Annotated in this window: 64 protein-coding genes (1 of these 64 only partly in view); 40 read left to right on the top strand and 24 right to left on the bottom strand. The window is 56.7% G+C overall.

What is annotated here, in order from left to right:
- The 3 genes in view from trpB to WBL42_RS06330 are tightly spaced (at most 54 nt apart) and all read left to right on the top strand, a layout consistent with a single transcriptional unit that may run on beyond the window.
- Positions 1-1,011: the 3' portion of a tryptophan synthase subunit beta gene (gene trpB, locus WBL42_RS06340; protein ID WP_424720425.1), read on the top strand. Its footprint begins 165 nt before the window's first position; the window shows 1,011 of its 1,176 coding nt (coding positions 166-1,176); its start codon lies off the left edge, out of view; it ends in the stop codon at positions 1,009-1,011.
- On the top strand, positions 1,008-1,814 hold the full coding sequence (gene trpA, locus WBL42_RS06335) for a tryptophan synthase subunit alpha (RefSeq protein WP_424720424.1): 807 nt from the start codon (positions 1,008-1,010) through the stop codon (positions 1,812-1,814). The genes trpB and trpA overlap by 4 nt, the downstream gene beginning before the upstream one ends.
- Before the next feature lie 54 nt (positions 1,815-1,868).
- Positions 1,869-2,477, top strand: coding sequence for a DUF333 domain-containing protein (locus tag WBL42_RS06330; RefSeq protein ID WP_424720423.1), 609 nt, complete (start codon positions 1,869-1,871; stop codon positions 2,475-2,477).
- A gap of 224 nt (positions 2,478-2,701) precedes the next feature.
- Here the strand turns inward: WBL42_RS06330 and WBL42_RS06325 are convergent, their stop codons facing one another.
- Positions 2,702-3,223 (bottom strand): YkgJ family cysteine cluster protein, encoded by a 522-nt coding sequence (locus tag WBL42_RS06325; RefSeq protein WP_424720422.1) that lies wholly within the window; start codon positions 3,221-3,223, stop codon positions 2,702-2,704.
- A gap of 76 nt (positions 3,224-3,299) precedes the next feature.
- Positions 3,300-3,689 (bottom strand): ArsR/SmtB family transcription factor, encoded by a 390-nt coding sequence (locus tag WBL42_RS06320; RefSeq protein ID WP_424720421.1) that lies wholly within the window; start codon positions 3,687-3,689, stop codon positions 3,300-3,302.
- A gap of 79 nt (positions 3,690-3,768) precedes the next feature.
- Here WBL42_RS06320 and WBL42_RS06315 point away from each other — a divergent pair, with 79 nt between their 5' ends.
- The 4 genes from WBL42_RS06315 (at position 3,769) to WBL42_RS06300 (ending at position 5,992) form a co-directional block, all read left to right on the top strand.
- Positions 3,769-4,191, top strand: a complete 423-nt coding sequence (locus WBL42_RS06315; protein ID WP_424720420.1) for a cupin domain-containing protein — start codon at positions 3,769-3,771, stop codon at positions 4,189-4,191.
- A gap of 12 nt (positions 4,192-4,203) precedes the next feature.
- Positions 4,204-5,268, top strand: coding sequence for a mercury methylation corrinoid protein HgcA (gene hgcA, locus WBL42_RS06310; RefSeq protein ID WP_424720419.1), 1,065 nt, complete (start codon positions 4,204-4,206; stop codon positions 5,266-5,268).
- A gap of 65 nt (positions 5,269-5,333) precedes the next feature.
- The gene (hgcB, locus tag WBL42_RS06305; RefSeq protein ID WP_424720418.1) at positions 5,334-5,642 is read left to right on the top strand and encodes a mercury methylation ferredoxin HgcB; all 309 of its coding nucleotides are present in this window, start codon (positions 5,334-5,336) and stop codon (positions 5,640-5,642) included.
- 80 nt (positions 5,643-5,722) lie between these two features.
- Positions 5,723-5,992, top strand: a complete 270-nt coding sequence (locus WBL42_RS06300; RefSeq protein WP_424720417.1) for a malic enzyme-like NAD(P)-binding protein — start codon at positions 5,723-5,725, stop codon at positions 5,990-5,992.
- 111 nt (positions 5,993-6,103) lie between these two features.
- Here WBL42_RS06300 and truA read toward each other — a convergent pair whose 3' ends face one another.
- Positions 6,104-6,934, bottom strand: coding sequence for a tRNA pseudouridine(38-40) synthase TruA (truA, locus tag WBL42_RS06295; RefSeq protein WP_424720416.1), 831 nt, complete (start codon positions 6,932-6,934; stop codon positions 6,104-6,106).
- The gene (locus WBL42_RS06290; RefSeq protein WP_424720415.1) at positions 6,889-7,566 is read right to left on the bottom strand and encodes a CehA/McbA family metallohydrolase; all 678 of its coding nucleotides are present in this window, start codon (positions 7,564-7,566) and stop codon (positions 6,889-6,891) included. Before WBL42_RS06290 ends, truA begins: the two co-directional genes overlap by 46 nt.
- A 41-nt stretch (positions 7,567-7,607) precedes the next feature.
- Here WBL42_RS06290 and WBL42_RS06285 point away from each other — a divergent pair, with 41 nt between their 5' ends.
- A complete protein-coding gene (locus WBL42_RS06285) occupies positions 7,608-9,020 on the top strand; it encodes a dihydropteroate synthase-like protein (RefSeq protein WP_424720414.1) in 1,413 nt (470 codons plus the stop codon).
- A gap of 162 nt (positions 9,021-9,182) precedes the next feature.
- Here the strand turns inward: WBL42_RS06285 and WBL42_RS06280 are convergent, their stop codons facing one another.
- Positions 9,183-10,172, bottom strand: coding sequence for a DsbA family protein (locus WBL42_RS06280; RefSeq protein ID WP_424720413.1), 990 nt, complete (start codon positions 10,170-10,172; stop codon positions 9,183-9,185).
- A gap of 171 nt (positions 10,173-10,343) precedes the next feature.
- On the opposite strand from WBL42_RS06280, the gene WBL42_RS06275 reads away from it, so the two are divergent.
- The 3 genes from WBL42_RS06275 to WBL42_RS06265 all read left to right on the top strand — a co-directional run bounded on the left by WBL42_RS06275 (position 10,344) and on the right by WBL42_RS06265 (position 11,640).
- Positions 10,344-10,625, top strand: a complete 282-nt coding sequence (locus WBL42_RS06275; RefSeq protein WP_424720412.1) for a peptidylprolyl isomerase — start codon at positions 10,344-10,346, stop codon at positions 10,623-10,625.
- Between the two features lie 191 nt (positions 10,626-10,816).
- A complete protein-coding gene (locus WBL42_RS06270; RefSeq protein ID WP_424720411.1) occupies positions 10,817-11,188 on the top strand; it encodes a Mov34/MPN/PAD-1 family protein in 372 nt (123 codons plus the stop codon).
- Positions 11,185-11,640 carry an adenylyltransferase/cytidyltransferase family protein gene (locus tag WBL42_RS06265; protein ID WP_424720410.1) on the top strand — a complete coding sequence of 152 codons (456 nt, stop codon included), beginning with the start codon at positions 11,185-11,187 and terminating at the stop codon, positions 11,638-11,640. Before WBL42_RS06270 ends, WBL42_RS06265 begins: the two co-directional genes overlap by 4 nt.
- A gap of 100 nt (positions 11,641-11,740) precedes the next feature.
- Here WBL42_RS06265 and WBL42_RS06260 read toward each other — a convergent pair whose 3' ends face one another.
- Complete coding sequence (locus tag WBL42_RS06260) at positions 11,741-12,883, bottom strand: cation:proton antiporter (RefSeq protein WP_424720409.1); 1,143 nt, start codon at positions 12,881-12,883, stop codon at positions 11,741-11,743.
- Positions 12,883-13,368: a cation:proton antiporter regulatory subunit gene (locus WBL42_RS06255; RefSeq protein ID WP_424720408.1), complete on the bottom strand. Its 486-nt coding sequence runs from the start codon at positions 13,366-13,368 to the stop codon at positions 12,883-12,885. Before WBL42_RS06255 ends, WBL42_RS06260 begins: the two co-directional genes overlap by 1 nt.
- Positions 13,369-13,818: 450 nt before the next feature.
- Between WBL42_RS06255 and WBL42_RS06250 the strand changes: the two genes are divergently transcribed.
- The 6 genes from WBL42_RS06250 (at position 13,819) to WBL42_RS06225 (ending at position 19,647) form a co-directional block, all read left to right on the top strand.
- On the top strand, positions 13,819-14,925 hold the full coding sequence (locus WBL42_RS06250; RefSeq protein WP_424720407.1) for a hypothetical protein: 1,107 nt from the start codon (positions 13,819-13,821) through the stop codon (positions 14,923-14,925).
- Positions 14,926-16,041: 1,116 nt separating this feature from the next.
- Positions 16,042-16,920, top strand: a complete 879-nt coding sequence (locus WBL42_RS06245) for a thiamine pyrophosphate-dependent enzyme (protein ID WP_424720443.1) — start codon at positions 16,042-16,044, stop codon at positions 16,918-16,920.
- On the top strand, positions 16,917-18,029 hold the full coding sequence (porA, locus tag WBL42_RS06240) for a pyruvate ferredoxin oxidoreductase (RefSeq protein WP_424720406.1): 1,113 nt from the start codon (positions 16,917-16,919) through the stop codon (positions 18,027-18,029). Before WBL42_RS06245 ends, porA begins: the two co-directional genes overlap by 4 nt.
- Complete coding sequence (locus WBL42_RS06235; RefSeq protein WP_424720405.1) at positions 18,022-18,549, top strand: 2-oxoacid:acceptor oxidoreductase family protein; 528 nt, start codon at positions 18,022-18,024, stop codon at positions 18,547-18,549. Before porA ends, WBL42_RS06235 begins: the two co-directional genes overlap by 8 nt.
- On the top strand, positions 18,546-18,806 hold the full coding sequence (locus WBL42_RS06230; protein ID WP_424720404.1) for a 4Fe-4S binding protein: 261 nt from the start codon (positions 18,546-18,548) through the stop codon (positions 18,804-18,806). The genes WBL42_RS06235 and WBL42_RS06230 overlap by 4 nt, the downstream gene beginning before the upstream one ends.
- A 118-nt stretch (positions 18,807-18,924) precedes the next feature.
- Positions 18,925-19,647: a hypothetical protein gene (locus WBL42_RS06225; protein ID WP_424720403.1), complete on the top strand. Its 723-nt coding sequence runs from the start codon at positions 18,925-18,927 to the stop codon at positions 19,645-19,647.
- Positions 19,648-19,674: 27 nt separating this feature from the next.
- Here WBL42_RS06225 and WBL42_RS06220 read toward each other — a convergent pair whose 3' ends face one another.
- Entirely contained in the window at positions 19,675-20,040 is a 366-nt protein-coding gene (locus WBL42_RS06220; protein WP_424720402.1) for a hypothetical protein, read from the bottom strand.
- Between the two features lie 279 nt (positions 20,041-20,319).
- Between WBL42_RS06220 and WBL42_RS06215 the strand changes: the two genes are divergently transcribed.
- Positions 20,320-20,940: a cupredoxin domain-containing protein gene (locus WBL42_RS06215; RefSeq protein ID WP_424720401.1), complete on the top strand. Its 621-nt coding sequence runs from the start codon at positions 20,320-20,322 to the stop codon at positions 20,938-20,940.
- Positions 20,941-21,136: 196 nt separating this feature from the next.
- Here WBL42_RS06215 and thsA read toward each other — a convergent pair whose 3' ends face one another.
- Positions 21,137-22,792, bottom strand: a complete 1,656-nt coding sequence (gene thsA, locus WBL42_RS06210) for a thermosome subunit alpha (RefSeq protein WP_424720400.1) — start codon at positions 22,790-22,792, stop codon at positions 21,137-21,139.
- 61 nt (positions 22,793-22,853) lie between these two features.
- On the bottom strand, positions 22,854-23,774 hold the full coding sequence (locus tag WBL42_RS06205; RefSeq protein ID WP_424720399.1) for a transcriptional regulator: 921 nt from the start codon (positions 23,772-23,774) through the stop codon (positions 22,854-22,856).
- 43 nt (positions 23,775-23,817) lie between these two features.
- Between WBL42_RS06205 and WBL42_RS06200 the strand changes: the two genes are divergently transcribed.
- Both WBL42_RS06200 and WBL42_RS06195 read left to right on the top strand, forming a co-directional pair.
- Positions 23,818-25,038, top strand: a complete 1,221-nt coding sequence (locus WBL42_RS06200; protein ID WP_424720397.1) for a TiaS agmantine-binding domain-containing protein — start codon at positions 23,818-23,820, stop codon at positions 25,036-25,038.
- A gap of 184 nt (positions 25,039-25,222) precedes the next feature.
- Complete coding sequence (locus WBL42_RS06195; RefSeq protein WP_424720395.1) at positions 25,223-25,615, top strand: hypothetical protein; 393 nt, start codon at positions 25,223-25,225, stop codon at positions 25,613-25,615.
- Between the two features lie 323 nt (positions 25,616-25,938).
- On the opposite strand, the gene WBL42_RS06190 is transcribed toward WBL42_RS06195, so the two are convergent.
- From WBL42_RS06190 to WBL42_RS06160, 7 genes are all read right to left on the bottom strand, one after another.
- Entirely contained in the window at positions 25,939-28,356 is a 2,418-nt protein-coding gene (locus WBL42_RS06190) for an Eco57I restriction-modification methylase domain-containing protein (protein ID WP_424720394.1), read from the bottom strand.
- A gap of 125 nt (positions 28,357-28,481) precedes the next feature.
- The gene (locus tag WBL42_RS06185; protein ID WP_424720442.1) at positions 28,482-28,691 is read right to left on the bottom strand and encodes a hypothetical protein; all 210 of its coding nucleotides are present in this window, start codon (positions 28,689-28,691) and stop codon (positions 28,482-28,484) included.
- A 46-nt stretch (positions 28,692-28,737) separates the two neighbouring features.
- Positions 28,738-29,094: a hypothetical protein gene (locus WBL42_RS06180; RefSeq protein ID WP_424720393.1), complete on the bottom strand. Its 357-nt coding sequence runs from the start codon at positions 29,092-29,094 to the stop codon at positions 28,738-28,740.
- A 1-nt stretch (position 29,095) separates the two neighbouring features.
- Positions 29,096-29,317 carry a hypothetical protein gene (locus WBL42_RS06175; RefSeq protein ID WP_424720392.1) on the bottom strand — a complete coding sequence of 74 codons (222 nt, stop codon included), beginning with the start codon at positions 29,315-29,317 and terminating at the stop codon, positions 29,096-29,098.
- Positions 29,314-29,631: a hypothetical protein gene (locus WBL42_RS06170; RefSeq protein WP_424720391.1), complete on the bottom strand. Its 318-nt coding sequence runs from the start codon at positions 29,629-29,631 to the stop codon at positions 29,314-29,316. Before WBL42_RS06170 ends, WBL42_RS06175 begins: the two co-directional genes overlap by 4 nt.
- Before the next feature lie 3 nt (positions 29,632-29,634).
- Complete coding sequence (locus WBL42_RS06165; protein WP_424720390.1) at positions 29,635-30,018, bottom strand: hypothetical protein; 384 nt, start codon at positions 30,016-30,018, stop codon at positions 29,635-29,637.
- A gap of 50 nt (positions 30,019-30,068) precedes the next feature.
- Positions 30,069-30,569: a hypothetical protein gene (locus WBL42_RS06160; RefSeq protein WP_424720389.1), complete on the bottom strand. Its 501-nt coding sequence runs from the start codon at positions 30,567-30,569 to the stop codon at positions 30,069-30,071.
- Between the two features lie 364 nt (positions 30,570-30,933).
- On the opposite strand from WBL42_RS06160, the gene WBL42_RS06155 reads away from it, so the two are divergent.
- The 4 genes from WBL42_RS06155 to WBL42_RS06140 all read left to right on the top strand — a co-directional run bounded on the left by WBL42_RS06155 (position 30,934) and on the right by WBL42_RS06140 (position 33,880).
- Positions 30,934-31,869 (top strand): deoxyhypusine synthase, encoded by a 936-nt coding sequence (locus WBL42_RS06155; RefSeq protein WP_424720388.1) that lies wholly within the window; start codon positions 30,934-30,936, stop codon positions 31,867-31,869.
- Entirely contained in the window at positions 31,866-32,498 is a 633-nt protein-coding gene (pyrF, locus tag WBL42_RS06150) for an orotidine-5'-phosphate decarboxylase (RefSeq protein WP_424720387.1), read from the top strand. Before WBL42_RS06155 ends, pyrF begins: the two co-directional genes overlap by 4 nt.
- A gap of 132 nt (positions 32,499-32,630) precedes the next feature.
- Complete coding sequence (gene nrdD / locus WBL42_RS06145) at positions 32,631-32,993, top strand: anaerobic ribonucleoside-triphosphate reductase (RefSeq protein ID WP_424720386.1); 363 nt, start codon at positions 32,631-32,633, stop codon at positions 32,991-32,993.
- Entirely contained in the window at positions 32,990-33,880 is an 891-nt protein-coding gene (locus tag WBL42_RS06140; protein ID WP_424720385.1) for an adenosylcobinamide amidohydrolase, read from the top strand. Before nrdD ends, WBL42_RS06140 begins: the two co-directional genes overlap by 4 nt.
- Before the next feature lie 279 nt (positions 33,881-34,159).
- Here the strand turns inward: WBL42_RS06140 and WBL42_RS06135 are convergent, their stop codons facing one another.
- The gene (locus WBL42_RS06135; RefSeq protein ID WP_424720384.1) at positions 34,160-34,354 is read right to left on the bottom strand and encodes a DUF1858 domain-containing protein; all 195 of its coding nucleotides are present in this window, start codon (positions 34,352-34,354) and stop codon (positions 34,160-34,162) included.
- A gap of 175 nt (positions 34,355-34,529) precedes the next feature.
- Between WBL42_RS06135 and WBL42_RS06130 the strand changes: the two genes are divergently transcribed.
- On the top strand, positions 34,530-35,783 hold the full coding sequence (locus tag WBL42_RS06130; protein ID WP_424720383.1) for a nucleotide-binding protein: 1,254 nt from the start codon (positions 34,530-34,532) through the stop codon (positions 35,781-35,783).
- Positions 35,780-36,379 (top strand): RPA family protein, encoded by a 600-nt coding sequence (locus tag WBL42_RS06125; protein ID WP_424720382.1) that lies wholly within the window; start codon positions 35,780-35,782, stop codon positions 36,377-36,379. Before WBL42_RS06130 ends, WBL42_RS06125 begins: the two co-directional genes overlap by 4 nt.
- A 35-nt stretch (positions 36,380-36,414) precedes the next feature.
- Here WBL42_RS06125 and WBL42_RS06120 read toward each other — a convergent pair whose 3' ends face one another.
- From WBL42_RS06120 to WBL42_RS06110, 3 genes are all read right to left on the bottom strand, one after another.
- The gene (locus WBL42_RS06120) at positions 36,415-36,921 is read right to left on the bottom strand and encodes a zinc ribbon domain-containing protein (RefSeq protein WP_424720381.1); all 507 of its coding nucleotides are present in this window, start codon (positions 36,919-36,921) and stop codon (positions 36,415-36,417) included.
- 399 nt (positions 36,922-37,320) lie between these two features.
- Positions 37,321-37,998: a 3,4-dihydroxy-2-butanone-4-phosphate synthase gene (ribB, locus tag WBL42_RS06115; protein WP_424720380.1), complete on the bottom strand. Its 678-nt coding sequence runs from the start codon at positions 37,996-37,998 to the stop codon at positions 37,321-37,323.
- Positions 37,995-38,660 carry a DUF120 domain-containing protein gene (locus tag WBL42_RS06110; RefSeq protein WP_424720379.1) on the bottom strand — a complete coding sequence of 222 codons (666 nt, stop codon included), beginning with the start codon at positions 38,658-38,660 and terminating at the stop codon, positions 37,995-37,997. The genes ribB and WBL42_RS06110 overlap by 4 nt, the downstream gene beginning before the upstream one ends.
- A gap of 124 nt (positions 38,661-38,784) precedes the next feature.
- Between WBL42_RS06110 and WBL42_RS06105 the strand changes: the two genes are divergently transcribed.
- From WBL42_RS06105 to WBL42_RS06090, 4 genes are read left to right on the top strand one after another with little or no spacing between them, the layout of a single operon-like run.
- On the top strand, positions 38,785-39,495 hold the full coding sequence (locus tag WBL42_RS06105) for a transcriptional regulator (protein ID WP_424720441.1): 711 nt from the start codon (positions 38,785-38,787) through the stop codon (positions 39,493-39,495).
- Entirely contained in the window at positions 39,489-40,538 is a 1,050-nt protein-coding gene (locus WBL42_RS06100) for a hydroxymethylglutaryl-CoA synthase (RefSeq protein ID WP_424720378.1), read from the top strand. Before WBL42_RS06105 ends, WBL42_RS06100 begins: the two co-directional genes overlap by 7 nt.
- The gene (locus WBL42_RS06095; RefSeq protein ID WP_424720377.1) at positions 40,535-41,701 is read left to right on the top strand and encodes a thiolase domain-containing protein; all 1,167 of its coding nucleotides are present in this window, start codon (positions 40,535-40,537) and stop codon (positions 41,699-41,701) included. Before WBL42_RS06100 ends, WBL42_RS06095 begins: the two co-directional genes overlap by 4 nt.
- A gap of 1 nt (position 41,702) precedes the next feature.
- Positions 41,703-42,095 (top strand): Zn-ribbon domain-containing OB-fold protein, encoded by a 393-nt coding sequence (locus tag WBL42_RS06090; protein WP_424720376.1) that lies wholly within the window; start codon positions 41,703-41,705, stop codon positions 42,093-42,095.
- Positions 42,096-42,405: 310 nt separating this feature from the next.
- Here WBL42_RS06090 and WBL42_RS06085 read toward each other — a convergent pair whose 3' ends face one another.
- A complete protein-coding gene (locus tag WBL42_RS06085) occupies positions 42,406-43,320 on the bottom strand; it encodes a class I SAM-dependent methyltransferase (RefSeq protein ID WP_424720440.1) in 915 nt (304 codons plus the stop codon).
- Positions 43,321-43,364: 44 nt separating this feature from the next.
- On the opposite strand from WBL42_RS06085, the gene hmgA reads away from it, so the two are divergent.
- Entirely contained in the window at positions 43,365-44,639 is a 1,275-nt protein-coding gene (gene hmgA, locus WBL42_RS06080) for a hydroxymethylglutaryl-CoA reductase (NADPH) (protein ID WP_424720375.1), read from the top strand.
- Between the two features lie 46 nt (positions 44,640-44,685).
- On the opposite strand, the gene rimI is transcribed toward hmgA, so the two are convergent.
- Entirely contained in the window at positions 44,686-45,171 is a 486-nt protein-coding gene (gene rimI / locus WBL42_RS06075) for a ribosomal protein S18-alanine N-acetyltransferase (protein WP_424720374.1), read from the bottom strand.
- Between the two features lie 207 nt (positions 45,172-45,378).
- Between rimI and WBL42_RS06070 the strand changes: the two genes are divergently transcribed.
- The 9 genes from WBL42_RS06070 (at position 45,379) to WBL42_RS06030 (ending at position 51,603) form a co-directional block, all read left to right on the top strand.
- Positions 45,379-46,647 (top strand): DUF1015 domain-containing protein, encoded by a 1,269-nt coding sequence (locus WBL42_RS06070; RefSeq protein ID WP_424720373.1) that lies wholly within the window; start codon positions 45,379-45,381, stop codon positions 46,645-46,647.
- A gap of 44 nt (positions 46,648-46,691) precedes the next feature.
- Complete coding sequence (gene hisG, locus WBL42_RS06065; RefSeq protein WP_424720372.1) at positions 46,692-47,564, top strand: ATP phosphoribosyltransferase; 873 nt, start codon at positions 46,692-46,694, stop codon at positions 47,562-47,564.
- Positions 47,565-47,951: 387 nt separating this feature from the next.
- Positions 47,952-49,040, top strand: coding sequence for a hypothetical protein (locus WBL42_RS06060; protein ID WP_424720371.1), 1,089 nt, complete (start codon positions 47,952-47,954; stop codon positions 49,038-49,040).
- Positions 49,034-49,537 (top strand): DUF7288 family protein, encoded by a 504-nt coding sequence (locus WBL42_RS06055; RefSeq protein WP_424720370.1) that lies wholly within the window; start codon positions 49,034-49,036, stop codon positions 49,535-49,537. Before WBL42_RS06060 ends, WBL42_RS06055 begins: the two co-directional genes overlap by 7 nt.
- Entirely contained in the window at positions 49,525-49,890 is a 366-nt protein-coding gene (locus WBL42_RS06050; protein WP_424720369.1) for a hypothetical protein, read from the top strand. The genes WBL42_RS06055 and WBL42_RS06050 overlap by 13 nt, the downstream gene beginning before the upstream one ends.
- Positions 49,868-50,329 carry a hypothetical protein gene (locus WBL42_RS06045; RefSeq protein ID WP_424720368.1) on the top strand — a complete coding sequence of 154 codons (462 nt, stop codon included), beginning with the start codon at positions 49,868-49,870 and terminating at the stop codon, positions 50,327-50,329. The genes WBL42_RS06050 and WBL42_RS06045 overlap by 23 nt, the downstream gene beginning before the upstream one ends.
- Positions 50,330-50,331: 2 nt before the next feature.
- On the top strand, positions 50,332-51,114 hold the full coding sequence (locus WBL42_RS06040; protein ID WP_424720367.1) for a DUF7289 family protein: 783 nt from the start codon (positions 50,332-50,334) through the stop codon (positions 51,112-51,114).
- A gap of 2 nt (positions 51,115-51,116) precedes the next feature.
- Complete coding sequence (locus tag WBL42_RS06035) at positions 51,117-51,272, top strand: hypothetical protein (RefSeq protein WP_424720366.1); 156 nt, start codon at positions 51,117-51,119, stop codon at positions 51,270-51,272.
- Positions 51,273-51,426: 154 nt separating this feature from the next.
- Complete coding sequence (locus WBL42_RS06030; protein ID WP_424720365.1) at positions 51,427-51,603, top strand: hypothetical protein; 177 nt, start codon at positions 51,427-51,429, stop codon at positions 51,601-51,603.
- An 81-nt stretch (positions 51,604-51,684) separates the two neighbouring features.
- Here the strand turns inward: WBL42_RS06030 and WBL42_RS06025 are convergent, their stop codons facing one another.
- On the bottom strand, positions 51,685-54,858 hold the full coding sequence (locus WBL42_RS06025) for a PKD domain-containing protein (RefSeq protein ID WP_424720439.1): 3,174 nt from the start codon (positions 54,856-54,858) through the stop codon (positions 51,685-51,687).
- Positions 54,859-54,963 lie beyond the last annotated feature (105 nt).

The raw sequence follows: 54,963 nt of genomic DNA, 5'->3' as shown, positions 1-54,963 counted from the left end.
CCGCTTACGTTCTGCGGGAACGCCTCCCGTGAACTTGGGTTCAGGATGTACCTCAAGCGCGAGGATCTCGTCCATGGCGGATCGCACAAACTCAATAACACGCTCGGGCAGGCGCTCCTCGCCCGTCGCATGGGCAAGAAGAAGCTAATCGCCGAGACCGGCGCCGGCCAGCACGGGGTTGCCACGGCAATTGTCGGGGCAGCACTCGGGATGTCTGTCGAGGTCTACATGGGGGAGCTCGACACCCGGCGACAGGCACTCAATGTCTTCCGCATGGAACTGATGGGGGCCAAAGTGGTCCCGGTAACATCGGGCACACGCACCCTCAAGGACGCAGTGAACGAGGCGCTTCGGTACTGGGTGGCGCATGTGGAGGACACCTATTTCCTCTTTGGTTCGGTAGTGGGCCCGCACCCGTACCCCCTCATGGTCCGGGATTTCCAGTCTGTGATCGGGAGAGAGACAAAGGCGCAGGTGATGGAAAAAGAAGGCCGTCTCCCGGACACGATCGTGGCATGCGTCGGCGGCGGATCGAATGCGATCGGCATCTTCTACCCGTTCCTGAACGACGATGTGGAACTCGTAGGCGTTGAAGCAGGAGGGAAGGGGATCGAGACCGGCGAACATTCCGCAACGCTCTGCGCCGGAGAGCCGGGCGTTCTGCACGGGGCACTCTCCTATCTCCTGCAGGACAGGGACGGGCAGGTGCTCCCCACCCACAGCATATCAGCAGGTCTCGATTACCCGGGCGTGGGCCCCGAACATTCGATGCTGAAGGACAGCTCCCGGGTAACCTACGAGGCAGCCAACGATTCCGATGTGCTCACCGCGTTCTCTTTCCTTTCGAGAACGGAAGGCATCATTCCTGCCCTCGAATCGGCACACGCAGTTGCCTGGGTGATGAAGAACCGGGACCGGTTCGACCGGGACGATATCATAGTCGTCAACCTCTCCGGGCGCGGGGACAAGGACGTGACCGAAGTGGCCAGGCTGCAGGGGCGTGCATTATGAGCAGGATCAACAAAGTCTTCGAACAACCCGGGACCACAGCGTTCATCGGGTTTACCGTCGGGGGGGATCCGGATGCAGGATCCTCGTTCCGGATCGCACGGGCGTTGATCGACGGAGGCACGGACATCCTCGAGATCGGCATCCCGTTCTCCGATCCCGTGGCAGACGGCCCCACCATCCAGCGTGCAGATGACCGGGCGCGGGCGGCAGGCACAACACCGACAACGATCTTTGCACTGGTAAAAAAGATCCGGGAATATTCGGAAGTCCCGATCGTCTTCCTCACGTATTACAACATAGTCTATCGCAGGGGTATCGAACGGTTTTACCGGGAGGCAGGGGAGGCAGGGGTCGATGGAATCCTTATCGCGGATATGCCGGTCGAAGAGTCGGAGGAAGTTACCGGCATCGCAGCACGGCACGGTATCGATCCGATCTTCCTGATCACAAGGACAACGGACGATGCGCGCATCAGGAAGATTGCATCAAAAGCGCGTGGGTATCTCTACCTTGTGTCCGTTCTCGGTGTCACCGGCGTCAGGGAACAGGTGCCTGAAGAGGCACTCGAGCTCCTCCGCAGGGTCAGGACGCACACGGATCTCCCGCTGGCCCTGGGCTTTGGAATCTCCACCCCGGACCACGCGAGGACGTGTGCTGCAGCCGGGGCCGATGGCATCATTGTAGGTAGTGCCATTGTCGATATCATCGAGAGAAATCTCAGGGATCCCGGCGAGATGGAACAGCAGCTCAAAAATTACGTATCCGGAATGAAGGCTGCTGCACACATCCCGCGCCGGCAGTAATATCATTCCGACGATCTTTTTATACGGGGCATGCTTATGGTATCTGGAATTATTATGATGTCCAGAACCAGTATCTTTATTATTCTCTTAGCCTGCATTATCGCCGGCTTACTTGTAGCAGGATGTACACAACAGCAGGCACCCGCCGCGGTCCAGACCACGGTCCCGACCGTTACCATATCCGTGGCAACCGCCTCAGCAACAGAGGCTCCCACAGCTGCCGTCACTGCCAATATGTCAAACCCCGCATCGGTCAACTGCGGCAATATCGGCGGGACAACCGAAATTAAGACTGCGGCAGACGGCGGTCAGTATGGCATGTGCGCCTTCCCCAACGGAACCATCTGCGAGGAATGGGCCCTCTTCAGAAACGAAGGGTGCATAACAAATGTGACTCCCGCGCCCACAACACCCGCAAATGCAAGTGCGGGCATGGCAAACCCTGCCTCAGTCAATTGCGGCAAGATCGGCGGAGCTACGGAGATCAGGACTGCCGCTGACGGTGGACAGTATGGTATGTGTACCTTCCCCAATGGGACCAGCTGCGAGGAATGGGCTCTTTTCAGAAATGAAGGGTGCGTGACAAATGTCACTCCCCAGGCAACAACATCAGCCAATGCAAGTGCGGGCATGACTGTGAATGCAGTCAATGCTTCAGCATAATTTTTCTAAAATTTTTTTGCTCTATAGAAAACCTCATAATCGCTGACGCTCTTTTGGGCTTTGCCCCCGCCGCTATGCCATCCCCCGGTTGCGATGACGATATATTACCTGCCATTTGACTATGGTCATCGCACTGCGCCCCGTCCCCCGCGGGCGACTGGTGACGCAAGAGAGGGAGATCGTCTCTTCGAAAAAAATGATTTCTACAGAACAGAATTTTTTTATTATTCTGCCGGATCCCCTTGGAATCCGTGCTCTGCGAGAATTGCAGTGACCTTTTTCACCCAGATCGGATCGTTTGTTCCCGGGGGATGCGTATGCGGCAGGCCTGCGATCTGCTCTTTCCAGACCTGCGCAAGGTACTCATCAGATGTACTTATTCCACCGGCCCCGATCACCCGGCCGACAAGCTGCCCTTCCCGGTTATAGACGAGCATCCGGTAACACCGGAACTCCCGGCAGACGGGGGGACGCGTGGCATAAATACCGCAGGCAAATCCTTCGCCACTCCGGTTCCGGCAGAGGAACGGACAGGGTTTTTTTCCTTCCCGTGCAATCCCGGGGCCATCAGTATACCGGTCTGCGATCTCGCCGGCATAGTCGGCATCCGCGTGGACCGGAAACAGGTCGCCGGTCAGGCCGTACCTGCAGTAATAATCCCGGTCGTTCAGCTGGCGCTCAATTCTTATGAACGATCCATAGCCGGCACAGCATTTCCCGCAACCATTGCAGACAAATTTCGCCATACCCTGATCGTCCTTTGGCCGGCAGCCTGATAAAAAAATGGGTAGCCAGGGGTGCATACAGGAAATATCAGGATCTTCATATCGAGAGATACCGGCTTCCGATCCCGGTGATGCTGTAGATGATCCAGTTGCCATGATATTCCCCTTCGATGAGACCGGCATCTTTCAGGATAGTGAGATGGTAGGATAGTTTCGAATCGGCAATCCGCATGAACCGGTTGATGACACAGACACAGAGCGGCTGGTCGCGGACAAGGTGGAGGATAGTCAGCCGGAGCGGGTCGGCAAGTGCATGATGGATCCGGCTTTTTTTCTCAAGATCTTCCGGAGCGGGAATCTGCCCTGCGAGTGCCTCGAACCCCCCGAGCCGGTCGAGCTCTTCCTGAACCTGGGCCGGGATACTGTTGTCTCCCGTTCTTGTGCGGCGCAGCCTGCTGCCGCAGCATGAAGGTTCTGCACGAGCCATTTCAAATTATTATGAAATGCAAACCTATATAATCATCACCCGCTCATGTTGTTTCAATAAAATTTGAAATGATGACTCCATGAACTCCCACAAGAAACCTGCAGTCGGTGAAAATGGTTGCGAAGTCTCACGCATCCCGGGCCATCACACGCTTGCCTGCAATCAGGAACTTCGTACGGTGTCCGCGCTTCCGTGGAACCTGCACCCGGAGTTCGCCGGCGTAGCGCTGCGCCACCTGGTTACCGGGGCAGATACCGGCGGGCACCTGTCGCTGCACCATGTCCAGATCGATCCCGGCTGCTCAATCGGTGACCACACCCACGCAGGCATGGTTGAGATCCACGATGTCCTGTCCGGTGGGGGGATATGTATGCTCGAGGGAATGGAAATCCAGTACCTGCCCGGCACGATGGGCATCATGCCCGCCGACCAGGTCCACAGCATCACTACCGGAGATACGGGAATGCTCCTGCTCGCGACATTTTCCCCGCCCCTTATGTAGGAAGGACAAAACATGACACCACCAACTGTTGCACCCTGTTCCTGTACCACGCGATCAGACGTTGCACCATGCAGCTGCACAGATGAGACCATGACCTCCCCGGAGATCCGCGTTGCCGATGGCAGGATCACTGCGGCCAACCGGCTCGATCATTTCCTTGCCCGCTGGGGCGTGAACCGCGGGGGGCACAGGGTCGCACCGGGACTGTACCGGCTTGGGAACCCGGGTCCTGATTCCCCGGTCTTTGCATCGGCAAACTATACGCTGAGTTTTGATGCACTCCGCTCCGCCCTTTCAGGAGTGGATGCTTATATCATTGTGCTGGACACCAACGGAATTAACGTCTGGTGTGCCGCCGGAAAAGGTACATTCGGCACGGACGAACTTGTAAGGCAGATCGGGGCCGCGGGACTTTCAGGGATAGTCCTGCACAGGAAGATCATCGTCCCCCAGCTTGGCGCTCCCGGCATATCATGGCCTGACATTCTGCGCCGGACCGGGTTCGTTGTGGAATACGGCCCGGTACGGGCCCGCGATCTGCCGGACTATCTCAGGACACATATGGCAACGCCGGCGATGCGGACGGTGGAGTTCCCGATCCGGGACAGGGCCGTGCTTGCACCGGTCGAACTGGTCCAGGTGCTGCTCCCGGCGTTCGTGGTCACCCTGGTGCTCTGGTTCCTTACAGGGATTACCGGGGCCCTTGCCGTTGCGGCAGTCGTGCTTACCGGGACCGTCCTCTTCCCGATTCTGCTGCCGTTCATCCCCACGCACGACTTCTCGACCAAGGGGTTCATCCTTGGCGGGATCGCCGCCCTGCCTTTTGCCGCATTGTTCGGAACGGATCCGCACCTTGCCGGGTGGCCGGCGGTGGGTGCAGCAATTGTCCCGCTGCTCATTATCCCTGCCGTTGTCGCATACCTCGCCCTTAATTTTACCGGATCAACCCCGTTCACTTCACGGACCGGTGTGAGAAAAGAGATCTTCCGGTACGTGCCGGTCATGGCACTCATGGCGGGCAGCGGAGTGTTACTGGGGATACTGCTGGGCGCAGGCCGGCTCCTGGGGGCGATCTGATGTCCGCTTCGGAAGAAATCCGGCAACCATCCGGCCTTTTTAACTCGTATAGGGAGACCACTCTCGTGTACTACCCGGAGCGGTGCATCAACTGCACACGCTGTCTCCAGGTCTGCCCCCACGCGGTCTTCTCACCGGGAACCGATACGGTCCGTCTCGAATGCCCGTCTGCTTGTATGGAGTGCGGGGCGTGCGCCCGGAACTGTCCGGTCCAGGCGATCGAAGTACAGAGCGGGGTCGGGTGCGCCTGGGCAATGATCAATGCTGCCCTGCGGGGAAAGGATATGGACAGCGGGGAATGCAGTTGCGGCGGGGATGGGAACTCCTGCTGTGGCATGAATGAAGAGAAATCCCCGGGCTGCGGAGAACAGTAACCTTGTGAACCGGCCGGGGATCATCACGCCATCTATGGTCCGATCGATGAACAAAGACCCGGTAATATTTGCCTTTGCCCATGCCGGAGATCCTGCCGGGCGATGCACTACAGGCAGGGGCGTCAATCGTCGGGACTGGGCGGAACGATTTCCCCAACCAGATCAATTACGCCTTTGCATTCCCCGGGATCTTCCGGGGCGCACTCGATGTGCAGGCAACCCGGATCTCTGATGAGATGAAAGTCGCTGCGGCCCGTGCCCTGGCAGATTACGTAAAGAGGCGCGCATGGACAGGATCCTCCCGGCGATACTCAACCGGGGAGTTGTGGCTGCGGTTGCCCGGGCAGTAAGTGAAGCAGCAGCAGCATGCGGTGTGCCCGCAAGCATCGGGTGATCCATAACAAGGATGAGGACCCGGCAGTGCCAGAAAGGCGCCTGCGGTCGGTTTTTACCGCTTTATCTTATTCCGGTTTTACCGCCCGGCATATATGCTCCATGAGGGCATGGTGCCGGCAGAGGTTCCTGACAAACCCGGAGCTCCGTTCATGTGGGGACAGCGGGTTCCATGTGATCCCGCAGTCCGTCTCATACAGGATCAGCCCCTCGGCCGGGGCCGGTTGGAGGGTTTTTTCCCCGGGTGAAGTGAGGAGCCGGGCGATCGAGTCTGTCTCCGCCTCACCGTTCCCCACAAGGTACAATGCCGCTGCCATGCTGCGGACCTGGTGCCACAGGAAACTCTCTGCAGTCACTTCAAGGCAGACGAACCCGTCCGTTTCCATCACCGAGATCCGCAGAATGGTCCGCAGGGGATTCCTGTCTTCAACACGTGCAAAGCTGGAAAAATTGTGGATCCCGAGAAAAGCGGCGGCAGCAATTTTCATGGGTTCGACATCCCGCGGGCGCTCGGCATAGAAGTAGCGGTACGTCCTGCTCCGGGCATCAAACCGGGGATGAAACTGTGGGGGAACCTCGGCATAGCCGGTGCACCAGCAGTCCGGGGGAAGCCGAGTATTGATTGTCTGGATCGCACGGTCCGGTGCAGCAGTCGTGAAAGCTGCCACCTGGCCGGTCGCATGGACACCCCTGTCCGTCCTTCCGGCAAACAGGAACCCTGCTTCCCGCCAGTCTTCGAACAGGCTGAGCCGCTGGCATGCAGCTACAAACTCGCCTTCCACGGTACGGGATGACGCCTGCATCTGCGATCCGAAGAACCTGCTTCCCAGGTACGAGACCCGGAATGCCAGCCTTACCGGAGCTGCATGTGTCGCGTTATCCGTTTGATCTTTCTCCATGTGTTGTTGATAGACTGGCGCGTGTAGGTGCGCAGCGGTGTCTTCCTGCCACCGCAGGATACTTTTCCGGCCCTGACTGCCTCAAGAATCGCCGGGATGTTTCTTTCAGCATCGATATACGTCCTGCCAAACCCGACAAACTTCGCGTTGTGGGCATCGCTCCCGCCAACGCACGGTTTTCCCAGCCGGCGTGCGATGCGGGCTGCTTTCTTGTTGGCCGAGCCCACAATGTACCGGCTGTTGAAGGACTCCACCGCGTCGACAACGGACATCCCCGACTTCTTGCGACGGGCAACACCGTGCCGCCATACATGGTAAGGGTGGGGAAGGATGAGGAGGCCCCCCATCCGCCGTGCAATATTGACTGTTTCCACTACATCAAGACCTGCGGGTATAACTTCCGTCACCCCGAGCACGAGGAGATGCCCCTGCTTCGTCGAGACCTCGATACCCGGGATAACAAGAACCGGGGAAGGCAGGGTGAGTGCCTTTTTTGCTCCGTCAACAGTGTCGTGATCGGTAATTGCAATCACATCAAGTCCTGCAGTCTCAGCAGCCCGGAGGATTTCTTCTACGCTGCTCTCACCGTCCTTGGAATAACTCGTGTGTACGTGCAGGTCGCAGGTCAGCATCTGATCATAGTGTTTTTATCTCTCTGGTATTAAGGGAACTTATGCGCATCCTCCTGCCCACCGGTGCCGTCACCGAAGAAATAGTCCGGAAAGCAGCCGCCGGGTTCGATGCGGAAGTCGTGGTGACCGGGAAGGTTGCATCATTCTTAACCCCGCACCACCTCAGGGAGCTGGTGACGGCCGGCGCCTATGATATGGTAATCGTGTCCGGGATGAGCACGGCATCGTTCGACCAGGTCGAGCGCGAGACGGGTGTCCCGGTCTACCGCGGGCCCCGTCATGCAGCGGATCTGGCATTGATCCTCCCGCAGCTGGGCTCGATCACACTCTCGCGTACCATCCCGGCCGATGATTTTCTTGCCATGGGCAGAGCAGCGGATGCAATGCGACGGATAGATGAGCTTGAGCGGGATGCGGACTGCGAATGCGTCATCCGAGGGACAAAAATCGGTGGAGGATCCCGGATAAAAGTGCTTGCCGAGATCATGGACGCCCACAGGAGGGACGATATCCGGGATCTGGTTGAAACGTACTTTTCGGAGGGGGCTGATATCGTAGATCTCGGCTTCGGGTTCGACGCAACTCCGGAGGAGGTCATCCGGGCGTTCGGTGCGCTGGACGGGATCGACCGGCCCCTTGCCGCCGATACCCAGGACCCGGCCCTGATCCGGGCTGCATTGTGCCGGGCTGACATCATCCTCAGTTTGCAGGAAGAGAACATCCCTCTCATCGGAACTGCTGTTGCCGAAGCCGGGGCCGCCGCGATCATCGTACCCGGGCGGAGCAAGCTTGCAAAGAATATCGTGAGGGCAAAGAGGGCGGGGATCCACTGCATTATCGCCGACCCGCTCCTCCAGCCGGTTGGATCAGGATTTGTGCAATCATTAAGGCAGTTCCGGAAAAGCCGGTATCCTCTCTTCTTTGGTGCCGGTAATGTGACTGAACTGCTCGATGCGGATTCACCGGGGATAAATGCAGTTCTCGCAGGCATGGCAATGGAGCTGGGTGCCGCCCTGATCTTCACGAGCGAGCATTCCGACAAAACCTGGGGATCCGTGAGGGAGATGCGAACGGCAGCCGAAATGATGGCACTTGCAAAAAGCCGGCCGTACCCAAAGGATCTCGGTGCAGATCTCCTTATCCTCAAGGAGAAACGCCGACGGCGTGAGCCCCCGCTCGAGTACGATGCGGTACTTCCCCTGCAGCAGGTGCCGGACGAGATTTCCTACGACACAAAAGGCAACTTCCGGATCGGGATTGAAGGAAATAGGATCGTTGCCGTGATACACGGGAAGGCAACAATCGGCACACGCTGGCAGGATGTGCTGAACACAATCATCGCCCACGGAGATGTTTCTCTCCTCGACCATGCAGGGTATCTCGGCAGGGAACTGTACAAAGCAGAACTTGCGATCCGGTATGGCCGGAGTTTTGAGCAGGACGGCGAATTCTAAAGAGTCCTGCTCTTATTCTGCCAAAATGAGGACCCGGCTCATCATGGAGTTTTTCGCATTTACATCATTACTGTGCACATGGAGAGAGAAAAACGCATACAAGTGTAAAACAGGGTGGGGAAACTGGTGCGAGTATCCCCATCCGCTGAAATTTCAGGGTATTTATCCGCACCCTCCGGCAGGACCAACAGCAACCGTATCTGTAAGGTTCGTGGCGCATTCGGCGGATTCGTTTGTGAAACTGTTGCATATTGCCTCTTTATAGGCTTCCGGTGTGCGGTCACCGGAGTATGTCACACCATTGATGATGAGCGTGGGGGATCCCGAAACACCGTTCTTGTCCGAATCGGCCTCATCGGCTTTCAGAAGCGAGACACCTTCCGGCCCGGATATGCAATTCTGAATCGTACTCATCTCAATCCCGGCTGAAGCACTCGCGTTCAGCTGGCATGCCGTCTGGGTATCCGGGCTGGTCGATACAGGATAACAAGTGGAATCGAACTGTCCGACATAGTCCCAGTATTTTCCCGGATAGTATTTCTGCATACAAACCTGCCGGAGATCTTCCTGTGCCTCAGCGGCACCATGAAGGGAGCTGACCGAAGCTGCGGTGGTGCCGGAGACCGTTGTGATATAACGCAGCCGTATATCCACTTTGGACTCCAGGAGGTCCACGACAGGTTTCATCGCCGCTTCTGCCTGCGTCCCGTAAGGGCAGAATGCCATCACGTAGAGGTTAACGACCGGGCGATCGGATTTCACCGTGGGCTGCCGGGCTGCAGCCTGACTGCCTGCACCAGTGGACGCATTCATATCGTAATAATTGGTGAACAACAGGTTGCAGTCCCGTGTTGCATAGAGGGAAACCGGTTGCGAGTCGTACTGAATTGCAATTTCATAAATGCCATTGACATCTGTGACATGATCGAGAGATGCCTGCGATCCCTGCTGGACCAGGTTCTGGTTGACATAATGAAGGACCTTGTATCCGCAGGCCTGGGAAGAGACCTGCTGCCCCGCAGATGAGGGGGAAAACCAGACCGCAAACGCGATGACAAGCACCGCGAAAAATACTACAATCACTGCAATTGCAGTCTTTCCGAAAAATGGGGTCATTGCACCGGACGGTGACTTCCCTGTGTCTTCTGTCATGATACCTGCTGAAATATGATCAGGGTGCGGCAGATAAATAGCCGCAGGATCTTGGCAACACAGAATAGCAAACATCGGGCAGGATAGTTCCGGACACCACCGTACTGACCGGCAGTGGATCCTGATCGTGTGCGTCAACCCTTTTATTCCAGTACTCCCTCATTCCTATACATGTCAACGCAGGCCCGAGCATCCCACATCCTTGTAAAGACTGAAGACCAGGCCGACCAGATCCTCAAACGTCTCGCAGAGGGGGAGGAGTTCGACAAGGTCGCCCGCAGGTTTTCGTCCTGCCCTTCGGGAAAACAGGGAGGCGATCTCGGCTGGTTCGGCAAAGGCATGATGGTACCCGAGTTCGAGAAGATTGCCTTTGAGGAGCAGGTAGGCAAGGTTTTCGGACCGGTCAAGACCCAGTTCGGGTACCACGTCATCAAGGTCACAGGCAGGAAATAATCCTTTTTTGACAGGGCGCCGGTGTATTGCCTACAGAAGCTGAATTTACGGGAATCAGCCTCCCGCAGGCTGAAAGCAGCATTATGAAAAGAGTGCGATAACCCTCTTTTTTTTACGTGAGGAGAGTTTTTTTGCGATCGCGTCCAAGAAGATGGGTACAGTACGTCATGTGCTAAAAGAAGGACAGTTGCATGAACATACGCGGTATCCGACAGTCACTCCTCTCCCTGCTCCTCGAGATGGGACAGGAAAGCCATCCCAACGAGTTTGTCGGCCTGATCCGCGAGCAGGACGGGATCATGGAGGAATTCAACCTGCTGCCCGGGACGATCGGGCGCGAAAACTCCGCATCTCTCCTCTACGACATGATGCCCCTCGATACGCATCTTGCAGGAAGCGCCCACAGCCACCCGAACGGTGTTCTCCGGCCTTCAGACGCTGATGTAAGGTTCTTCCCGCGGACCGGCAGGTACCACCTGATCATCGGGTTCCCGTACCGGGAGAACGACTGGCGCTGTTTCACCGCTGACGGCGAACCCTGCACCCTGGATGTGATCCCGTGACCGCCCGGCGCGTCGTTGCCACCGGCACATTCGACATCCTCCATCCCGGCCATCTCTTCTATCTCGAAGAGTCCCGGAAACTGGGGGACGAACTAATCGTGATCGTTGCCCGGGATATCAACGTGAAGCACAAGCCCCGCCCGGTTATCCCGGAAGAGCACCGGCTTCGCATGGTGGCGGCGTTAAAGCCCGTAGACAGGGCAGTTCTCGGGGACAAGTCGGACATGTTCCGCCCGATCGAGGAACTCATGCCGGATGTCATCACGATCGGGTTCAACCAGATGTTCGATGAGACAAAACTGGCCGGGCAACTCCGGGCCCGCAACCTTACCCCGGAGATCATCCGGATCGGGAGATGTCCTGACGGGGATCTCTGCAGTTCCCGTCTTGTGGTCCAGCGCATCATCGACAAGCGCTCCCACGACCAGCACCACCCGGCTCCTCAGACCTGAAAAAAGGATGCCGGCCATTACGGTGTAACCGGAAGACACTCCCTTATTCCATATTTTCCCACCGTGCATTCCTGCAGACCCGGTGATTCTGACCGGTCCATCAGCGGCCAAGGTGTCCCCGGTGTGAGGGCGTCTTGCGCCGGCCAAACGAAGTGATTCCCCGACGCATGAGGGTACTGTATTTTGCTGCAAAGGATCCGATGATCGAAGTCACGATCACCATCGCTGCAATTGTGGTCCCGACCACCGGGGATCCATAGAGTACGGCAAGCGCAATCGAGAATTCTCCCCGGCCGATTGTATTTGCCCAGATCTCGAGACCCGACATCGCCGAGTCGTGAATGACGAGACCCGTGATGAGACCCGATATGAGCTTGCTTATGACCGCGAGGATGCAGATGACCGAGATACTGAAGAGGTTTGCTCCCCCGGAGAGGTCGATCGTCACCCCGAAGAAGACGAAGAAGACCACGAGGAAAACATCCTTGAAGGGACGGGCATGCTGCTCAAAGGCATCGGGATCCGTAGTGGCAAACGCAACCCCGAGCGCGATCACCATCATGGTTTCAGGGATCTGGAGCACCAGGGCAAAGGAGGCCGTGGTAAGGACAGCGGCAAATGTGAAGATGATCGGCAATTCGTCTTCCCGGTCAAGGATCGATATGAGGAATTCCTTGCCATACAGGGCAAGCGCATACAGGATACCGAGCACGCACAGGATCTTGAAGAAGAAGAAGAACAGGTTCTGGTCCCCTGCCGAGATGATTGCAAGGAAGATGATCAGGACGAGATCTTCAAACACCATGAGCCAGATGATCGTTTCTGACTCACGGAGCATCAGTTTCCGGTTCTCGACAAGCGATGTGATCGCCATTGCCGTGCTTGAGATGTAAAACGCGGAGGCGATGATCAGGGACTCGGTGATTGTAAAGCCGAGGAGGTATGCGGCGAAGAAGCCGATGATCATATTCACATTCAGGTCGATGACTCCACTCGTCAGGACCGCCGCACGGTTGGCCGCAATGCGCTCGGGTTTCAGGCCGAGCCCCATGAAAAAGAGCAGGAAGATCAGCCCCATCTCCGAGAAGAACTGGCTGATATCATCGGCCTGGACAAGCCCGAGCCCGGCTTTCCCGAGAAGGACCCCGGCAAGGATATAAAAAGGAATTGCCGGGACCGAGAGGTACTTGGTGACCAGCGCCAGGAACAGGCAGAGAAAAAGCGCGATTACCAGACCTTCCATTACTCCACCATGATTTCGCGCTCAAATTTTATTATCTGGTCACTCTCCCCGATAACCAGCGCCGCATCCCCGGTCTCAAAGACAAACGTGGGCGGCGGGTTGATAATATTCCTGTCGTGGCGGCAGACGGCAATCACGGTCGCGCCGGTCTTGGCCCGGATCTGGAGGTCCTCGATGGTCTTCCCGGAAATGCCTTTTGGCACATAAAACGTGTGGATAGTCACCCGGAGATCGGCAAGGGCAGAAAATGCAATTTCAACGCTCTCCTGGTCGGCCTCAATGATCGCGCCCGTCAGGATATTGCCCAGTCTCCGTGCCTCCACGGGAGTCATTTCAGCGGCACTGGGGGTGTGGCACCCTTTCTGGAGGGTATACATCTGGATCGATCCGGTTTTTGTGAAAAAAATCGCCACCGTATCGCCTTTGTCAGTATCGAATTCATATTTTGTTCCCACGCCAGGAAGATTGAGGGATCGGAGAGCCATAGCAGACATTAGAAAAATGATCCTAAAATATATTACCCCTCCGCTGGCGCAAGACTAATTATTGGTCCGGCACAGTGCGGGAGATCCTTATCGATTACCGGCATCACCATCCATGATACGGGGATTCCTGGCCAGGGAGCCCGGTTCGGGATCGTTGTTCCGAAAATGGCGTACCGGTTCGAAGGGCGACTTTGAGCCAGACTCCGGGAGAGGGGGGAAAAGTACCGCATCCGTGCATTCGCATTGTGATGGAGTATTTTTACAGAACCGGTATCGTTATCAGAGTTGGTTGGTGTGTTGATGAAACATTCTAGTTCTCTTAAACAAAGATCAATGAGAAATTATTTCATGACGGCGTATTGCAATCATTTTTGGAAATTGTTCAGATACTTGCCGTGATGATAAACTCTATTGGCGATATCAGAACTATCCTGTAAAGGAACAAGAATCATGCACCGCACGGAAAAAACCCTTGCCGTAATAATTATCGTAGTGTTTTCCGTAGCCCTTGCTGCTGGTTGCCTGTACACCCGGCCATCGGTTGTCGTTCCCCACATTGTGGTGGGCACGGAAAAATCGCCGCCCATTAATACGACGAGCACATTCCTGTTTGAGAAAAATCGGATCACTATCTCTGTACCTGTCGATGCGGCCGTATACCACGGGGCAAAATCAACCGATCATTATGTCTCGATCTATGGCAATGTCTCGGAAAGCACCTGGCTTGCGGACAGTTCCCTTGCCATGATGAACGATCCTGCGCAGGACCCGATGTTTACCGATCTTCTCACCCAGTTCCGGAAGATCCGGGACGACCAGGAGCTTTCAAGTGACGAATACCTGGAACTGATGGCGACATATACCCAATCCCTTCCCTACGACAGTAGACCCGGCAGCCCGGCGAAGTACCCGGTCGAGACCGTGGTGGATGGGACTGGTGACTGTGCTGACAAGAGCCTGCTTCTCGCCGGGCTCCTCTCCCGCGAAGGGTACAAGGTCTCGTTCCTCGTGTTCTCCCCCGAATCGCATATGGCGCTTGGTGTCGGCTCCCCTGATTCTGTATACAAGGACACCGGCTATACCTACCTTGAAACAACCAATCTTTCCTATGTAGGAATACCGCCCGCTGAGCTTGAAGGGGGGGTAATCCTTACATCGGAACCGATGATCATCCCGGTTGGAAGCGGTACAACATTATACACCAGCGGTGCGGAAACAACATACATAAACGACATGTCCACACTGTCGGAGCAGAAGGCGCTAAGCATGGAAACGCAGGCCAAACCGTATGTTGCCGACATGACGGCAAAACAAGAACAGATAACGAGGCTCGAATCGAAGATGGAGGCCATGCGAAGCACAGGAAACATCGCGGCCTACAATGCACAGGTTTCGCCCCAGAATTCATTGGTCTCGGCCTACAATGCTGAACTTTCCACGTACCGTCAGCAGGTAGCCCTGGAGGAGGCTTATGCAAAGGTCTACAATTATATCATCTCGCACGTGTACGACCGGAAAGGTACGTATGCCTGGGTAAAGGCGAACATGCCGGGGTAGAGAAGATTCAATTCATCGGTATCTCAAATACCGGACTTCACTCGTTACGTACCTGAGGGGTCGACAGGGATGTTCGTATACCCGCTCCACCGGATGCCGGTGTCGCTCGATCACAGCAAAGATGCCCCCGCGGCTGCTCGACGAGGATGAAAAGTTGTTTGCCCGGCAGGAGTACCGGGACACATACGGCCTTATCGCTCATGTCGCGAGAGTATACCTTTCGTATGAGAAAGGAGACCGAATGCGAAAAACCCAAAATATATTGTTGTTACATAAAACCGGTGGATCCAGTCGGCACGAAAAAAACCATGCCAAAAATTGTGAAAAAAATTGCTCTGTAGAAATCATTTTTTTCGAAGAGACGAATGCCCCCCTCTTGCGCCACCAGTCCCCGCGGGGGACGGGGCGCAGTGCGATGACCATAGTCAAATGGCAGGTAATATATCGTCATCGCAACCGGGAGATGCCATAGCGGCGGGGGCAAAGCCCAAAAGAGCGTCAGCGATTATGAGGTTTTCTGCAAAGCAAAAAAAATGCCAACAGCAGCACGCAGCGCCAGAAAGAAACAAAGAAAAGAGGGTCTTTTGGGTCTGGCCAGTTCGGCCATAACCTTGCCGTATTCATCCGGTGAGAGAGGGTATCGCTCCCGGGTGTAGGCCGGCATCAGGGTTTGAGAGGGAGAAGACGTGCAAGCGGTTATGTGGCACCTGACTCTTTGAGAGGGTTTTCGTCCTCCCCACCTACTCTGTAGGCAGATTCCGTGTTTAAACTCCTGACCGGGCGGGGTGAAAGTGATCCAGTACAGCAGCTGCTGCCGGAAACAGGGATGGGGGTCACCATCAGGCATATCCCGCGTCTTCATCACATTATTGTGGACTTCCCCGGAAATAGAGATGCTGGAGCAGATCAGCTCGCCAGGGGATCAGATTTGAGATCCTCATCGCGCAAGACCTCTGCCGGCTCCGTCTGATCATAAGCTACCGGAGGATCCATGCTCCAATATAAGATCCAACAGATCACTTTTTGAGATGCGAAAACGATGATTATTGTTAAAAGCCGCGATCCCATCATCGCCTTCCTTCACCTTCTTCAAGGTAACTTCAGGAGTTGGATACTATCGCCGAAATTCCCCAGGAAGAATATATTCTGAAATGTACGTCAGCCTGTGCCGGGTGCAGCGACTCGCTCGCCCTGCGGTACGTGCTCAAGGCTGCAGGGCCCGATACCGTGCTCGTCGTGCCTGCCTGCTGCACGAGCGTCATCCAGGGCATCTACCCGAACACTGCCTTCAAAGTCCCGGTCTACAATATCGCGTTCGGTGCCGCTGCTGCCTGTGCCTCGGGCATGAGCAATGCGTTCCGTGCTGCCGGGAAGAAGACGAACGTGATCGTCTATGCCGGTGATGGCGGAACCCTCGATATCGGCATTCAGGCCATGTCCGGCGCATTCGAACGGGGAACCGATTTCCTCTATATCTGCTATGATAACGAAGCGTACGGGAATACCGGCATGCAGCGGTCAAGCGGGACACCTCTGGGGGCAAGGACCACCACCACCCCCACCGGCAAGACTGATCAAAAGAAGGACATCGATGCGATCATCGCTGCCCACGATCCCCCATATATGGCGACAGCCGCTGCAGCGTACCCCCAGGACCTTTTCAAGAAGGTACAGAAAGCTCTCACGTTCCGGGGTCCGAGCTTCATCCACATCCTTGCCCCCTGCCCGCCCGGCTGGCGGTTCCCGACCGAGAAAACGGTCGAGATGGGTAAACTTGCCGTGAAGTCCGGCATGTGGGTGCTCTATGAGCGCGAATATGGTAAACTGACGATCGGCGCCCAGTCGAAAGCGGCAATGAAAAAAACCCTGCCGCTCGAGGAATACCTCGAACCGCAGGGCCGGTTCAGGGGTATTGACCAGAAGACGGTGGAAATTCTCAAGCAGCGCATTGCAAAGCACTTTGCGAAACTCGCGGCAGAGGAGGAGGTACCATGAAGAAGATCGCGACCGGCAACAAGGCGGTTGCCGAGGCAGTAAAACAGGTACGGCCCGACGTAATTGCCGCGTACCCCATTACCCCGCAGACCGAGGTCGTGGAGCAGATCGCCGAGTTTGTCACCAGCGGCGAACTGAAAAGCCGGTACATCGCGGTTGAGAGCGAACATTCGGCGATGGCGGCGTGTATAGGCGCAAGCATCACCGGTGCCCGGACATTCACCGCAACGAGCTCCCACGGCCTCCTCTATATGCACGAGATGACCAACTGGGCAGCCGGGGCACGCCTGCCGGTGGTCATGGCAAACATCAACCGTTCGCTCGGGCCCGGCTGGAACATCTGGGCAGAACACACCGATGCCCTGCAGGAACGGGACACCGGCTGGCTGCAGGTCTATGTGAGCACCGTGCAGGAAGCCTACGATACCACCCTGATGGCGTTCCGGATTGCCGAACACAACAACGTGCTCCTGCCGGTGATGGTGAACCTCGACGGGTTCCTCCTCTCCCATATCATGCAGCCGCTCGACACCGTCGAGCCGGGCGACTTCGTCCCGCCGCTCCACCTGCCCTACGCCATCGATGTGAAGAACCCGGCCGGCTACGGCGGACTCACCGGCCCTGACCAGCAGTTTAAATTCCGCTGGGATATCGAGCGATCGATGCGCGACTCGGTGAAGGTGATCGAAGAAACCGAGAAGGTGTTTGCAAAACGTTTCGGCCGTCAGTACGGGTTCACCGAGGATTACCGGTGCGGTGACGCCGATGTGATCGTCGTTGCCATGGGCACCCTCGGGAAAGAGGCGGAAGTTGCAATCGACCTGCTCCGCAATGAGGGGATCAAAGCCGGTTCCATGCGCCTTCGCTGGCTGCGGCCGTTCCCGAAGTTGAATCTCAAGGGAAAACAGGTCGTTGTCATCGACCGCGACTACTCCTTTGGCCGCGGGGGGATCCTCGCAACGGAGATCATGGCGCAGACAAAAGAAGAGGTTTTCAGTGTGATCGCCGGTCTCGGTGGCCAGGAAGTAACCTACGAGGATATAGCAGACTTTGTCCGGAAACGCAAGCTGGGGACGGAGTTCTGGTTCGGGGTGCCCAACCATGTTTGAGATCCGCATCCACTCCCGGGGAGGCCAGGGCGGTGTTACTGCAGCACGGCTCCTCGCCCTTGCCGCAATTCACGACGGTAAATATGCGACCGCAGCCCCGTTCTACGGTGCCGAACGCCGGGGAGCACCCATTGTCTCGTTCGTCCGGATCGATGACAAGCCAATCAAGGTCTACAGCCAGATCAAAAAACCTGACATGGTGGTCGTCCTCGATGCAAGCGTGATGGACGTGGTCGATGTCCTGCAGGGTCTCAAAACCGGGGGGAAGGTACTGGTCAACAGCCAGCAGAAGAGGGAGTTTGCCAGCTTCACATCGAGCTACGTGGACCTGACAGGAATCGCCCTGAAAGAAAAACTCGTAGTCTCGGGAAGCCCCATCCTCAACACGCCAGTCATCGGTGCCCTTGCAAAGATGGGGATCGTCTCGGCAGACTCGGCAAAGAAAGCGATCCGTGAGATGTTCTCAGATGAGCGTAACGTCAAAGCGGCCGAAGCGGCCTACACGGAGATGAGCGCATGACACCACCGGCAAAGCGCGAGCGCCTTGCGATGAGCAGGCCTGTCCAGGGGGCAGCAGGGAAGACCGGTACATGGCGGGTCTTCCGTCCGGTCGTGGACCGGGAGAAGTGCAATGAATGCGGGCTCTGTGCCACCTATTGCCCCGACGCCGCGATCGACAAGGAGCTCGCAATCGATCTTGAGTTCTGCAAAGGGTGCGGTATCTGCGCCAACGAGTGCCCGAAAAAAGCGATCGTGATGGTGCGGGAAGAGAAATAGGGCCCTGCCCCTGTTTTTCGGCAAAGAAATTTTCATTCCGCACTATTTTTCTCGTGAAAATATAATTTCACAACCTTTTTCTATCTCCGGCAATATATCACCGCATGGAGTTGATCGCATGAATATCCGTTTTTCCGGGGATACCCGCGACCTTTTCAAGTTCGATCTCGTCCGCCACCTTATGAAAAGTTTTCCCGAGCTGGCGAGTTTCACCTTTATTCCCATGCTCACGGACAAGGCTGAGCCCACGAAGCTGAAGAAGAGTGCCGCAACCGATCTCCTGAAGGCGGCAAAAGCCGGCAAGGCCGGGTCACAGAACAGGAACCTGATGGAATATCTGGGAAAACTGCAGGAGATCGAGGACGACATGGATTATTTTTCCGGTATCGAGTCCTATTTCCGGCAGGAAAACATCCTTATCGACGTGCTCCAGAAAAACCGTTTCTCCCACGAGCACCGGCTGAATTATTTCAGTAAACTCTTCGACCAGTTCCCGAAAAAATCCCTGGTCTTTCTCGATCCCGATACCGGTCTTGAGGTGAAAAACCCCACGCGGCGGCACCTGCTCTTCGATGAAGTGAAAAAGATTAGTGACTTCATGGACGATACTTCGATCCTGATGATCTACCAGCATTTTCCCCGGGAGACTCACGATGGGTATATCCGGAGCAGGTGTTCGCAGTTGTCCGAACTCACCGGCGCACACCCGGTCTCCATCACGGACAACGAGATTGCTTTTTTCCTCCTTGCAAAAGACCCGGCGATCAGGAACCGGCTTGTTGAAATAGTGGCAAAGTATGCCAACACATACCCCATGCTCCGTTCGTGCGCAGGTGATTGAGACCGGAAGCCCTGCCTTTTTTTTACCTTACTTCAGTTTCAGTTCGTCTTTTGCCATATATTCGAGATCGAATTTATAGAAATGCGTAAAATGGCAGTTCCTGCACCGGACCGTGAGGTGTCGTGAACTGACAACAATATCGTGGGGACCGGTGACCTGGCAGTTCCGGCAGGGAGCATCCTGCACGAGCTCCCAGAGCGGGTATTTTCCGATTTTTGTCAGGACTCCAGCCTCATCCACATCCTCTATGCGGGGGACGAAGACACGGGTAGCCCCGCAGTTGTCACAAGCTACCTGGGCCTGGTACGGGACAGCCTTGATGATCTGGTCGGCAATTTTTTTGCAATGGTAGCAGTCCGTGCGGTATTTCGTGAAGATGAAACGGTCGCTCATGGGAGATAGTGGATTCGTACGGGTTCATTAACCTGTTGCCGATCAGGATACCATGCAGTTCCCCGGGCTATGGAAGCGGAGGGGTAACCGCAAATCCCGGGCCACGCGTACACTGACCCTTCACGAACCTTCGTCCCGGTATGGCGAATAGAATTTTTCCCGCGGGGACGCGTATTTATGCATATTTTTCCCGCATAAAGGCAATTCTGGGCTCTTGTGGAAAAACCGTCGCGGGCAAGGCAGTAAATTTAATTATGAGGCGAATTCAAACTACTTGGTATGAAGAAAGTTATTGGACTTCTTATTTTGATCCTTGTCCTTGTTGCGGTCAGTGGATGTACCCAGCAGGCAAAACCAGCACCAGTGACCACTACTGTTCCCACTACAGTCGTCTCCACGGTTGCTGCAACAACAGTCGCAACAACGGTCGAGACCACCGCTGCCCCGATGGATAATTCAACAGCAGCGGTAACACCTGCAACCAACGCCACGGCAGAAAACGTCACCACGCCGGAAGAAACATCTGAAGTGCCCACCGTAACCCAGGCCGTAACGATGAGTATGACTCCTTCAACTGCGGTTACCGTAGTCCACATCGTAAATAACACCTTCTCACCGGCAGTCCTCATGGTCCTCCCGGGTACCGGGATCACCTGGAAGAATGATGACCAGACAATTCACTCCGTCAAAACGATTGGCGACAACGCGGGCATGTTCAATTCCGGCGCCATCGTCAACGGTGGAACATTCATTTATACTTTCAGCGAGAGCGAGGGAACCTACCAGTATGCCGATGGTTACAATATGAATGTGACCGGAACAATCATCGTCCAGAAAGGCGATACCCTGGTCGGCAGGCCCACCATGGTGGCAATGTCCGAACCAACAAATTCCACTTAAAATCCCAGCTTTTTTTTCACTCTGTATCGTATTCCGGTACCGTGAGGTTTACAATGTATGTCCTATTCAGGGCTGAACAAAAAACCCGGGTCCGAACAACGTACAAGGGAAATACGACAATACAGAGGACCTGAACACAAATCCTGATTGCCGGGGGGTCCCGGATAAAACAAAGTAAAAAAGTTTGGTTATAGGGTTAGAAGTCGCCGCCCATACCGGGGGGCATACCGCCCATTCCACCCATGCCGCCCGGGGGCATACCGCCTTCGGGCATCGGGCTCTTGGAAGAGGCGATGACATCGTCAATGCGCAGGATCATGACCGCTGCTTCTGCCGCGGATGAGATTGCCTGGGTCTTGACGCGGAGAGGCTCGACGACTCCGGCTGCCTTCATGTCGACTGCCTTGCCTTCGAACACGTTGAGGCCGTACGTCTTCTTGCCCTTCTCGTGGGCTGCCCGGATCTCGACAAGCATGTCGATGGGGTCGAGACCTGCATTCTCTGCAAGGGTGCGGGGAATGACCTCGAGTGCGTCCGCGAATGCGTTGATGGCGAGCTGGGCCCTGCCGCCAACGGTTGCTGCGTACTCGTGAAGACGGAGCGAGAGCTCGGTCTCGGGTGCGCCGCCACCTGCGACTACCTTCTTGTCCTCGACAACGACACCGACAACGCGGAGTGCATCGTGGATTGCGCGCTCGAGCTCGTCGACTACGTGCTCGGTGCCGCCCTTGACGATAATGGAGACCGCCTTCGGGTTCTTGCACTGCTCGACAAAGGTCATCTCTTCGCCGCCGACCTTGCGCTCCTCAACGAGTCCGGCCTTGCCGAGCTCTTCCTTGCTGATTGCGTCGATGGATGAGACAAGGCTTGCACCGGTTGCCCGGGCGAGTTTCTCCATGTCGCTCTTCTTGACACGGCGGGTTGCAAAGAGTCCGGCCTTTGCCAGGTAGTGCTGTGCAATGTCGTCAATGCCCTTCTGGCAGAAGAGGACGTTTGCACCGCTTGCCACGATCTTGTCGACAATACCCTTGACCATGCGCTCTTCCTCATCGAGGAATGCCTGGAGCTGGTCGGGGCTGGTGATGTTGATCTCGGCGTCGACTTCGGTCTTCTTGAACTCGACTGCTGCGTTGAGCAGGAGGATCTTCGCGTTCGTGACCTTCTTGGGCATCGAGGGGTGGACACGTTCCTTGTCCACGAGCACGCCTTCAACGATCTCTGAGTCCTCGATCGATCCGCCTGTCTTCTTCTCGACCTTGATGTTCTCGATGTCGACCTTGCCGTCATCGTCAGTGACCATGGTCACTGCCCTGACAACGAGGTCACAGAGCTTATCCTTGCTGGCCTCCGCGCCCTTACCGGTCATTGCAGTGCCTGCAATGTTCCTGAGGAGCACCTTGTCGGTTGCCTTGACATCGAACGCGATCTCTTTTAAGATCTGCTGTGCCTTCTCGGCTGCCTGGCGGTAGCCTGCGGCGATAACGGTCGGGTGAACATCCTGCTCGAGGAGGTCTTCTGCCTTCTTGAGGAGTTCGCCGGCAATGACGACTGCGGTGGTTGTCCCATCGCCGACTTCGTCATCCTGGGTCTTGGCGACCTCGACCATCATCTTTGCGGCCGGGTGCTCGATGTCCATTTCCTTGAGGATCGTGACACCATCATTCGTGATCACTACGTCGCCAATGGTGTCGACGAGCATCTTGTCCATGCCCTTTGGACCAAGAGTGGTCCTGACGGCAGCTGCCACAGCCTTTGCGGCGGTGATGTTCATACCCTGAGCGTCGCGGCCGCGGGTACGGGTGCTGCCTTCCTTAAGAATAAGAATCTGCTGTCCTCCAAGTTGTTGTGACATAAAAATCACCACTTTTAGCACTAAAATTGGTCTGCGGTTCTATATAAACGTTGTTGAGATCCTACTCTCCCAGCAGGTCGAGCAGTTCAAAACCGTCTTCGATTTTATGAAGGCGCTCCTCGCTGATCACGAGCGTCCGCCCGATCTTCTTCTCCCGGGTAGAATCGGTGATGATGCACATCGCGTGCTTCTTGGCGATCTGCGAGAGGTTCCCGATCAGGGCTGCCCGCTTCACGACTTTCTGTGCCGGGCCATAGCCCGTCAGGATCGTGTGCTTGTCGAACGTGAGGAGGGCCTGGAACGGGGCGCCGTGGAGCGTGTGGAGCCTGACGCCGATCTGCTCAAGGAACTCCATAGGGCTCTGGAGGTATGAACTTGTTTTCTCGGCCTCCATCGCCTTGGGCAACTCGTGCCTGATGAGATCGATCGATTCGACAACCCCGGTGTTGAAGAACTCCTCGATCCGGATCGCAACATCGAGAGTCGTACCCATCCCGCTCTCGTACTTGCTGATCGTGCGCCGGGAGACTCCGAGGACATTCCCGAGATCGCCAAGCGACATGTTCCGTTTCTCGCGGAGATCCTTGAGCGCGTCCCCGTCGATATTGACATACAACCCGCCGGGCGAAGCATACACGAGGGGCGGGATCTTCTCTACGAAGTAATCGTAGAGCGTTGAGGGGCTGACCGCGTAGATCCCGTACCGGACATATACTGCCCCCCGCTCCAGTTCCGCATCCCGGGCCCGTTCGCCTACAATAAGAGGGATCCCACCCAGCAGGCGCGATATTAGTTCAAGATCGAAAGCCGCTTCCTCGCTGACAGAATCTATATGCGAGACCACCTTGATGACGAGCAGTGTCCCGTCGTTTCGGGCAATGAGGTCGAAGCTGCGCGGGCGGAGGGTGAAGCGCTCGGAGACATCGAAGCCTGCCGTGATCATAACACTGGTGACCAGCTGGAGCTGGCGGTCCTGGGACATGTGGATACAAATGGATGGAGCGTACCCATATATTAATATAGACATGCTGATCGGCATTGATGATACGGATTCACCGCAGGGTATGTGTACCACATACCTCGGGGCCGTGCTGGTCCGCAGACTGATCCGGGAGCATATGCGGGTACGCGAGGCCCGGCTCGTCCGGCTCAACCCGAATGTGACATTCAAGACCCGGGGGAACGCGGCGATCATGCTCGATGTGGAAGGCGACCCGGACCGTGCGTTTGCGATCGCATGTGCGCTTGTGGAGGAACTCGCGGACTTCACCTGCGAGAACACGAATCCCGGCGTGGTTGTTGCTGACCGCCAGCCGGATCCGGCATTTTACGAAAAGGCGGTAAAGGATTTCTGTGAGATCGATGATGCAGTTCGCATCCTCGATCAGGCCGGCGCCCGGTACCGGGGGTGGAAGAACCGGCGCGGGCTGATCGGTGCGACAGCAGCCGTGTCAAGCGAGCTCGCAGACAAGACCTCCGAGATCCTGGTATACCGCGAGCCCCACCGGTTCGGCACGCCCCGCTCGGTGGACCGGGCAAGCCTGTTTGCTGCGGAAGAGACCACATTTCCGCATACGTGGGACACGGTGGATCGCGTGAACAACGTCGTGGTCTGCGTACCGCATACTCCTGACCCCGTCCTCTTTGGGATCCGCGGCGAGAGCCCGCAATGGGTGATGGCAGCCCGGCAGATGATCCGGTCAGAACCCCCCGGCATCGAACAGATCTGGGTGACGAACCAGGGAACGGATGCCCATCTCACTGACGGGGACATCGGCTCATTGCGCGAGGGGCTCTCGTACCGGGTCCATGGGATTGTGGAGAATGAGCCGGAGACCGGGACCGGCGGGCATACATCGTTCACGATTCAGGACGGGGATCGTGCGGTACGGTGCATGGCCTACGAACCCACGAAGAACTTCCGGCAGATTGTCCGCCAGCTCAGGCCGGGCGATACTGTCATTGCCTGCGGGAGTTACAAGAAAGGGAGCATCAACCTGGAGAAGATGAACGTTGTCGCTCCCGGGAAATCAGTGACCATGCGTCCGCCGGTCTGCACAGCATGCAGCAAGCGGATGACAAGCGACGGGAAGGGCAAGGGCTGGAAATGCAAAAAGTGCGGGGCACGTTCTGGGGTTCCGGATGTAGAGGAGATCATCCGAACGCTGAAGCCGGGGTGGTATGAGGTACCGCCGACTGCAAGAAGACATCTTGCAAAACCGTTATGCCGGGGTCTGCCGGAATAACCGGCTGCTGAAGGTCGCCACCGTTTTAAAAAAGACAGAAACTTCGCAAAAGGAAAAGCATATCATCTTCCGGTTCATTCCATTAAAGAAATAATTACACATATATGAGTTACGCTCAATGAACAGGAAGTGAAATTGTCTGAGGGGACCACCGGCAACCAGCCTCAAAAAGGAAGCAAAGAAATTGGCAGAACATATGGGTTACCACTGGACAGACAACACCGATCCGTCAATCCGGTTCGATGGCCTGATGTACAGGCCGGCCAGGATGGTTGCCGTGAAACTGAAAAAAATCCGGTACGATCCGGGCGGGGACTGGTTCGCTGAAGACAAGTTTCCTGACGATGTCGCAGATCTGAGGGACCTTCCTCTTCCATCCGCAGTTATCCGCGAGCTCTGGGTCCGGACCCAGAACGAGCGGGCGTACCGCCGGTTCATTATCCTGCCAGGCACAACGGTGGAGATCGAGGCCAACACTGCAGAAAACTACCGGAACACCCACTTCCGGGAAGAGTACTGGAAGAAGGCACCATACAGTTACACCATACCCCTGCGGAGAAGGGGGGAGAATAGCTGAAGTCAGAAACGCCCGTAAAACGCTCCTTTTGCCAAAAGGACGGAGCTCATTTCCGGCCGGACCGGAACCCGTGTCCACGCCGATGGAAAAAAGTAATAAAATCGCGTTGTTTTCTTATCGGGCTGATTTTCGGGGATTTTAAACCTGCAATTTAGCGGGCCTGCAGCAGCCCCTTTTTCCGGGGGGTTATTTCAGGTAATCCCGGAAAAACAGACGCTCCGGTGCCCATTATGACCCTCCTTTTTTTCTTCGGAGAGTCGTATTTTACAAAAGGACTCATCTGTAGCAAAAACGGGAATTTATTCTCCGGCCGGCCCAGGGGTTCAGGCAGGGTTCTCTTCAACCACTGCAATCTCCTCTTCGTCCAGCCCGTAGAGTTCATACACGATCCGGTCGATCTTCCGGTCGGCTGCCTCAATTTTTTGCCGGAGTGCCCCGCGTTGTTCATCCGTCTCTGCACGTGAGACCTTCTTCCTGAGATCGAGCGACCGGTTCACGAGCGAAACGATCCGGTCGTGCCGGCCCGCATCGGCCGGGTCATCGAAATCCGGCGTGTAAACCGGGAGGGACCGGAGATCGTCCCACGAGTACTCCACCCGTTCACACCCGGAAATGCCTGCGGTCATGGCAAACACGAACGCGATCAGCCGGCTGTTCAGGACACCGGCAAGGTACGGGCCGGACACCGGGAGCGCTACCGTCCCGCTGCCCGGGATTGCCCGGCCGCCATCATAGAAAAATGCAAGCTGCCCGAACCGTTCCCGGAAAAATATCCGCGGGGTTTTTTCCCGGAACCGGTCATCGTCACAGCTGGTCTCCCACCAGCAATCACCGGTATGAACCGATCCCGTATTCGCTCCGCCACCAGCCTGCCCGGGCCGCCCGATCTTTTCTTTAAGAAAACGGGCCAGTGCCGGGTGCCGCTTTTTAAACCAGCGCCACGGACCGGCCACCGCTGCCGGGTGGCCCATTGTCCAGCCCCGGGGGACGAAGACCATAAACGATGCAGATGTCACCGGCTCATATCGTCCGATCGCAGCACCGTCAATCACCGGCCGCAGGAAAGAGTTGCACCGGGGATCTGCACTGACCAGTGCCTTACGGGCCCGGGCATCGATCGCGAATCCCGGGGCTGGAGGGCACCCTGTTTCCGGGTGGCTCTCCCCCATCACGTACTCTTCGAGCGGTGTGCCGGCCAGCCGGGCTTTCTCCACGATTGCCCCGGCCCGGTTGTCCCGGAGCGACCAGCCTCCATCGCCAAGCGCTTCGCGGCCGACAGGAAATGCATGCCTCTTCACGTAATCAGCGAGGCTGCCCGCATACCCCGCGTCCACCAGCGTCACGCGGGACCGACGGCCGGGCGGCAGGTTGGTCGCCTGTAGGATACAAAACCCTGGCCCGGCCATATCCCCGCCGGTCCCTGCAATCACGGTGACCTCATCGATCCGGCGGGCGGTAAGCAGGGAGCGGAGCGGTGTGCCGGCACGGCCCCGGAGCCAGCGGTCGGTAGTACATATACCAAGGGTCCCGCCGGGCCGGAGCAGGGTGAATCCCTTCCCGATGAAGAATGCGGACCGGTCCGCGGACGGATCATAGACTGCGTAGTGCCGCTGGAGATAACGCTGGATCCACTCTCTCGATCCGATCGATCCCCCGGGGGGATTGCAGATCACCGCATCGAATCCCCCGGCAGTGAAGATCTCCGGGAATTCCGCTGGCCATGCAAAGGGATGGATCGTATGCCGTTCCCGGGCCGTGCAGAATGCCCATGACTCGTCATCCACGATATCCGGGCCTGTCAGCGCATCCCCGCACCGTATCGTATGCCGGAGTTCCCGGAAGATCCCTGCTGAGAACCCGGGGAACGCTCCCGGGGAGGCAGGCCGGTCGCCTTCGCAGAGCAGGAAGAGGAGGAGCATCTTGGTTGCGGCAACGGCGTACCGGCCCGGATCCACCCCGTGGAGCGACCCCGTGAGGATCGCGTGCCGCTCCTCAAAGGTCAGCCGGTCTCCACCATGGGAAGCAAGAAGGTACCGGAACGCGGAGAGGAGCACCGTGCCGGTCCCGCAGGCAGGGTCAATTACCCGGACCGGCAGCAGTTCATGCTTCGACCGGCCTTCTTCTGCCGCACGCAGGGCACTCCCGGCAAGATACCGGATTACCGGGAGAGGGATGGCGCGGGTTCCGCAGGAGAGTACCGTGTCATGGGTATCGACCACGTCAGCCTGGTGCACGGCAGACCGCCGGATCGTGCGGGCGAGGTACCGGGCCAGCACCTCTGCAACAGTCTCAATCTCCATAGTGGCAAACCCGTACGGGCGGTCCGGAGCAAGGAGGCGGAGAAGGATCGTGCTGACTACGCGGTCTTCGATCACCAGCGTCCCCATCGGCACGGCGTCATGGCGGGTTGCGTCGCCTGCTTCCTCAAAAAGGGGGAAAAGTGGGGCCGTGACCTCGAGCAGCTGCCCGTACCGGTCCGGGTGATCCGCGATTCCCAGCAGTGTCCCTTCCGCAACAAGGCCCCGTTCCTCCGCGATCCGCAGGAAGAGGAGAGAGAAGAGGATCCGGTTCGTGGCCGCAGCGATCCCCCCGCTCCTGAGGGCAAGGTTGTTCCTTGCTATGCTCCGGGAAAGCTGCTCCCGCCAGCGGGTGAGGTCATGGAAGAGGGCGTTTGCCGCCCGGCCGGGATCTCCGGCCGGGGTATCCGGCCTTTTCGGGGCTGCGGAGTCCGGGCACGACATTGTTGTAGTACTTCGTGAGGAGGAAAATAACCGTATGGATGATGAAATGCCGGGGATGGGAGAAAAATACAGGCCACGGGAAACAACCCGTCCTTCGGGAACGGTGGTGAAAAAAGGGAGGATTATCACCGGCCCGTCAGGGAATGGATTTTAATCAGCCCGGCGCAGGACCTGCAGGAATAAAACTCCTCCTTCCAGCAGGCCTCGCACGCCCAGCGCCCGCAGAGCACGCACTGGCGGAGCTCCGATACCGGATGGGGCGTGCTGCAGAGATCGCACGTGTACTGCGCGAAGCTGTGGGGATCCTTTGCAGGGGGCTCCCCCTGCTTGCGCATCACGGTAACTTCTCTTTTCAGCTCGTGAAAGCGATCGGGGGAGTCCTTACTTTTTTGCGCTTCCTTTCCCGGCAAGCTCTTTTTCCAGAGTGTCAAGTCGTGCCTCCAGCGATACCAGCATGGTCTGCATCCCGGACTCGTAGTTCTTCAGATCAGCAAGCCGTGCTTCGTTCTGCTCAATCTCCGGCATCCGCTGTTCCCTGAACTTCTGGAGTCCCGGGTGGGAGACCAGCTCCCACTCCTCCACCATGCTCTGGAACCTGCGGTCGAGATACTCATCTACCCGGCTCTCCACCGGTCGGGTGAGCGAGATATTCCCTTTCGCTCCCCGGAAAAAATAATACACCAGGAACACGGTGACACAGAGGATGAGGACGAGGATGATGAATTCGAGGATATCCATATCAGATCCTCCCCTTCAGTCTGGCGGCCCGGTTTTCGAGTTCCGTGAGTTTGTCCGAGGCTGCGTGCTCAAATGCCTTCATGCGGGGGATCTCCTGTTCGATGGCATACAGGCGTTCAGTGAAATCCGCGAGATCCGCGCCGGTCGAGAGATCCCATTCGTCGGCAATGTACTTCATCCTGCGATCCACGTAGGCGTTGAGATAGGTGTTCATCCCGATCATAGTGATCTCTCCAGGGACGAGATCAGATCGTCCAGATTCTTTGCCCGGGCTTCGAGGGTCACTTTTCCGGCATAGAGACCGGTGATCTCATCGGTTACCCGGGTCAGCCGGCTTTCGAGCCGATGGAGATCGCTTTCGGTCACGAGGTCCCATTCCTCTATAATGGCAGCAAAGTGCTGGTCGAAGTAAGCGTCGAGCGATTTATCGAGCGTCGGGATCCGGGATTCGATCGTACCGGGAACATGGGAGAACTGGTCCCAGAACGAACCGCCGGTCAGGTCCTGGTCCGGGTTCTGGTTGATTACAGGGTACATGGTTTACTTCACCTTCTTCTCCTGTTCCTGGACATTACTGAGGAGGTTGTCCAGCTTTCTCGATTTCACGATATTTTCAAGCCGGGTCAGCCGGGTTTCAAGGAGTTTCTCCTTTGCATAGAGGGTAGTCTCGAGCTCCGCGTTCTCATCTTCGACCTGCCTGATCGCTGCAGTCTGCTCGGATGAGAGGCGGGTAAAGGAAAACGTCTTTGAGGCTTCGTGCTGCTGGAGGAGTTTAAGTTTATCCTTCTCCAGTTCCAGCTCAGTCGTGCGGTTGGCGGTCTTCATGATCCGTATCTCGCGAATGATGAGATACACGATCACCATGCCGAGAACAACGAGGACACCCATCAGGACGGTGTCGGTAATTACTGCTTCCTGTGCCATTTTTTCTCCACATTACCGGTTTTTAGTTTCCCGTTTCGTTCAGACCGGCACTATTTCCGGGCCTTGGCGGATCCTTTTGCAGGTTCCCTGGCGGATTCTGTTACCTTCTTCGCAGGTTTTTTCACGGGTTTCTTTTCGGTACCGGCAGGTTTTACCGCAGACTTCGCTGCAGGAACTGGTGCGGCCGGTGTAGTCTTTGCGGCTTTTTTCACCGGGGCTGCAGGTATAACCGGCTCAGCTTTTGCACCACCGGATTTCCTGACAGCGTCATCGATTCTGGCAGCGCTTTTCGAGAGGGCTGTACCGGCATCAGCGGCTGCCTTCTTGATCTTCTCCTGTAAAGGCACCGTTTTTCTGACAAGGACTTCTTCTTCATCCTGGAGACCCAGGGTCTTGAGATCCTCTTCGCTCACACGGACCTGCCCCTGCCGGACCATAGTGTCAGCGATAATACTGGTGGTGACAGTTTTTTTGGTGGATTCGTTGATGAGATCTACACGATCCGTTTCAAGTATTCCCAGATCGGTGAGGTGCGCGATATTAAAACGCACACGGCCCTGGCTCGGAAATGCCCGCTTTTTTAGGGTTAGCCGGACTTCCTGCATAGAGGATAGACCATCCTGAAAGGGTAAATATCTTCCTGAAAACCGTGACAAAACGATATTTTTGTTGTTATGCTATGCGCGGCGGAGAATCCCGGGCGGGAAGAACAGAGTACGGAAAAGAGCGCCCCCGTACATGATTCCACACCCGCGTTTTGAATTGGGGGGGCCTGCTCATCCTGTAAATGCCACGACAGAGGGATCGATTCCCCAAAGACCCGGGAGATCCGTTCATCTGCGCCATGACGTGAAACTGCCTGAAACACAGTTATCACCCAAGAACGCCAATACTCTGGCACAAGTGGGGAGTACCATGACGCGACCATGCGATGAGCCGGTCACCCAGCTCCATGTGAAGCCGGGCATGACGGTCAACGAACTGGTGGAGGCAATGGGCGGAGCCGGCGCCTACAACGGGGGGGCCCTGTACCGGGCTGCCAACATTTACGAGCAGATGCTCCGCGACCCCGAGGCCACGAAGTTCTTCGGGCTTGCCGGGGCAATGGTCCCCGCGGGAATGGGCGGGATCGTCTCGGACCTGATCCGGGGCAAACATATCGACGTGCTCGTCTCGACCGGCGCCAACCTCACGCACGATATCATCGAAGCGATCGGCTGCCATCATTTCCATGGCACCGCGTTCTGCAACGACATCGAGCTCCGGCACGACGAGATCAACCGGATCTACGATGTCTATCTCCCCAACGATGCCTTCGAGCACTTCGAGGCGTTCATGCAGGAAGTCTTTGGCGAGCTGGAGCCCGGCAGCACCATCTCGATCGCTGCCCTGCTCGAACACATCGGGAAGAAGACAAAATCCGGTATCCTGCACACCGCGGCACGTAACCATATCCCGGTATACTGCCCTGCCGTGCAGGACTCGATGATCGGTCTCCAGTACTGGCTCTTCTCGCAGACGAACAAGGTGACCGTGGACGCGTTCGCCGACATGCCGGCCCTTATGGACCGCTGCTTCTCGGTGAAGAAGGCCGGGGCGCTCCTTGTGGGTGGCGGCGTGCCCAAGAACTTCATCCTCCAGAGCATGCTCATGACCCCGAACGGGTTCGATTACGCAGTGCAGCTGACCGGCGACCGGCCGGACCTCGGCGGGCTTTCGGGCGCGACACTGGATGAAGCCCGGTCGTGGGGCAAGATCACGGAGGAGGCGCAGGCCGTGACGGTCTATGGCGATGCCACGATTACCCTCCCCGTGCTGGTCGCAGCCGTCATGGAGCGGATGGCGAAATGACCGAGCTGATCCTCGCGCTGGATGTGACCGTAAAGAGAGAGGCGCTCGCAATCGCCGAACTATGCGCCCCACACCTCGACGCGATCAAGCTCGGTTACCCGCTCGTCATCTCGTCCGGCCTCTCCATAGCGCGGGATCTCGAACCGCTGGACCTCCCGCTCATCGCTGATTTCAAGGTTGCCGACATCCCCAACACGAACCGGCTGATCGCCGAGCAGGTCTTCGATGCCGGGTTCTCCTCGATCATCTGCCACGGCTTCACCGGAGCCGACGCAGTGCAGGCCTGCGTGGACGTAGCCGCTGATTTCGGGGGCGCATGCTTCGTGGTGGCGGAGATGAGCCACCCCGGGGCCACCGAATTCTTCCACGGAGGAACCGCTGAGAAGATCGCGCAGCTCGCAGTATCCTGCGGGGCCGACGGGATCATTGCGCCGGCCACCCGGCCGGAGCGCGTCAGGGACCTCCGGAAGATCGTAGGAAAACGGAAGATCCTCTCGCCGGGCGTGGGGACTCAGGGGGGGGACGCAGGCGCGATCGCACGGCTCGTGGACGCGATCATCGTGGGACGGGCAATTTACGAAGCAAAGGACCCGGTAACCGCGATAAAGGCATTTTCATCGGTCCGCTAAGGCGTAAAGATTTATTAATATCCTCCAAATCCTGACCAGATCCGCATATGCGCGCTTTTTAAACGAGGGATCGCGGATTGGTCGAACCTGAAGGTTCTAAAAATTTATTAAGGACTTATACAATGTTATAGTATGGATTGGACCGCAGAACACCGGAAACTGGCAGAGAAATACAAGAAATTAACCGATATCCCGGAAAACGAACGTAAATACAAGTGCCACACCTGCCACCTCATTGTTGAGGAGAACCCGTGTCCGAACTGCGGCGAGACCCACCTCGAACTGATGTGCCCGCTCGACCACTGCCACTGCACCCATGAAGTGATCTCGGGGATCGAATACTGCCCGCTCTGCGGCCAGGCGGTCTGCCCCGAGTGCGGCTCCCACGATGTTACCCAGATCAGCCGGGTCACCGGGTACCTGCAGGACGTCTCCGGCTGGAATGCCGGCAAGCAGCAGGAACTCAAGGACCGTACCCGCTATTCCGTTGCATGAGATATTACCTCGATTCCAATACTCTTTTCATCCGCGGATCGTTCCGCGCAGCCAGCACCGGCATCTCCGGCGGTATCCGTTCAGTTGCCACGCTCCTCAACCATACTGTTCCACAAGGTTGGAGTGAGGCAGACCCGGAAAAGGAGATCGAGCTCGTGGCTGCCGGTGCAGGTATAGGAATGGACCTCTTCGGGCTCCTGACCGCAGTCCCCGTTCACCACGCATGCGTGCTCCAGTACGACTTCATCACGGTCTTCATCACTGCCGGCAACCGGCGCGAGCCCCCGTACGCGGCAGGCACGATCAATATTATCGTGCACAGCAGCGAGGGTATGGAAGATGCGGCACTGCTCGAACTTATCATGGTGGCGACTGAGGCAAAAACCGAGGGGCTGCTGGCCCTCGATCTCCCGCTCTCCGGGACACCCACGGACGCCGTGATCAGTGCCTGCGAGGGGGAGACACGGCACCGGTATGCCGGCAGGCTCACGGAGCCCGGTCTCCGGGTACGCGAGGCTGTGCTCCACGGGATTCCCGAAGCGCTCCGGCGCCATGATGCGGGCATCTCATCCGGCAGGCCCGGGTTCTTTGTCTACAGCCGGCTCCAGGGGGGGCACTGGATCGAATGGTCCCCGCACGAATGCCCGTATTACCCCTGCCACTTCAAAGGCCAGTCCTGCGACTTCTGTTACTGCCCGTTCTATCCCTGCAAAGACGAGTCGCTCGGCCAGTGGGTGGAGAGCTCGCACGGCGGCCGGGTCTGGAACTGTGCTGACTGCACGCTCCTCCATGCGCCAGCGGTGGCCGCCTATCTCAGGAAATTCCCGGGGGCATCACGCGAAGAACTGATGAAGTTCGCGGCAGCACAGAGGACGGGGAAGCAATAATCCCGTAGCAGTGATGTCGTACCGGCACCGGCGCTGGGATCCATCCCGCACATACCCGCACCGGTATTTCCATATTTCATATAATCCGGCGTCCTGGATGACGGACATCCACGTACTTGCAGGCATCCTGATAACAAAGCAGACCCCGGGGCTGCGGAAAAAAGGGTATTTACTCCCTGTTGCTCGTGCGGTTTTACTGCATGACTAAAAAGAATGATGAAAAATATTCTTTTATGCTGCCCTCCCTCAGGAGTGCAGTGAGTGGAATAAATTGAGAATTTATTCCTTGATCCCAAGAGCGGAGAGGAGCTCGGGGAGCGGGATACCGTGGGCCTCGGCGGCTTCGCGGATGGTCTCTCCGCGGGCGATCGCACACCCGACACAGCCCATGCCGAACTTGAAGAGTGCTTCGGTGGCCTCGGGCTTTGCCTTGAGCAGTTCGTAGATGGTGCTGTCAGCAGTGATATCAGTCATAGTATCTCTTAGTCGGTTTTCGGGTCAGATAAACCTCTCCATAGTGGCCGGACCGGTACCGGCAAAAAGCGAGGGCCGGGATCCGGATCCCGGACACAAAGCAACACTTTCACTACACATGCTGACACACTTATACTAAAGTACATTTTTGAAATATAGTTGGAGATGTATGAAAATGGATTATTCAGAAGCAGCAGAGAGAATCTCCCGAAAATTTGCAAAAGGCGGCCAGACCCCCGACCCAAAGAAGATCGAGGGCAAGCTCCGCAGGCTCGTGGATGAATTCGGTGTCCAGCCCTCCGAGGCGGAACGCAGCGTAACGAACGAACTCGCAAAGGAGTACAGCCTCCCCGCACCAGGATCCGGGGGGGGTCCTGCCGGCGGAAAAGGCGGCGGAACGGAAGAGAAGAAGATCGCAGATGGCGTTCCCGGCGAGTGGGTGACTATCGAAGGCAAGGTCGTGGGCCTCTCCCAGCCCGCCTCCCCCTCGATAGCACAGAGCGGGATCATAGCAGACGAATCGGGCGCTATCCGGTTCGTTGTCTGGGCCAAGTCGAACGCCCCTGTAATGGCAGAGGGAGCATGGTACCGGATCGAGTCCGCGGTCGTTGACGAGTTCAAGGGGGTTGCAAACCTCAAGGTACACTCCGGGACAACGATCAAGGAGATCAACGAGGACCGGTCGCTTATCCCCACTCCGACACCGATCAAGGAACTGCACCCCGGGATCGGCTGCGTGCGGGCGAAGTTCATCCAGGAATGGGACGCCTCCCATGACCGGATGCTCCAGTCCGGCCTGCTGGGCGATGAAACCGGCACGATCAAGTTCGTCATCTGGAAAGAGCCCGGCAAGGAGAGCCTCGTACCCGGCGCCGTATACAATCTCTTCTACGCGGCGGTGGACGAGTTCAATGGCAGGCTCTCCCTGACGCTGAATGCAGCGACCATCCTGCAGGAGGAGGGCGAGATCGCGGTCAGCGGGGGTGAAGCCGCGGTGACCGGGGCGATCGTGCACATTGCACCGGGTTCCGGCATCATCAAGCGCTGCCCGGTGGAGGGCTGCAACCGCGCCCTCTCGCGCCAGAACTATTGTCCGGTCCACGAGATCCAGCCGAAGTTCGTGTACGACCTCCGGATCAAGGGATGGCTCGATGATGGTGAGAAGACCCACAACATCCTGCTCCAGAGGGACGCGGTGGAGTCACTCACCGGCATGACCCTTGCCGGGGCACAGGAGATCGCGGAGAACAACCCGCTCGGTATGGACGAGGTCTTCCTCCAGATGCGGGATAAGGTGCTCGGCCGGTATATCACCTGCCACGGCAGGGAGATCGAGAACCGTGTGCTCGTCAATAAATGCGATAAGGTAACGTTCAACACCACAGACCATACGGCCCTGTTGAACCGCGCCGGGGGGGCACCGTCATGAGCACGAATGCCAGGGACATGGGACGCAGGGAAGGTGCCTTCGAGCGCGAGCCCGCACGCCGGGTCTTTGCCGCGGAACTCCGGGAATGCCGGTACCAGTTCAAGGACGGCGAGGACGAGAAGAGCCCCACGTTTGTCCTCCTCCCGAGCGGCGAACGCTCGAACCGGATCTTCATTGTCGGTACCCTGACCGAGAAGACGCGGCAAGGCGAACAGAACATCTTCTACCGGGGCCGCGTGGTCGATCCGACCGGTACGTTCTTCATCATGGCCGGCAGTTACCAGCCCGAAGCGATGCAGCAGCTGGCGAAGATAGAGACCCCGGCGTTTGTCGCGGTGATAGGGAAACCCAACCTGTACCAGAAGCCGGACGGGACGTTCATGGTCTCGGTCCGGGTCGAATCTATAACAGTTGTCGACAAGGACACCCGGGACCTCTGGGTGCTGGACGCGGCAAAGCATACGCTCGACCGGATCGATGCGTATGCAAAGGAGCCGACGCCGGATATCCTGAAGGCGAAGGAGCAGTACCCTACGATCGACCCATCGGTCTTCCGGAAGATCGCCTACGATGCGCTGGCGCAGATCAAGATGTAATTTTTTTTAGGAGTTTTGGTATTTTCAAAAAAAATTCACAGTGCCGCATTCTGGTATACGACATTTGTCGCACCGTTTGCGTAGTCCGCCACAACAACCACGTTATTGATGCCTGAGGTGCCGGCAAAGGTCCCGCTCGCACCCGGGTTGGTACCAAGCGTCCCTTTCTGTGCCCCGTTGACGGATACCGTAAGTGCCGTTATATCCTCCTTACTACAGGTGCTTGTCATAACCCGGAGCTGGATTGTGGATGGAGGCATTTTCGAACCGGTGATCGCGATCATGCAGGAGGGGGCCTGTGGAGCGGATACAGCTGCCTCGGTCGGCAGAACGGTGATCACGGGAGAGGGTATCGTTATAGGTTGCGGCGCAGGACTCATAAGGAGTACCGCGGCAACAAGGATCACGACAACGATGATCCCCCCGATGATGAGATACGGTATAAGGGACCTCTTTTCCTTCATTACAACACGGCAGTTCGGGCAGACGGACCGACTGGACTCCACCGGTGCGCCGCAGTTGGGACAGGTTTTCTTCGCCATCTATTCCAGCTGTTTAATTCATGAGGTATATGTGTTGTCTCATTGAAGTCCAGGTCACTATGCAACGAGTGGGCCGGGTTACATTCCGGAAAAATTTCCGGAATAAGCGCAACTGAAAATTGATCGGGAATTTTGCGATCGCGTTTTTTATGAAAAATCCGGATCCGGTCAAAATGTCAACGCCGGAAAGAGAGATCAGCTGTTAGTTGTACATCCGATTGCAGGGTAATTATCCGATCATCGGCTGCTTAACTAACACCCTACGATCGCGTTTGAAAATGTCTGAAACTGCCAGGCAGTTTCAACAGCCGCTTGAGTGGCTTTTTTTAACGAGCTTTGTTCCTAATCTGCCTGCCCGGAAATTGCCGGAATAGTGTAAAAGAAGAATGTATTCTGGATTTATTTCCGCAACTTCTCCTGCTCCCACCGCTCCAGGACTTCCGGCCCCTCGATAAACTCAAGCCCGTGCTTGCGGGCATAGAGCTTTGCATCAGCTTTCGAGAGAGCGTAACCGGACTCATCGTCCAGCATCTCGCAGATCGTAACGGAGGGAGTGATCCCAGCCATCTGGGCCATCGCAATCGAGAGCTCGGTCTGGCCCCTCCGGACGTCGAGGAGCCCGTCTGCGGCCCGGAGAAGCGCCATGTGGCCCGGCGTCCGGAAGGTCTCGTGGAAGTTCACGCCGCCGCCGTTGAGGGCACGCTTCACCTGCTCGGCGATCGCGTTCACGGTGAGCGCCCGATCCCGGTCAGTGATGCCGGTGAAGGTGTTCCGGTGGTTCACCCAGAGCGAGAAGGAGGAGTGGTTCTTCCGGTCGTACGGTATGTCGCCTTCCCGTTCTGCGACCGCGATCGCCCGCAGGGCGTCGCTGGCAAACGGCAGGCCGAGGCGCTGGGCCGCCACCGGGTGGACCGCGGTGCAGATCAGGCCGCCGCCATCCTTGCGCATCCGGACGATATCCTTGGGCGTGACCGCGTCGGACCGGATCGCAAAGTCGGTCTCTCCCTCGCGGTCGTCAAAGTCGTAGAGGAGGATGAACTTCCCGTCCCGGAGGGCTGCGAGGGCATCGTCGATCATTGCCCCACCTCGACATTGACGCTGTCGTTGTCCTCGACACCGAGCTTCCTGCGCAGGGCAATGGGCGCGATAACTTCGACGAGATCGTCCGGGTAATGTGTCCTGCCGGGTACCACAATACCGCATTTTATCGTCCCGATCCGGCACGGGATGCACCGTGCATCACCGAAAGTCCTGCCGTCCGTGGAAAATCCCTTGATCCGGGTCCAGTCGAGCGCATCGATCTTCTTGCGCACGGTCATACTCGAGGGGGCGAGCCGGATATTGAGCGTACCGGGATACGGCTCGAAGCCGAGGACCGCCGTGAACTGCTCCTTGTAGGGTCCAAGACTCATGTAATATTTGCCTTCGCCGATGCCGCTGACTACGGCACCGTTAAGGAGATATGTCTTGCCGCCTTCGGAAAAAATCCGGCAGTACTCCTGGTACTCCTTCCGCAGCGCATCTTCACCGGATTTCGTCACATTCACGTGCTGGCCATCCGCGGCCATTGTTCTGGTAATGAGCCCCGCGGTTTCAAGCCCCTTGAGCCGCCGCGACGCCGTCTGCTGGCTGATCGCAAGCATCTCGCCGATGCTCTGGGTGGAGACGAAGACCGGACCGTGGCAGCCTCCCCGCACTGCAATCGCCTTGAGACACTGGAGATCCTCCGCTGGTATCATGCTTATCAAAATTGAGATGCTTATTATTTATGGGTTGCTCTCCGGAAACTGCTCCGTCGTGGTTCGCTTTGTGTCGAATCTTCGTTCGTTAATTATATAACACCCGGGCTCCTTGATCATGAGCATGAAATCCGGATTGCGGAACCAGCTTGCCGAGAAGATGGCGGGCGAGATTACGCTGTCGGACTCACCGGGACATGCGCTGAAGAAGTGGCGCATGAACTTTGAGATCGCACCAGGCGTCCTTTCGGACCGCCTTGCGGTCTCCCCGTCTGTCATCAGCGATTATGAGAGTGGCAGGCGGAAAAGTCCCGGCACCGCCGTTGTCGGCAAGATTGTCGACACGCTCCTTGCCATTGACGAGGAGACCGGCGGGAAACACATCCAGAAATTCTCAACCATGCTCTTTTCGAATGTTGAAGATGACGTGATCTACGATCTCCACGAGTACGGGAACCCGGTCCCCATAAAGGACTTTGCCGATGCGATCGGCTGCACCCTGCTCTGCGGATCGGACGACCAGCTCATCTTCGGCTATACGGTGGTCAACAGCCTGAACGCGATCATGCAGCTCTCATCCGATGAGTTCAACCGCATCTACGGCTGGAGCACCGAGCGGGCGCTGGTCTTCACCAACGTCTCGACCGGCAAATCGCCGATGGTTGCGATCCGCGTGACGCCTTTCAAGCCGCGCTGCGTGGTGCTGCAGGGGATCGATGCCCCTGACGTCCACCCGATCGTAGCGAAGATGGCAGAACGTGACCGCATCACCGTATTCTGCACGGGCATGGATGTAGACAAGATCGTGAGTACCCTGAGGGAGAAAGAATGGTAGGCATCATTACTTACGGTGTTTATATACCGAGATACCGCATCAAGGTCGAGGAGATCGCCAGGGTCTGGGGCGCAAATGCGTCCGACATCACCGGCGGTCTTGGCGTATTTGAGAAGTCCGTCCCCGATATGGACGAGGATGCGGCAACAATCGCTGTCGAAGCGGCCCGCAACGCCCTGCTCCGCAGGTACGTGGACCCCGCTGAGATCGGCGCCGTGTACGTGGGCAGCGAATCCCACCCCTACGCCGTCAAACCGACCGCGTGTACCGTGGGCGAGGCCATTGGTGCCACGCCGAACATGACCGCAGCGGATTATGAGTTTGCCTGCAAGGCAGGCACTGCCGCGATCCAGACATGCATGGGCATGGTAAAGAGCGGGATGATCAAGTACGGGGTTGCGATCGGCTCCGATGTCTCGCAGGGTGCGCCGAGCGATGCGCTCGAGTACACTGCGGCAGCGGGCGGTGCGGCATTTGTAATAGGGAATGACGACCCGATCGCCACGATCCACCACACCTGCTCGTTCACGAGCGACACCCCCGACTTCTGGCGCCGCGAGGGCCAGGACTATCCCCGCCACGGCGGCAGGTTTACCGGTGACCCCGGTTACTTCAAGCACGTGAAGGGCGCAAGCAGCCTCCTCTTCGAACAAACGAAGAAGACGGCAAAGGACTTCACGTACGCGGTCTTCCACCAGCCCAACGCGAAGTTCCCACAGAAGGTGGCAAAGGACCTCGGCTTCACCACAGAGCAGATCAAGCCGGGCCTTGTCGTCCCGCGCCTCGGCAACACCTACTCGGGGGCATCCCCTATCGGTCTTGCGGCAACGCTGGATGTCGCAAAGCCGGGCGAGACGATCTTCGTCTGTTCGTTCGGCTCCGGCGCCGGCAGCGACGCGTTCGACATTGAAGTGACCGATGCGATCAAGGATAAGATCCACCGCGAGGCAGCTCCAAGCGTGGAAAAACTCCTCATGGATCCCATCTACCTGGACTATGCACGGTATGCAAAACACAAGGGAAAACTGGTGATGCAGGCATGAGAGACGTTGCAGTAATTGGTGTGGGCTGCACCAAATTCGGGGAGAAGTGGGAGAGTTCGTTCCGCGACCTCTTCGTCGAGGCAGGGGCACTTGCCCTTGAGGATGCCCAGCTCTCCGGTGAAAAGATCGATGCAATGTACGTCGGTAACATGAGTGCAGGCCGGTTCATTGAGCAGGAACACATCGGAGCTCTCATCGCGGACTACGCAGGCATGGCCACCCGGCACATCCCCTCGACCCGTGTCGAGGCGGCCTGCGCATCCGGCGGCCTTGCTTTCCGGCAGGCTGTAATTGCAGTCGCAAGCGGCATGGAAGACATTGTCGTGGCAGCCGGCGTCGAGAAGATGACCGATGTCGAGCCCGGTGCAACCACCGACGCCCTCACCGGTGCAGCGGACCGCGAGTGGGAAGGGTTTGTCGGCGCTACGTTCCCCGGTCTCTACGCGATGATTGCAAATGACTACATGCACAAGTACCACATGACCCGCGAGCAGCTGGCACAGGTCGCCGTGAAGAACCATTTCAACGGCGCACGCAACCCGATCGCCCAGTTCCCGCAGGAGATCACGCTTGAAACCGTGCTGAGGTCCACGATGGTAGCCGAGCCCCTCCGGCTCTTCGACTGCTCGCCCATCACCGATGGGGCAGCTGCGGTCATCGTTGCACCGCTTGAGCGGGCACGGGAGTTCACGGACACGCCGATCAAGGTGCTGGCAACGGCCCAGGCAAGCGACTCCATCGCCCTCCACGACCGGCGCGACATCTCGACTCTTGACGCAACCGTAGCCGCAGGGCAGCGGGCGTTTAAGATGGCAAAACTGACGCACAAAGACATCAACATGGTGGAAGTGCACGATTGCTTCTCGATCGCCGAGATCTGTGCAATCGAGGACCTCGGGTTCTGCAAGAAGGGCACGGCAGGTAAGTTCACCGCAGACGGAGAGACCGCGCTCGGCGGGAAGATCCCGGTCAACACGAGCGGCGGCCTCAAGGCCTGCGGACACCCGGTCGGCGCAACCGGCATCAAACAGGTGTACGAGATCGTCCAGCAGCTCCGCGGCGATGCGGGCAGGCGGCAGATCGAGAATGCGAAGATCGGCATGACCCATAACGTCGGCGGCACCGGTGCCACCGTTGCCGTGCACATCCTCGGGAGGGTGTAAGATGACCGTAGCACGATTCTGGAGAAAGATCCCCCAGAGGTACAACCTGATCGGAACGAAGTGTGAGAAGTGCGGACGGCACTTCTTTCCCCCGCGAACCTTCTGCCCCGACTGCCGCAGGACCGGCAAGATCTTGGACCACAAGTTCTCCGGGAAGGGAACGGTCGTGACCTACACGGTCATCCAGACCGCACCCGACCAGTTCGCGTCCCCGGGACCGTATGTGCTTGCCATCATCAAGCTCGACGAAGGCCCCCAGATGACCACCCAGATCATCTGCGACCCGAAAGAGGCAAAGATCGGCATGAAGGTAAAAAGCGTCTTCCGCAGGATCGCCACCGATGGCGCAAGCGGCATCATCCACTATGGCACGAAGTTCGTGCCCGCGGAATAATTTTTACATCTCTTTTTTTATCCATGCCCGGGTTTGAGGCATCCCCCTGTGATATGAACCCGGAAATATGCCTCTTTAGGTCTCTTTCCGGGGCGGAAAACAAGGGGGAACGGGTTTCAGTCCGTGGCAGGAGTTGTCAGAATCCGGCTGTCGGAAGTGGGATTATGAGCGTACACGGGAATTCATGAGAGGTTTGAGGCTCAAGGGGGTTTCGCCCCCGCCGCGTGGGCTCCCCCAATAGCGAGAGTTCGAACAAAAGGTAATAAGCAGCGCAAAAATTGCAGCAGATGTTTACCACAATAAATCCGGATTATTCCCCGACCCGCACGTCATACACCGCGTGCCACTGCCCCGGCGAGTACGACCGCACCACCCGCTCGGAAAGTACCGTCCCGCCGAGCTCCTGGATCCTGGCCACATGCTCCCCTTCCACTGAAACCAGAGAGTAGAAATGAATCGTTCCCCCGGGCCTGCTGAGCCGGAACGCCGCCGGTAAAAATTCCGTACCAGACAGCGGCAGGTTCATCACGACCCGGTCGAACTGCCACGGGATGATCCCGTCGAGGTGCCGGGCATCCGCGAGCATCGGTAGCACATTCTTCGCCCGGTTTTGTGCGATATTTTCCAGCATCAGTTCAATTGCCTTCGGGTTGATGTCGGAGGCAACTACAAGCGATGCGATCCTTGCAAGCGTGATCGCAAACGGTCCGACCCCTGCGAACATGTCGAGGATAACCTCTCCTTCGCGAACATGCACCAGGATTCGCTGGCGTTCGGTCGATAGTCGGGCAGAAAAGTAGGCACCGGCCAGGTCAACGTTGAAGGTAAACCCGTGCTCGGTCACCTGTGTCCGTGTCGTGGATTGGCCGGCAAGGACACGGAACTCCCGGGTGCGGTACTCACCGTGCACTTCCCCCTCGGCAAAGACGACCGTGTGGAGCGAGGGACGTGAGGCCAGCAGCTTCTGCGCCCCATCGGGATCGTCATCCTGCATGATCGCGATCCCGCCGACCAGCTCGTGCCGGGGCAGGGGTTCCCGGCCCGGATGTGCCTCAAACTCACACCACTCCGCACCCTCGCGCTGCTCCAGCACCGGCAGGATGAGCAAGTCACCGTTACGGATGAGCTTGAGCGAAGCGTCGAGCGCGCCCTCACGTATCAGTGCCTGCCGCATCTCCTCCCCCTGCCGGGCCGGCACCCGGACGCCCCACTGCGGGACCGTCATCCTGACCACGTATATCATATCAGTATAGGTGCTAACCATTAATCATGGCTGATGATGCGGAGCGCGGCGCCGGGCAGGGCAGCGCAAAGTCAGGTCACGACAGGGACAGGGATACTATTATTCACAAGCGGCTCAGGGACGGGACACTGAAACTCTACGAACTCGAGAAGGAGCTCTCCCCGATCGATGCGATCCGGGTGCGGCGCGAGTTCATCCAGGAAGAGACGGGCGCAACACTCGAAAACATCGGTATCCTCTCGATTGATGTCGACCGGGTCGTCAAGCGGAACTGCGAGAATATGATCGGGGTCATCCAGGTGCCCCTCGGTGTCGCAGGGCCGGTTCTCATAAACGGGGGCTATGCTACCGGGAACTACTGGCTCCCGCTCGCGACTACGGAAGGCGCACTCGTCGCCTCCGTCAACCGCGGGTGCAGCGCGATCACAAAAGCCGGCGGTGCGGAAGTCCGGGTCCTCCATGACGGCATGACCCGGGCACCGGTCTTCTCGACCGACAGCGTAGGCCACGCAGCACAGGTCGGTGACTGGGTGACGGTCCACTACGACGAGCTGAAAGCCGCGGCGGAGAGTACCACCTCCCACGGTAAACTGACTGACATCGTCACATTCGTTGCTGGAACAAGCGTTTACGTACGGATGGAATTCGATACCAAAGACGCGATGGGCATGAACATGGTGACCATCGCAAGTGCCAAGGTCGCCGACATGATTGCGCAGGGAACGGGTGCAAAGCTGATCGCGCTCTCGGGCAACATGTGCACCGACAAAAAGCCCGCCGCCATCAATACCATCATGGGAAGGGGGAGAAGCGTAGTCGCCGGTGTTGCCCTGACCCATGAACTGATCAAAGAGGTCTTCAAGACCGATGCAAAATCCATGTTTGAAGTGAATTACCGGAAAAATCTTGTCGGCTCTGCCCGGGCCGGCGCAACCGGGTTCAACGCCCATGCAGCAAATGTCACGGCCGCGATGTTCATCGCATGCGGCCAGGACGCAGCGCACGCGATCGACGGTAGCACCTGCATCACTACGGTCGACCTGACGGAGACGGGCGTGTATGTAGCAGTAACCCTTCCCTCGCTGCCGGTCGGGACCGTAGGCGGCGGAACTGCACTTGACACTCAGCAGGAGTGCCTGAATCTGCTCGGAGTCGCTGGCAGCGGGACACCCCCGGGAACCAATGCAAGGAAACTCGCGGAGATCATCGGGGCCGGCATCCTTGCCGGTGAACTCTCCCTTCTCGGTGCACTCGCCGCCCAGCATCTTGCCCGCGCCCACCAGCAGCTCGGCCGGGGATAATTTTTTACAGGTCCCTTCCCGCACAACATAATTGGTAATTCCCTTTTCAGAACCGGAACCACTTCATCATGACAAGGGCATCCTCACCATTTGCATAATACTGGTCAATGCCAAATACCGGGCGGTATCCCATACGCTGGTAGAACCGTTGCGCTGTCGTGTTGGACACCCGCACTTCCAGCTGTACACCGGTAGCAAGTTCCAGCGCGAACTGGTGCTCGACCCGGTTCACGAGGAGTTTTCCGATTCCCTTCCGCCGGTAACGCGGATTAACCCCGAGGTTGCAGAGATGACCGTAGATATTCTCCCCGGTGTCTTCGAGGCCCCCGACAACGAAACCCTGGACTGCGCCTTCGCAGACTGCGACAAAATACGTGGATGGGTAATACGCGAGTGCTTCGAGGAAGACCGCGTGGTCCCACGGGTCTATGAATGACTCCTTCTCGATGGATACGATAGCCGGAATATCGGCCGGCATTGCTCTTCGGATGAGCGGTAACGGAAAAGTGGCAAGATCGTGCGGCCGTATCATCTGGAGATCCCCTTGTGTCCTGCTGGAATATGCATGAGCATCCGGGACAAAAAATGTTTGCCCAAGGGGAGGTTGTAGAAGTCGGAAAGGAGGTGTAGGATATGGAGGCCCCTGGACCCGCAGACATTCCCGGCCGGTCTTTGCATATATATGGGATCAGCCCCAACAATGTGAGCAACTTGCGTACCGTTTCGGGGCGTTGTTCTCATGGTGAAGATCTATCGTTTTGCAGGTGTGCGGCCTGTGCCATCGGCCGCCCCGGAGATCGCAGCAGTGCCGTACGATGTCGTGACCGCGGATGAGGCTCGGGCAGCCATAGCGAAGAACCCAAAGAGTTTTCTCCGGGTCAGCCGGTCCGACGCCGAGCTTCCGGGGATCTCCCCGCACGATGACCGGGTGTACCAGCGGGCGCACGAGAACTTCGAGGCCCTGAAGCGTGACGGGCTTATGAAACAGGACACCGAACCGGGATTATACCTTTACCGGGTGCAGCAGGACGGCGAAACATTCCTCGGCCTCTGCTGCTGTCTTGACGTGGACGATTACCGGAAGAACAACATCCGGCGGCACGAGCAGACCAGGTACGACAAGGAGGAGGACCGGACCCGGCATATCGGGGCGGTCAAGGCCCACAACGGACCTGTGGTGCTCCTCTACCGGAATACCGGTGATCTCGTCTCTTCCATCGAGTCGCAGGTGGCAAAAAATCAGCCGGTTGCCGAAGTCCGGACGGAGCAGGGCATTCTCCACCAGATCTTCCGGATCACAGATCCAGAAGTGCTCTCACGGCTCGAACACCGGTTCTCCTCCGTTCCCGCCCTCTATATTGCTGACGGGCATCACCGGGCGAAGGCGTCCGTGAACCTTGCGGACCGGATCCTTGCTTCCGGTAAGGTCCCGGACCCGGAGGTCTGCCGGTTCATGGGCGTGATGTTTGCCCACGACCGGGTAAAGATCCACGGGTACAGCCGGCTCCTCACGGACCTGGGGGAATATACCCCCGGGACATTTCCCGAGGCACTCAAACAATCGTTTGCAGTGCAGATATACGGGGAGCTGGATGGCAGCGGGTATAATATTCCCCCGAAAATCGCCCATCCCGAACGGTACCATGTTGTCCATCTCTACCTTGGCGGGAAATGGTATGAGTGCACCCGCCCGATCGAACCGGGTGCGTCACCCCTTGAGGCACTCGATGTGGCTGTGCTCCAGAGACACGTGCTCGAAGGCATGCTCGGCATTACCGATCCCCGCGGGGATGCACGGCTCCAGTACCTCGGCGGGGCACGGCCGGTCTCGGATCTCCAGAAACTCGTAGACAGCGGCGAATACAGACTCGCGTTTGCCATGCAGCCGGTCCGGGTGGAAACCGTCCTGTCCATTGCCGACGCTGGCGGTGTCATGCCCCCAAAGTCCACCTGGTTTGAGCCCAAACTGCTGAGCGGTCTTGTGATCCACACGTTCGATTGGTCGTAAATTACCGATCCCTTAATCGTTTTTTAAATCGTTCGTGTTATGGTATGATCACCATCGCACTCCCGAAAGGCAGCCTCGAGGCCCAGACGCTCCAGCTCTTCAAGGAAGCTGACCTCGAGGTGAAACGTACGGACCGGGACTACAACCCCCGCATCGCGGACAGCCGGATCGGCAAGATCAAGATCCTCCGCCCGCAGGAGATCCCGACCTATGTCGAGAAGGGCTACTTCGATCTCGGTATCTCCGGGCTCGACTGGGTGCACGAGACAGATTCCGACGTGGTGGAAGTCGCCGACCTCTCGTACAGCAAGACCGGGGAAGGCAATGTCAAGATCGTCGTGGCCGTCCACCGCGACGAACCGATCGGGAATGTCAGCCAGATCCGGCCGGGCAGCAGGGTCACGACCGAGTACCCCGAGCTCACCCGGAAATTTTTTGAGCGGCTGAATATCCCGGTACAACTCTTCCACTCGTACGGTGCATCCGAAGCAAAAGTGCCGGACCTCATGGACGTGGTGGTTGACCTGACAGAAACGGGCACAACGCTGCGCAAGAACGGCCTCAAGATCATCGGACAGATCATGGAGTCCCACACGGTGATCATCGCTAACAAGGCAAGCTGGAACGATCCGGAAAAACGACGGGAGATTGAGGAGATCAGGACCCTGCTCTTCGGCGTCATCGACGCCCGGCACAAAGTGCTCCTGACCATGAATGTCCCGACAGGTTCAATGGAGGCACTCGTTGCTGCGCTACCGGCGATGAAGAAGCCTACCGTGAGCCGGCTTCACGGGATCGATTATTACAGTATCCAGACGGTGGTGCAGAAAAGCGCCGTCAACGGCCTGATCCCGAAACTCAAGCAGTGCGGGGCAGAAGACATCCTTGAGATCCCGATCTCCAAGATCGTTCCCTGAGGAAAAAACTCCCGCACCTCCCTTTTTGCCTGTGCGCGAACCGTGCACAGCCCGGGAAAACGGAGAAAATCCAGTACTCATTCATAAACATTACCAGATACCAATTGTTCCAGCGCGGGCCCCGATAGATGAAATCTGGATTCCGGGTCAGAAAAAAACCAATATTTATATCAGGTATTCGCCAATATGGCAGTAAGGTGGGATATGCACTTACTAACATCTCCGTTTCCGTCAGACAAAATGATGGCGACAGGGACCGGGACCGAAAAAACCGTTGTGCATACCACGTGCCGGCTCAGGGAGAGGGTACGTTCCCGGCGAAAACATTCTATTGGCAGATCTGGTCATATCTCCGTGAAAGAAGGAGCAAATCTTTCCCTTGATTTTATGACAGGCTTTACAATATTTATCATCGCCTTCATCTATGTGGCCACCCTCATACCCGGCCTCCTGCTCAACCTCCAGAATACGAATATCGATTACAATGCTGTCGCTTACCGCACGGGTGTCATCCTGACCGAGGACTCCGGATCTCCGGTATCATGGGAGAACCCGGCATTATATACGGATTACTTCATTCAGAACGGGGCCACGGGTACCCGGCTGGGTCTCGCCCTCTCTTCGACTACACCGAACGTATTGTCCTTCCAGAAAATAAACCGGTTTTATTGCAGTACTCTCCTGGCGTACCCGGGGGATTACCGCTCCAAGGCAGTATTCGGCGACTATCCTTACCTGTTCAACATCTCGCTCCAGATAACCGGTGAAAATACGACACGGGCTGTCGGTGATGTAGTACCTGATGAGTACGGGTACATCCGCAGGGTCGTGAAAGTGAAGGGGTTCAGTAATGTTACCATCGGACAACAGGTCATTACGAACCTGAACATGGTATCCACGGATAATGTGACCATACATAATTTCCTCGTGCAATTCAATTCCACCGATCTTCTCGCCAACAGCTCAAATCCTGCGTGTAAAAGCCCGTTATACCAGATCAACCCGTGGCAGGATCAGATGGTGGTAAACCTGACCGATCTGCAGAAAACCATGGGGAACGCCAATACGAATGCCAGCCTTGTCAGCCTGACCATCCTCGCGGCTCAACAGTCCCAGCCGTTCCCGGTGCCGGTGGCTGTTACAAAGGCAAAATTCAACAGTGCCACCAACATGACGGGACTGATCCCGCCATTATTCCTGTATGTGGATGGAAATTCCACGCCGGTTACAACGCTGCCGGTCAATGTCAGTAGTAATCTCTCGCTTTTCCTCTCACCGGGATATTTCTACAACATGGGGTATAATACGGCGAATCAGCAGGATATGCAGACACAGATGTACGTGGAATATACATTCCAGCTCACGCAACCGGACCATTACCTGAACAATACGGTATCCGGTTCATTCCCGTATACGTATTCTGATGTCACACCCGCATCATTGAATGATGGTGTCATGGAGATTGAAGTATGGTAAACGACCGGGGACAACTCTACACTATCGAGGGTTTTGCCGCCGCAATTATTATGATCTCCACAGTCTTCCTTGTCCTCAACTCTACCACGATATATACCCCGGGCGATTCCCACATCAGTGACCTCCAGATGGAACAACTGGGACATGATACCCTGTGGTCCATGAGCATCCCGCTTGCCTATGGTTCGGAAAGTCCACTCCAGCAGGATATCGAGCAGGACCGGCCCGATTTATTCAATGTATCGTTCACGAATGGCATCAACAACAAGACGGGTTTTGTGACCGACACGCTCCAGTATAACGCTTCGGTCACCTGCCGCGACGCTAACAACAACATCATTCAGACACCGCTTGTTTCTTCAAGGAACATGACCGGGAGGGAACATGCGGTCCGGGTGACACAATGGGTTCTGGTCAAGCAGACATGTCCGCCCTATGCAGGAGGACCGACAGGTCCGCATGCGATGCTCGTGGAGGTACTGTTATGGCGAGAATGAACGACAATGCGCAGTGGATCATTCTCATGGGGTTCATGATCAGCTTCAGCCTGTTTTTCCTGGCAACGGTAATCGACCAGTCGACCCTGGTAGGCCAGACTACCGCAGAAAATGTGCAGGACTTTGCAAAAAATGACATTCGCGATACGCGGGCGGTAATCATCAATTCACTCTACACAGATCCCGCTGATTTTAATACGCCCGGTATCCAGCAGGACATCCAGACAATTTCCCTTGCACGGAAGGGTGCTATTGTGAATTATACAAGTTCGTACAGTGCTCCCTATACCAGTATCGTGATACATTATAACAACGGAGTGACCGTTTACAATGAGACCTGGACCTCACCCTGATCGGAAGCCGGAGACCGGTGTTGCAAACCTGATAGAATATGTCATGGTTACAGGCGTCCTCATGGCCCTTTTTATTGTGATGCTCCTGCTGGTCAATACGAATATTATGGCAAACCCTGCTGACACGCTGAGTTATTATGCGTTTACGGATATCGGCAACGGGGTTTCCACGAGTATTGTTGATGTCTATATCCTCGCTCCCCAGAACGGGACTATATCGACAAAATTCAGCATTCCTCCTGATGTTGCCGAACAGTCCTATTCAGTCGATATCGAACCAAGTGCCGACCAGAATGATCAGGACGTTATAGTATGGCGGGATACCATATCGAGCAATATCAGCCTGAGCGGTATTATGCTGACGACTCATGGTGCAGTTATTGGAAATACGACAAGCGGGGGGATAAACACGATCTCCTATGATTCAGGTGGGTTTTAATCATGTATTCAAGCAAAGGCAGTTCAAGGTCTGATGCCGGAGTTTCAGAGGCGATAGGGTTTGTGATTATTTTTACGATCATCATCACGGGTATAGGGCTCGTTACCCTGTATGGCTATCCGGTGCTCCTCCAACAGCAGTCGACCGCAAACGTTCAGGTAATGGAAAAGAATATGATCGTTCTGCAAAATGACCTCAAAGGCCTCTCGTACAACATGGATCCGTACTCCGAGACCTCTATGAACATAGGCGGGGGGACGCTGACCGTGTACAATGCATCCTACAGCCTGAGCCCCGCTACGTTCAAGGTCATATGTAATGGCATCACCGTGATTCCCTCAAATTCTACGGGAAAGATGCAGTACCAGTCTGTTGACGCCCAGACAAATATCGCCCTGGAAAATGGTGCGGTTGTGATGCGCATGACTACAATCAACGGATCCTCCATGCTTGCCACACCACGCTGGTTCTATGACAGCACGACCAACACTGCTGCATTGTACCTTATCAGTTTTAACACGACATCCCTGATGTCACGGTCGGGAATCGGCACGGTTTCGATGGCACGGGGATATTCCAATTATTCTTCAATCCAGGTTCCTCAAGGAACGGTCTGCACGGTGAGTTATACTCCGGATCCCACCGGCGATTATAGTGTAGCATGGAATACGTATTTCTCGAACGGCATGGGCCTGGCGCAGTCTTCACCGGGAGTATATACCCTGCTCACCGGGCCGGGTCAGATCGTCGTCTATCAGGATCAGATCAATGTCCTATCTGTCTGACTTTGAAAAAATCCCCTTTTTCGTTTAACCTTCAGGCAGCACGGATAGCCGCAATAAAAATAAGACAGGGCGGGAATAATGTGCTCGCGGCCGGTATCCGCGTTGCGATCTTTGTTATCATCGGGCTCGCGTACTCCGCTTCACTCCTGGCTGCTTAGCTGACATTTGGTATCCGTTCCTGCATCACCGGCCCATCACCCGGGCGACAAAACGCATAGCGGGCCAACCTGCATCCATCACAAGAGAGTCACCATCTGGCAGATACGTGGCTCCGGTTTATCGTAAATCCTCCCATTTTACCGGTGACGCAGGATGCCATCTGAAAAGGAGAAGAACTACCTCCAATTCTTCGGGGTTATTACACATTCAGGCAGGCTATATTCCGCCAGGAAGAAGAATATCCCCGTTTTCCTGCACCATTACCCGGGAGAACATTATTGTGCGATAACACGATACATCGGGGGGTACGCCAGGATTGGAATAAAATGATAACGGATTTTTTTAAGGTGCGTGAATTTCCGGTTCAAGGCTTAATCCCGGAAAATCCGGTAAAAAATGTTGAACGGGAGTTCATTGCAGCTTGATATATGCCTTCCCGGATACTTTGACCTGTGTGTTACTGGGGGCTTCAGCCATTGCGCTGTTCGCATCCGGTGCCGTAGCGAGGACACAGAAGTAATAGGTCCCCGGAGGCAGGGTGCGTACATCAAGACTTGAGGTCTCATTCGTTGTACCGGGGGCGATACCATTCTGAGTGTCAAACGGCGGCTGCTGCCACGACGTCCCCGCGGCACCGCAGGTAGACGCCGGCTGGGATGAAGTCGAGTAGTAGAGACGTTCGAGCGTGGTGTTTGAGCCGGGGTAGTTAGTGCTCCATTGTAACGGCACGAAATCGGTAATCACCCCGGATTTGGTCACTACGAAATTCGAGATCTGGATCGACTGCGCCTGCACGCCGGTATCGGTAAGGTTGTTGATAGCGGTGATGTAGGCCGGGGGCAGGTACAGAGAACTCGTCCCGTTGTTAAAGGAGATGGTGGACCCGTTCCCAAAGATCTGGATGCTACCTCCCTGTTTGACCATAAGCTCGAAGGTGGCCTGCCAGGTCTGGCCAAGGTAGATGGTCCCGATATTGAAGTTCAGCAGCTGGCCGTTACTCCATTGCGCGGACTGGTCGGTGTAGTTTGTCACCCCATCCTGCCAGGTGATCTGCGTCTGGGGCACGTAATTGAAGACCTGGGCACCCGGAACTGTTACGCCCGTGAGGTTCACGTTCTGGAAATTCAGGGTCATATTGGTGTTCACCCCGGCTGCGGTCTGCAGGCTTCCGGCAATAGCAGTAAAGATTTGCGAAAGGGTGGCCCCGCTTGGTGCATTTGCAAACGTTCCGCCGGTCCCGGCGGCCATAGTCTGCATATCAGTGACCGCTTGTGCCTGAAGATTACCATTGGCGGTATAGGCGATCATATAGAGCCGGATATTGTTGTCAAGGGCGAAATTGGTCATGTTCTGTTCTGTAGACTGCTCATCGGGAGCATACCCCACCGGGGCAGTTGCTGCCGATAAACTCACGGTGGTACTCCCACTGGAGTACCCGACAGTTGCAGTCCGGGTCAATGTATTGCTGCCGTTAGAGTTGATGGCTGTTTCGGACACGGTGAATGTTCCGGTTTTTGGATACGTATTGGTGGGATTCTGGAGTGTCGATGTGTTGCCATCTCCAAAGTTCCAGCTCCACGAGGTTGGGGTACCAAGTGATGCATCCGTGAACGTCACGTTGTATTTTTTTGAGGACCCGCCGGCTGCAGTGAAATATGCCTGCGGTAAAAGCCCGCCACCCAATCCGCTGTAGAACAGGTATTTACTGGGTTCGAAGGTCGAATCGTAACCTGTGAATCCAGTGGGTGGGGCGGGGAAATACCCAGTTCCACGGCCCATCGGATCACCCAGCCAGTTATATTCACCATCTGTCAGAAGAATAATCGCCCTCACTGCCTGCGGGTTGGGATTCGGGTTGTTCTTGAGTAACAGGATGGACTGGTAGAGCCCGTCCCGCGTTCCCGTAGAGGAGGTAGGCACCAGACCGTTAATCGCTGTATTAATGGTCGCCGCATTGGTTGTCAGCGGCGCATTAACGGTAGTATCGACATTATGATTGTTCGAATTGCCGGAAAATGATACAACTGCGATACGGTCGTTCGATGAATTCACGAGGGTGACAAAAAGTTTTGCACTTGTTTGTGCATCCTGCATCTCCGTATGAGTGTCGGGCGTAGGCATCCCATCGCCCATACTCCCGGACCGGTCGATAAGGAGGACGGCATCGATCGGGTTCGGCCTGAGCGCCCACCCGTCACCGGTCAGCTTGATGGTCACCGTGACATTCCCGTTTACCCCTATCGTGGAAGGGGACACGCTCGTATAGGCGCTGAGATAGGGATAGTTCTTCCATGTCAGGGCAACGCTTTGCTGCGTGCCGTTCCATGTGGCAGTAACTGAAGCATTTCCGGTAGCCATCGCGTTATAAAACGCCAGCGAGGCGTTGGTTGAAAAGCCGCCCGGGATAAACTGGATATTGGCATTGCCGTTACCATCGGTCACGGCACTGGTGGCCGTAATTTTCGGTACAGCGGTTACAATATCCGTAACTTTGTCATAGTTGGCGGCGCCAAGACTGAACGTCACGGTCTGGCCGGCAACAGGGTTGCCCATGATGTCCATCACCTGTGCCGTTACATTCGCCGAAGACTGGTTATTTGCATCCAGACTGGGCATGATCTGGGGATCTGCGTGAAGCACCCAGTTTACGGGTGCCGTATTGTAAAAAGTCACATTCTGGTTGCAGGTAACTGAGTTATTTGCGACAGATATGGCAGTAAGGGTGATATTCTGGGCAATACCCCTGGGGCCATACGTCAGCACTACCGCACCCACATCATTTGTTGTCAGGTTTGCATAATAATCGCCTGCAGTTGTCTGGACGGATATGTTCTGGCCGGTTGCGGGGTTACCATATTTGTCATACATGATATACCGGACGGAGATCGTATGGGCCATGTCTGCCGGCACGACCGGGGGAACGGGGCTTGCGGTCTCTACAATTGACACAGGAATGCCATTGGAGATGCCGAGGATGGATGGGTATTCATCCGGTATAGCGCCGAGCGGGGACGGGTAAAAGGGCTGTATGTGGATATTGTTCTGTCCTGCAATGTTATCGAGCAGTACTTTCACCGACAGTACACCATTTCCATTCAGTTGCTGGGATGTGCTGGTTACGTAGGTTCCGTTAACATCAAAGGCCGCTGTATTGGAGACAGACCCAATCTGGAGCGTGACGGTGTTTGGATCAGCAGGGTTGCGGTGGTCGATGACGTTACCCCACTGGTCGGTATAGGAGACATTGAAATAGATCTCCGTGCCAACGGAGCCCTGAGCTGGCGACGTTACCGTCCAGTACATCGGTACATCGTGGTCAATTTGCTGAACGTACGAAATGTTGCTGATTTTGCCATTGTAATTCAATGCGGCGTTTATGGTCGCGCTTCCGCTTGTCGTTCCGACGGAGAACGTGGTTGATGCTACACCATTGGAATTGGTCAGCGTGCCTGTTGGACTGATTGTTCCCATGGTCGCAGAACCCGGAGCCAGGGAAAACGTTACCGGTATTCCTGACTGGGGCATTAAATTCATATCCAGAGCCGTAACCGAGATGGTAACCTGGTTATGCCCGTTTGCAACCACCCATTGCTGGCTGGAGATGATTGTCGAATTGGAGAGATCATTTGCTGCAACAGGGACAATAAGGATACACAAACACAGAATTGCAATAATCGCGAAGAATAATCG

Source organism: Methanoregula sp. (assembly GCF_049686655.1).
Taxonomy (GTDB): domain Archaea; phylum Halobacteriota; class Methanomicrobia; order Methanomicrobiales; family Methanospirillaceae; genus Methanoregula.
The sequence above is the reverse complement of the archived record's forward strand: the minus strand, read 5'-3'. Positions and strand labels throughout refer to the sequence as shown.

Coding starts and splice junctions, on each gene's coding strand:
- trpA (WP_424720424.1), top strand. CDS start 1,008: ATGAGCAGGATCAACAAAGTCTTCGAACAACCCGGGACCACAGCGTTC.
- WBL42_RS06330 (WP_424720423.1), top strand. CDS start 1,869: ATGATGTCCAGAACCAGTATCTTTATTATTCTCTTAGCCTGCATTATC.
- WBL42_RS06325 (WP_424720422.1), bottom strand. CDS start 3,223: ATGGCGAAATTTGTCTGCAATGGTTGCGGGAAATGCTGTGCCGGCTAT.
- WBL42_RS06320 (WP_424720421.1), bottom strand. CDS start 3,689: ATGGCTCGTGCAGAACCTTCATGCTGCGGCAGCAGGCTGCGCCGCACA.
- WBL42_RS06315 (WP_424720420.1), top strand. CDS start 3,769: ATGAACTCCCACAAGAAACCTGCAGTCGGTGAAAATGGTTGCGAAGTC.
- hgcA (WP_424720419.1), top strand. CDS start 4,204: ATGACACCACCAACTGTTGCACCCTGTTCCTGTACCACGCGATCAGAC.
- WBL42_RS06300 (WP_424720417.1), top strand. CDS start 5,723: ATGCCGGAGATCCTGCCGGGCGATGCACTACAGGCAGGGGCGTCAATC.
- truA (WP_424720416.1), bottom strand. CDS start 6,934: ATGGAGAAAGATCAAACGGATAACGCGACACATGCAGCTCCGGTAAGG.
- WBL42_RS06290 (WP_424720415.1), bottom strand. CDS start 7,566: ATGCTGACCTGCGACCTGCACGTACACACGAGTTATTCCAAGGACGGT.
- WBL42_RS06285 (WP_424720414.1), top strand. CDS start 7,608: ATGCGCATCCTCCTGCCCACCGGTGCCGTCACCGAAGAAATAGTCCGG.
- WBL42_RS06280 (WP_424720413.1), bottom strand. CDS start 10,172: ATGACAGAAGACACAGGGAAGTCACCGTCCGGTGCAATGACCCCATTT.
- WBL42_RS06275 (WP_424720412.1), top strand. CDS start 10,344: ATGTCAACGCAGGCCCGAGCATCCCACATCCTTGTAAAGACTGAAGAC.
- WBL42_RS06270 (WP_424720411.1), top strand. CDS start 10,817: ATGAACATACGCGGTATCCGACAGTCACTCCTCTCCCTGCTCCTCGAG.
- WBL42_RS06260 (WP_424720409.1), bottom strand. CDS start 12,883: ATGGAAGGTCTGGTAATCGCGCTTTTTCTCTGCCTGTTCCTGGCGCTG.
- WBL42_RS06255 (WP_424720408.1), bottom strand. CDS start 13,368: ATGGCTCTCCGATCCCTCAATCTTCCTGGCGTGGGAACAAAATATGAA.
- WBL42_RS06250 (WP_424720407.1), top strand. CDS start 13,819: ATGCACCGCACGGAAAAAACCCTTGCCGTAATAATTATCGTAGTGTTT.
- porA (WP_424720406.1), top strand. CDS start 16,917: ATGAAGAAGATCGCGACCGGCAACAAGGCGGTTGCCGAGGCAGTAAAA.
- WBL42_RS06235 (WP_424720405.1), top strand. CDS start 18,022: ATGTTTGAGATCCGCATCCACTCCCGGGGAGGCCAGGGCGGTGTTACT.
- WBL42_RS06230 (WP_424720404.1), top strand. CDS start 18,546: ATGACACCACCGGCAAAGCGCGAGCGCCTTGCGATGAGCAGGCCTGTC.
- WBL42_RS06225 (WP_424720403.1), top strand. CDS start 18,925: ATGAATATCCGTTTTTCCGGGGATACCCGCGACCTTTTCAAGTTCGAT.
- WBL42_RS06220 (WP_424720402.1), bottom strand. CDS start 20,040: ATGAGCGACCGTTTCATCTTCACGAAATACCGCACGGACTGCTACCAT.
- WBL42_RS06215 (WP_424720401.1), top strand. CDS start 20,320: ATGAAGAAAGTTATTGGACTTCTTATTTTGATCCTTGTCCTTGTTGCG.
- thsA (WP_424720400.1), bottom strand. CDS start 22,792: ATGTCACAACAACTTGGAGGACAGCAGATTCTTATTCTTAAGGAAGGC.
- WBL42_RS06205 (WP_424720399.1), bottom strand. CDS start 23,774: ATGTCCCAGGACCGCCAGCTCCAGCTGGTCACCAGTGTTATGATCACG.
- WBL42_RS06200 (WP_424720397.1), top strand. CDS start 23,818: ATGCTGATCGGCATTGATGATACGGATTCACCGCAGGGTATGTGTACC.
- WBL42_RS06190 (WP_424720394.1), bottom strand. CDS start 28,356: ATGTCGTGCCCGGACTCCGCAGCCCCGAAAAGGCCGGATACCCCGGCC.
- WBL42_RS06185 (WP_424720442.1), bottom strand. CDS start 28,691: ATGCGCAAGCAGGGGGAGCCCCCTGCAAAGGATCCCCACAGCTTCGCG.
- WBL42_RS06180 (WP_424720393.1), bottom strand. CDS start 29,094: ATGGATATCCTCGAATTCATCATCCTCGTCCTCATCCTCTGTGTCACC.
- WBL42_RS06175 (WP_424720392.1), bottom strand. CDS start 29,317: ATGATCGGGATGAACACCTATCTCAACGCCTACGTGGATCGCAGGATG.
- WBL42_RS06170 (WP_424720391.1), bottom strand. CDS start 29,631: ATGTACCCTGTAATCAACCAGAACCCGGACCAGGACCTGACCGGCGGT.
- WBL42_RS06165 (WP_424720390.1), bottom strand. CDS start 30,018: ATGGCACAGGAAGCAGTAATTACCGACACCGTCCTGATGGGTGTCCTC.
- WBL42_RS06155 (WP_424720388.1), top strand. CDS start 30,934: ATGACGCGACCATGCGATGAGCCGGTCACCCAGCTCCATGTGAAGCCG.
- pyrF (WP_424720387.1), top strand. CDS start 31,866: ATGACCGAGCTGATCCTCGCGCTGGATGTGACCGTAAAGAGAGAGGCG.
- nrdD (WP_424720386.1), top strand. CDS start 32,631: ATGGATTGGACCGCAGAACACCGGAAACTGGCAGAGAAATACAAGAAA.
- WBL42_RS06140 (WP_424720385.1), top strand. CDS start 32,990: ATGAGATATTACCTCGATTCCAATACTCTTTTCATCCGCGGATCGTTC.
- WBL42_RS06135 (WP_424720384.1), bottom strand. CDS start 34,354: ATGACTGATATCACTGCTGACAGCACCATCTACGAACTGCTCAAGGCA.
- WBL42_RS06130 (WP_424720383.1), top strand. CDS start 34,530: ATGGATTATTCAGAAGCAGCAGAGAGAATCTCCCGAAAATTTGCAAAA.
- WBL42_RS06125 (WP_424720382.1), top strand. CDS start 35,780: ATGAGCACGAATGCCAGGGACATGGGACGCAGGGAAGGTGCCTTCGAG.
- WBL42_RS06120 (WP_424720381.1), bottom strand. CDS start 36,921: ATGGCGAAGAAAACCTGTCCCAACTGCGGCGCACCGGTGGAGTCCAGT.
- ribB (WP_424720380.1), bottom strand. CDS start 37,998: ATGATCGACGATGCCCTCGCAGCCCTCCGGGACGGGAAGTTCATCCTC.
- WBL42_RS06110 (WP_424720379.1), bottom strand. CDS start 38,660: ATGATACCAGCGGAGGATCTCCAGTGTCTCAAGGCGATTGCAGTGCGG.
- WBL42_RS06105 (WP_424720441.1), top strand. CDS start 38,785: ATGAAATCCGGATTGCGGAACCAGCTTGCCGAGAAGATGGCGGGCGAG.
- WBL42_RS06100 (WP_424720378.1), top strand. CDS start 39,489: ATGGTAGGCATCATTACTTACGGTGTTTATATACCGAGATACCGCATC.
- WBL42_RS06095 (WP_424720377.1), top strand. CDS start 40,535: ATGAGAGACGTTGCAGTAATTGGTGTGGGCTGCACCAAATTCGGGGAG.
- WBL42_RS06090 (WP_424720376.1), top strand. CDS start 41,703: ATGACCGTAGCACGATTCTGGAGAAAGATCCCCCAGAGGTACAACCTG.
- WBL42_RS06085 (WP_424720440.1), bottom strand. CDS start 43,320: ATGACGGTCCCGCAGTGGGGCGTCCGGGTGCCGGCCCGGCAGGGGGAG.
- hmgA (WP_424720375.1), top strand. CDS start 43,365: ATGGCTGATGATGCGGAGCGCGGCGCCGGGCAGGGCAGCGCAAAGTCA.
- rimI (WP_424720374.1), bottom strand. CDS start 45,171: ATGATACGGCCGCACGATCTTGCCACTTTTCCGTTACCGCTCATCCGA.
- WBL42_RS06070 (WP_424720373.1), top strand. CDS start 45,379: ATGGTGAAGATCTATCGTTTTGCAGGTGTGCGGCCTGTGCCATCGGCC.
- hisG (WP_424720372.1), top strand. CDS start 46,692: ATGATCACCATCGCACTCCCGAAAGGCAGCCTCGAGGCCCAGACGCTC.
- WBL42_RS06060 (WP_424720371.1), top strand. CDS start 47,952: ATGACAGGCTTTACAATATTTATCATCGCCTTCATCTATGTGGCCACC.
- WBL42_RS06055 (WP_424720370.1), top strand. CDS start 49,034: ATGGTAAACGACCGGGGACAACTCTACACTATCGAGGGTTTTGCCGCC.
- WBL42_RS06050 (WP_424720369.1), top strand. CDS start 49,525: ATGGCGAGAATGAACGACAATGCGCAGTGGATCATTCTCATGGGGTTC.
- WBL42_RS06045 (WP_424720368.1), top strand. CDS start 49,868: ATGAGACCTGGACCTCACCCTGATCGGAAGCCGGAGACCGGTGTTGCA.
- WBL42_RS06040 (WP_424720367.1), top strand. CDS start 50,332: ATGTATTCAAGCAAAGGCAGTTCAAGGTCTGATGCCGGAGTTTCAGAG.
- WBL42_RS06030 (WP_424720365.1), top strand. CDS start 51,427: ATGCCATCTGAAAAGGAGAAGAACTACCTCCAATTCTTCGGGGTTATT.